This window comes from Crossiella sp. NPDC003009 (assembly GCF_053591555.1).
Map to the genome: position 1 here is coordinate 1 of NZ_JBSFUA010000060.1, position 44,747 is coordinate 44,747.

Annotated in this window: 38 protein-coding genes and 1 pseudogene; 18 read left to right on the forward strand and 21 right to left on the reverse strand. The window is 71.2% G+C overall.

Features of this window, described 5'->3' with window-relative positions; translation table 11 throughout:
* The 3 genes from ACWDY5_RS36925 to ACWDY5_RS36935 all read right to left on the reverse strand — a co-directional run.
* Positions 1-262: hypothetical protein (locus ACWDY5_RS36925; RefSeq protein WP_449726771.1), on the reverse strand; the 262-nt coding region annotated here is incomplete at its 3' end.
* A gap of 378 nt (positions 263-640) precedes the next feature.
* On the reverse strand, positions 641-6,571 hold the full coding sequence (locus tag ACWDY5_RS36930; protein ID WP_449726772.1) for an RHS repeat-associated core domain-containing protein: 5,931 nt from the start codon (positions 6,569-6,571) through the stop codon (positions 641-643).
* A 27-nt stretch (positions 6,572-6,598) separates the two neighbouring features.
* Positions 6,599-10,672, reverse strand: coding sequence for a LamG-like jellyroll fold domain-containing protein (locus tag ACWDY5_RS36935; protein ID WP_449726773.1), 4,074 nt, complete (start codon positions 10,670-10,672; stop codon positions 6,599-6,601).
* 185 nt (positions 10,673-10,857) lie between these two features.
* Here ACWDY5_RS36935 and ACWDY5_RS36940 point away from each other — a divergent pair, with 185 nt between their 5' ends.
* On the forward strand, positions 10,858-11,007 hold the full coding sequence (locus ACWDY5_RS36940; protein WP_449726774.1) for a hypothetical protein: 150 nt from the start codon (positions 10,858-10,860) through the stop codon (positions 11,005-11,007).
* A 62-nt stretch (positions 11,008-11,069) separates the two neighbouring features.
* On the opposite strand, the gene ACWDY5_RS36945 is transcribed toward ACWDY5_RS36940, so the two are convergent.
* From ACWDY5_RS36945 to ACWDY5_RS36960, 4 genes are all read right to left on the reverse strand, one after another.
* Positions 11,070-11,537 carry a hypothetical protein gene (locus ACWDY5_RS36945; protein WP_449726775.1) on the reverse strand — a complete coding sequence of 156 codons (468 nt, stop codon included), beginning with the start codon at positions 11,535-11,537 and terminating at the stop codon, positions 11,070-11,072.
* Positions 11,538-11,624: 87 nt separating this feature from the next.
* The gene (locus ACWDY5_RS36950) at positions 11,625-12,041 is read right to left on the reverse strand and encodes a Dabb family protein (protein WP_449726776.1); all 417 of its coding nucleotides are present in this window, start codon (positions 12,039-12,041) and stop codon (positions 11,625-11,627) included.
* Positions 12,038-12,901: an SDR family oxidoreductase gene (locus ACWDY5_RS36955; RefSeq protein WP_449726777.1), complete on the reverse strand. Its 864-nt coding sequence runs from the start codon at positions 12,899-12,901 to the stop codon at positions 12,038-12,040. The genes ACWDY5_RS36950 and ACWDY5_RS36955 overlap by 4 nt, the downstream gene beginning before the upstream one ends.
* Before the next feature lie 25 nt (positions 12,902-12,926).
* Positions 12,927-14,345 carry an MFS transporter gene (locus ACWDY5_RS36960; protein ID WP_449726778.1) on the reverse strand — a complete coding sequence of 473 codons (1,419 nt, stop codon included), beginning with the start codon at positions 14,343-14,345 and terminating at the stop codon, positions 12,927-12,929.
* A gap of 140 nt (positions 14,346-14,485) precedes the next feature.
* Between ACWDY5_RS36960 and ACWDY5_RS36965 the strand changes: the two genes are divergently transcribed.
* On the forward strand, positions 14,486-17,161 hold the full coding sequence (locus tag ACWDY5_RS36965; RefSeq protein WP_449726779.1) for an AAA family ATPase: 2,676 nt from the start codon (positions 14,486-14,488) through the stop codon (positions 17,159-17,161).
* A 44-nt stretch (positions 17,162-17,205) separates the two neighbouring features.
* Here ACWDY5_RS36965 and ACWDY5_RS36970 read toward each other — a convergent pair whose 3' ends face one another.
* Entirely contained in the window at positions 17,206-20,073 is a 2,868-nt protein-coding gene (locus ACWDY5_RS36970) for an AAA family ATPase (protein ID WP_449726780.1), read from the reverse strand.
* A 365-nt stretch (positions 20,074-20,438) separates the two neighbouring features.
* On the opposite strand from ACWDY5_RS36970, the gene ACWDY5_RS36975 reads away from it, so the two are divergent.
* Positions 20,439-20,963, forward strand: a complete 525-nt coding sequence (locus tag ACWDY5_RS36975; protein WP_449726781.1) for a DUF1360 domain-containing protein — start codon at positions 20,439-20,441, stop codon at positions 20,961-20,963.
* A gap of 6 nt (positions 20,964-20,969) precedes the next feature.
* Here ACWDY5_RS36975 and ACWDY5_RS36980 read toward each other — a convergent pair whose 3' ends face one another.
* Both ACWDY5_RS36980 and ACWDY5_RS36985 read right to left on the reverse strand, forming a co-directional pair.
* The gene (locus tag ACWDY5_RS36980) at positions 20,970-21,374 is read right to left on the reverse strand and encodes a hypothetical protein (protein ID WP_449726782.1); all 405 of its coding nucleotides are present in this window, start codon (positions 21,372-21,374) and stop codon (positions 20,970-20,972) included.
* A gap of 149 nt (positions 21,375-21,523) precedes the next feature.
* Positions 21,524-22,126 carry a TetR/AcrR family transcriptional regulator gene (locus ACWDY5_RS36985; RefSeq protein ID WP_449726783.1) on the reverse strand — a complete coding sequence of 201 codons (603 nt, stop codon included), beginning with the start codon at positions 22,124-22,126 and terminating at the stop codon, positions 21,524-21,526.
* Between the two features lie 95 nt (positions 22,127-22,221).
* Here ACWDY5_RS36985 and ACWDY5_RS36990 point away from each other — a divergent pair, with 95 nt between their 5' ends.
* Positions 22,222-23,439: an MFS transporter gene (locus ACWDY5_RS36990; protein ID WP_449726784.1), complete on the forward strand. Its 1,218-nt coding sequence runs from the start codon at positions 22,222-22,224 to the stop codon at positions 23,437-23,439.
* A 16-nt stretch (positions 23,440-23,455) separates the two neighbouring features.
* On the opposite strand, the gene ACWDY5_RS36995 is transcribed toward ACWDY5_RS36990, so the two are convergent.
* The 3 genes from ACWDY5_RS36995 to ACWDY5_RS37005 form a co-directional block, all read right to left on the reverse strand.
* Positions 23,456-25,777, reverse strand: a complete 2,322-nt coding sequence (locus ACWDY5_RS36995; protein WP_449726785.1) for a right-handed parallel beta-helix repeat-containing protein — start codon at positions 25,775-25,777, stop codon at positions 23,456-23,458.
* 78 nt (positions 25,778-25,855) lie between these two features.
* Positions 25,856-26,944: an enolase C-terminal domain-like protein gene (locus tag ACWDY5_RS37000; protein ID WP_449726786.1), complete on the reverse strand. Its 1,089-nt coding sequence runs from the start codon at positions 26,942-26,944 to the stop codon at positions 25,856-25,858.
* 277 nt (positions 26,945-27,221) lie between these two features.
* Positions 27,222-27,989, reverse strand: coding sequence for a FadR/GntR family transcriptional regulator (locus ACWDY5_RS37005; protein ID WP_449726787.1), 768 nt, complete (start codon positions 27,987-27,989; stop codon positions 27,222-27,224).
* Between the two features lie 213 nt (positions 27,990-28,202).
* Here ACWDY5_RS37005 and ACWDY5_RS37010 point away from each other — a divergent pair, with 213 nt between their 5' ends.
* From ACWDY5_RS37010 to ACWDY5_RS37020, 3 genes are all read left to right on the forward strand, one after another.
* Entirely contained in the window at positions 28,203-29,942 is a 1,740-nt protein-coding gene (locus tag ACWDY5_RS37010) for an amidase domain-containing protein (RefSeq protein WP_449726788.1), read from the forward strand.
* Between the two features lie 378 nt (positions 29,943-30,320).
* Complete coding sequence (locus ACWDY5_RS37015) at positions 30,321-30,755, forward strand: DUF2243 domain-containing protein (protein ID WP_449726789.1); 435 nt, start codon at positions 30,321-30,323, stop codon at positions 30,753-30,755.
* Between the two features lie 23 nt (positions 30,756-30,778).
* A complete protein-coding gene (locus ACWDY5_RS37020; RefSeq protein ID WP_449726790.1) occupies positions 30,779-31,561 on the forward strand; it encodes a cytochrome c oxidase assembly protein in 783 nt (260 codons plus the stop codon).
* Here the strand turns inward: ACWDY5_RS37020 and ACWDY5_RS37025 are convergent.
* The gene (locus ACWDY5_RS37025) at positions 31,527-32,450 is read right to left on the reverse strand and encodes an NAD(P)/FAD-dependent oxidoreductase (RefSeq protein WP_449726791.1); all 924 of its coding nucleotides are present in this window, start codon (positions 32,448-32,450) and stop codon (positions 31,527-31,529) included. The two genes, ACWDY5_RS37020 and ACWDY5_RS37025, sit on opposite strands and share 35 nt — an antisense overlap.
* A gap of 190 nt (positions 32,451-32,640) precedes the next feature.
* Between ACWDY5_RS37025 and ACWDY5_RS37030 the strand changes: the two genes are divergently transcribed.
* The gene (locus ACWDY5_RS37030; RefSeq protein WP_449726792.1) at positions 32,641-33,258 is read left to right on the forward strand and encodes a class I SAM-dependent methyltransferase; all 618 of its coding nucleotides are present in this window, start codon (positions 32,641-32,643) and stop codon (positions 33,256-33,258) included.
* A 171-nt stretch (positions 33,259-33,429) separates the two neighbouring features.
* Here ACWDY5_RS37030 and ACWDY5_RS37035 read toward each other — a convergent pair whose 3' ends face one another.
* Both ACWDY5_RS37035 and ACWDY5_RS37040 read right to left on the reverse strand, forming a co-directional pair.
* Positions 33,430-34,179, reverse strand: a complete 750-nt coding sequence (locus ACWDY5_RS37035; protein WP_449726793.1) for an ANTAR domain-containing protein — start codon at positions 34,177-34,179, stop codon at positions 33,430-33,432.
* Positions 34,176-34,907 carry a GAF and ANTAR domain-containing protein gene (locus tag ACWDY5_RS37040; protein ID WP_449726794.1) on the reverse strand — a complete coding sequence of 244 codons (732 nt, stop codon included), beginning with the start codon at positions 34,905-34,907 and terminating at the stop codon, positions 34,176-34,178. Before ACWDY5_RS37040 ends, ACWDY5_RS37035 begins: the two co-directional genes overlap by 4 nt.
* Positions 34,908-35,112: 205 nt before the next feature.
* On the opposite strand from ACWDY5_RS37040, the gene ACWDY5_RS37045 reads away from it, so the two are divergent.
* Positions 35,113-35,403: a hypothetical protein gene (locus tag ACWDY5_RS37045; RefSeq protein WP_449726795.1), complete on the forward strand. Its 291-nt coding sequence runs from the start codon at positions 35,113-35,115 to the stop codon at positions 35,401-35,403.
* Between the two features lie 66 nt (positions 35,404-35,469).
* Here the strand turns inward: ACWDY5_RS37045 and ACWDY5_RS37050 are convergent, their stop codons facing one another.
* Positions 35,470-36,318: a hypothetical protein gene (locus ACWDY5_RS37050; protein WP_449726796.1), complete on the reverse strand. Its 849-nt coding sequence runs from the start codon at positions 36,316-36,318 to the stop codon at positions 35,470-35,472.
* Positions 36,319-36,838: 520 nt separating this feature from the next.
* Between ACWDY5_RS37050 and ACWDY5_RS37055 the strand changes: the two genes are divergently transcribed.
* Entirely contained in the window at positions 36,839-37,771 is a 933-nt protein-coding gene (locus ACWDY5_RS37055) for an acyl-CoA desaturase (protein WP_449726797.1), read from the forward strand.
* Positions 37,768-38,211 carry an STAS domain-containing protein gene (locus ACWDY5_RS37060; RefSeq protein WP_449726798.1) on the forward strand — a complete coding sequence of 148 codons (444 nt, stop codon included), beginning with the start codon at positions 37,768-37,770 and terminating at the stop codon, positions 38,209-38,211. Before ACWDY5_RS37055 ends, ACWDY5_RS37060 begins: the two co-directional genes overlap by 4 nt.
* Before the next feature lie 168 nt (positions 38,212-38,379).
* Here the strand turns inward: ACWDY5_RS37060 and ACWDY5_RS37065 are convergent, their stop codons facing one another.
* The gene (locus ACWDY5_RS37065; protein WP_449726799.1) at positions 38,380-39,711 is read right to left on the reverse strand and encodes a hypothetical protein; all 1,332 of its coding nucleotides are present in this window, start codon (positions 39,709-39,711) and stop codon (positions 38,380-38,382) included.
* Positions 39,712-40,023: 312 nt separating this feature from the next.
* Between ACWDY5_RS37065 and ACWDY5_RS37070 the strand changes: the two genes are divergently transcribed.
* The gene (locus ACWDY5_RS37070; RefSeq protein ID WP_449726800.1) at positions 40,024-40,491 is read left to right on the forward strand and encodes a calcium-binding protein; all 468 of its coding nucleotides are present in this window, start codon (positions 40,024-40,026) and stop codon (positions 40,489-40,491) included.
* 220 nt (positions 40,492-40,711) lie between these two features.
* A complete protein-coding gene (locus tag ACWDY5_RS37075) occupies positions 40,712-41,506 on the forward strand; it encodes an AfsR/SARP family transcriptional regulator (RefSeq protein ID WP_449726801.1) in 795 nt (264 codons plus the stop codon).
* Here the strand turns inward: ACWDY5_RS37075 and ACWDY5_RS37080 are convergent.
* Entirely contained in the window at positions 41,479-41,625 is a 147-nt protein-coding gene (locus ACWDY5_RS37080; RefSeq protein ID WP_449726808.1) for a hypothetical protein, read from the reverse strand. The two genes, ACWDY5_RS37075 and ACWDY5_RS37080, sit on opposite strands and share 28 nt — an antisense overlap.
* On the opposite strand from ACWDY5_RS37080, the pseudogene ACWDY5_RS37085 reads away from it, so the two are divergent.
* The 3 genes and pseudogenes from ACWDY5_RS37085 to ACWDY5_RS37095 form a co-directional block, all read left to right on the forward strand.
* Positions 41,615-41,701, forward strand: a pseudogene (locus tag ACWDY5_RS37085) (hypothetical protein); the annotation flags it as partial. The gene ACWDY5_RS37080 and the pseudogene ACWDY5_RS37085 overlap by 11 nt on opposite strands.
* Before the next feature lie 152 nt (positions 41,702-41,853).
* Positions 41,854-42,093, forward strand: coding sequence for an FAD-dependent oxidoreductase (locus ACWDY5_RS37090; RefSeq protein ID WP_449726807.1), 240 nt, complete (start codon positions 41,854-41,856; stop codon positions 42,091-42,093).
* Positions 42,094-42,390: 297 nt separating this feature from the next.
* Entirely contained in the window at positions 42,391-42,648 is a 258-nt protein-coding gene (locus tag ACWDY5_RS37095; protein WP_449726802.1) for a hypothetical protein, read from the forward strand.
* A gap of 175 nt (positions 42,649-42,823) precedes the next feature.
* On the opposite strand, the gene ACWDY5_RS37100 is transcribed toward ACWDY5_RS37095, so the two are convergent.
* Together ACWDY5_RS37100 and ACWDY5_RS37105 are read right to left on the reverse strand one after the other, a co-directional pair.
* Entirely contained in the window at positions 42,824-43,357 is a 534-nt protein-coding gene (locus ACWDY5_RS37100) for a hypothetical protein (protein WP_449726803.1), read from the reverse strand.
* A 63-nt stretch (positions 43,358-43,420) separates the two neighbouring features.
* On the reverse strand, positions 43,421-43,582 hold the full coding sequence (locus ACWDY5_RS37105) for a hypothetical protein (protein ID WP_449726804.1): 162 nt from the start codon (positions 43,580-43,582) through the stop codon (positions 43,421-43,423).
* 110 nt (positions 43,583-43,692) lie between these two features.
* Between ACWDY5_RS37105 and ACWDY5_RS37110 the strand changes: the two genes are divergently transcribed.
* Positions 43,693-44,223 (forward strand): hypothetical protein, encoded by a 531-nt coding sequence (locus ACWDY5_RS37110; RefSeq protein WP_449726805.1) that lies wholly within the window; start codon positions 43,693-43,695, stop codon positions 44,221-44,223.
* A gap of 28 nt (positions 44,224-44,251) precedes the next feature.
* The coding region (locus ACWDY5_RS37115) for a hemerythrin domain-containing protein (protein WP_449726806.1) at positions 44,252-44,747 on the forward strand (496 nt) is incomplete at its 3' end.

Sequence of the window (44,747 nt, forward strand, 5' to 3'; positions counted from 1 at the left end):
CGACCAGCACGCGGGCGGTGCCGCGGCCGTCGGGGTCGCCGGGGCCGGGGACCTCGGTGGCGCCGGTGAGCCAGGCCGAGCGGTAGGCGCCGCCGCCGAGCAGGTTGCCCAGGTCCAGATCGATGCCGATGCCAATGCCGATCCCGAGGTTCGGCCCGTGGTCGCGGTCCTGGGGTGCGGCGGCGGCGCCGGGTGCGGCGGCCAGCAGTGCCAGGCAGGCGGCCACCGCCGGAAGGGTGAGGGTGCGGATGGACAGACGCATCGGAACGACCTCCAGAATTGTGGAAAAGCTCCTTGCGACTGAGCGTTCGCGGCTCGAGCCACCTCGGTTCATGACCCGATGGGATGACGGAGCGACAGCCCCGGGACCGCGGGCGCGGCGAGGAGCGCTCGTCCAGCCCGCGACCGCGGCGTCGAACGCCTCGCTGCCCCGCAACGCGACGTCCGCCACGCCGGTCCCCCGCCGCAGTCCCAGCGCCGAGCGCAGCAGCTCCACCCGGACCGGGGGCCGACTCGTCGACGCGGCCACGCACGAGTCCGGAAAGCCGCCCAGGGACTGCTGCCTTCGTACGCTGGGGGCCCGGACCAGGTCTGGGGAACGCTGGTCCGGGCCCAGGGAAAATGGCCTAACGGACGCGACCTAGGTGCGCCAGGTTGAGCCCAGCTCCACCCCCATCGAGATCCTGGGTGTGCCCAGCCCCTGGGAGATGCCCACGGCGGTGGTGCCGGGGCCCTCGCCGAACGGGGCCGAGATGCCGCCCTCCACGCCGATCGGGCCCACCGAGCCGAGGCTGGCGTCGGCGGCGGCCGACACCTGGAAGCCCTCGCCGATCTTGCCGGGGGTGGTCTTGCGGACATCGGCCTTGCTCGCCCCGATCCCCACCCCCGCCGAGAACTTCCATCCCGAGCTCTTGCCGGTGCCCTCCGAGTCGATCAGGTCACAGGTCTCGTAGTTGACGCTGAACAGGACCAAGGCGACGGTGTAGGACTCGCACACCGACGAGGTGTAGGTCATGTTCCGCCGGCGCTGCGCCTCTTCCTCGGCCCGTCGCTTGGCTTCCTCCGCCAGGCGTTCCCTGGCCTGTTCCTTGTCCGACTTCCACGGCGCGCACGGCGTGCCGAACTTCAGCAGCATCGTGCCGCACATCGGCATCGGGCCCGGTTCGCACGCCAGGGGCACCCGAACGCTCGGCCCGCAGCGGGGCGGCTTCGGCGGCGGGGGCCGCTTGCGCTGGTCCTGCCAGTAGCGCTGGTTGTGGTCGTGGCGCTCGTCGTAGCAGGGCTCTGACGGGTGGTCACCGGCCACCGGGCACATCCGGGCCATCGTGCCGGTGGCGTCGGTGAGCGTGGCCGGGTTGTTGTTGGCGTAGGCGAATCCGTTGAGGGTCTGCGGGTCCTTGGGCGCCACCAGCGGGTCCACCGACAGGAACCGGCCGGTGCCGGGGTCGTAGTCGCGGGCGCCGAGGCGGGTCAGGCCGGTGCTCTCGTCCGTGGTGCCGCCGACGAAGCCGCGGTTGCCGGGCAGGTCGGACCGCTGCCTCGGCGCGCCGAAGCCGTCCAGCCGCCTGCGGGTGTCCTGGTGGGTGGTGGCGTCCAGGGTGACCGTCGGGGTGCCCTGCAGGTCGGCGAACTGGTAGGAGAGCCTGCCGTTCTCCCGCACCGCGATGGTCTGCTCCTTGCCGTCGCTGTAGTAGCGGGTGCCGCGGAGGGTCTTGCTCGCGGCGTCGTAGCGCAGTTCGCCGTGCGGCAGGTGCAGGGTGCGGCCACCGGGGTCCCTGGTGAGCAGGCGGTCGCCGCCGGCGGTGTAGACGTGGCTGGTGGTGCGGTCGCCCTCCTTGACCTCGGTCAGCCGGTCCTCGTGGTCCCAGGTCAGCTCCTGCGCTCCGCCGTGCGTGCCGGGCCGGGCCAGGGTGCCGCCGGTCGGCGTGTAGGCGTACTCCTCGATCTTGCGCGCACCGGCCGGGCCGGTGGTGGTCACCGAACGCACCGCGTGCGGCTGCGCCGAGCCAGGGGCCGGGTAGTCGAAGGTGCGCACCACGTCGGTGCCCGGCGCGGCGCCGTGCCTGGTCTCGGTGCGCCGGTTGCCGCTGGGGTCGTAGGTGAAGGACACCCGGTACGGCGCGGGCCCGCCGAGCGCGCCGGAGGGCGCGGCACCGCAGTCACTTGCCGGTGTCCAGGCCTGGGTGGTGCGGCGCAGGTGGTCGTGCGCGAAGCACTGGGTGTCGGTGCCGTCGGCGTCGGTGGTGGTGATCTTCTTGGTGTTGCCGGCCAGGTCCCGGGCGTAGCGGGTCTCGGCGGCGGTGAGCGAGCCGATCTCCCGTTGCACCAGGGTGTGCGCCACCAGGCGGGTGCCCTCCTCCCGGAAGGCCCGCCGGGACACCACCGCGCCGTCCGGCCCCTGCTTGAGCGCCTGCGGTTCGCCATAGGGCGAGTACTCCGCCTCCCGCACGTAGTGGTCCGAACCGGAGGTCACGCTGCGCGGCAGCCCCATCGAGTCGTAGCGGTAGATCACGGTCTCCGCGGGCAGGTCGCCGATCCGCGGCAGCGTCAGCGAGGCGAGGCTGCCGTCGGCGTTGTTGAAGGTGCTGGCGGTCTGGTAGCTGCTCGGCAACCCGGTTTCCTGGCCGGGCAGGGAGATCTCGGTGCGCACCGGCCGGTAGCCCTCGTCGTAGGCCAGGACCGCGCTGCGGTAGGCCACCCCGTTCTCGTAGCGGGTTTCCGCGGCCTGCCTGCCCTTGACCACCTTGCCGTCCGCCCTGGGCACGGTGTCGTGCTCCCACTTGGCCAGCAGTTCACCGGTGGCCGAGCCGAGGCGGATCTCGGTGCGGCGGTTCAGCTCGTCGTAGGCGTGGAAGAGCGTGCGGCCGCGGGAGTCGGTCTTGGTGCGCAGCAGCCCGGCGGCGTCATAGGTCATCCGGCTGGTGCCCTTGTCCGGGTCGTGCGCCTCGATCCGGTTGCCCACCAGGTCGTGCACGGTGCGCAGCGGCTGGTTGCCCGCACTGTCGGCGACCAGCTCCAGTTCGCCGCGGCTTGAGTAGCCGTAGCGGGTGATGTCCTTCGCGCCGGTGGGTTCGGCGCCGTGGAACTGGTGCAGTTCGGTGACCCGGCCGACCGCGTCGGTGACGGTGGCGGTGGTGGTGCCACCGGCCGGCGGGATGGTCTCGGTCCGGTCACCCCGGTGCCGGGTCACCGTGCGGCGCTCGTCCACCGGGGTGCGCAGGATGGACAGGACCGGCCTGCGGGCGCCGTCGAACTCGGTGAACAGCCGCCGCTGCGGTGGTTCCTCATCCCGGGCGCGCACCAGGTCGACACCGGGTTTGCCGATGGCGTGGAAGGGTTTGCTCTCCCGCACCAGCAGACCCCTGGCGTCGTAGAAGTGTTCGGTCAGCAGCCGGTCCCCGGTCCATGCCTGGCTCTGCGTCTGCCGGGGGCGCAGCAGACCGTCGAAGAGCTGGTGCTCGACGACGTAGTCTCCGGTGCCGCGCAGGGTCTCGGTGGTCACCGCGCTGGTCCCGGCGCGGCCGCGCACGTGGTAGGTGTGGCGCAGGTGGGCCGTGCGCCCGCCCGGTTTCCACACCTCGGTGAGCCTGCCCAGCGGGTCGTGCCGCCGGCTGGTCCGCAGGTCGTTGGCGTCCACGACCGCCGCGGTGCTGCCCCACTCCACCCGCAGTTCGGTGGTGGTCTTGTGCCCCAACGGGTTCACCACGACGGTGGCCTTGGCCGGGCCGGTAGTGGGCTGGTACTCGGTGGTGGTGCGCCGTTCCAGGGCGTCGAAGCTTTCCACCACCCGGCCGTAGTCGTCGTGGACCTGCCTGGTCAGCTGCTCGTACTTCGGCTGGCCGCCGGGGAAGGAGGTGGCCCGGTCGGTGCGGGTCACATCGCCCTTGACCGGCGGCTGGCCCCACGGCTTGCCGTCGTAGTGGGTGCGCTGGTCGGCGACCACGTCCTCAGGTCGCCGCACCGGCGCGCCGCAGGCCACCGAGACGGTCTCCACCCGGCTGACCGTGCCCAGGATCCGGGCGCCGAGGTCGCGGGCGTAGCTGGTGCGCACGCACCGGTCGTCGGTGGCGCTGGCGAGGTCGGCCAGGTCCTCCACCTCGTGCGGCAGGTTCAGCTCGTCGTAGCGGGTCTTCTTCTCCGTGCGGCGCACGCCCTGGGAGACGGTGGTCTTGGTCAGCGCCCGGGACTCGCCGACGAAGTAGGCGGTGCGGTTGTGCGCCGCCGCGGTGCGCCGGACCTCCGCGTCGGTGACCCGGTCGGTGACCACCGGGCCGTCGATGCCGTTGCGCACGATCTCCCCGCGCTGGAAGCCCGCCATGCCCGGCGCGTCCTGCACCGTGCGGTTCTCGGCGTCGGGCAGGGTGACGTTCTTGGCGCCGCCGCCGGGGTTGAGCCGGTCGCCGTGCATGCCGCGGAAGTAGCGCAGTTCCTTCTCCGGCCGCAGGTTCGCCGGCACCTCGGCCGAGCCCTCGCGCACCAGCACGGTGTGGTAGCCGCGCCACTGCGCCCAGGTGCGCCGCTCCTGCGGGATCAGCTCGTTGTCCTGGTAGGCCCAGGCCGCGCCGCCGCGGTAGTCGTAGTGGGTCTCCTGCGCCGGTGCGCCGCCGACCCGGTCGATCAGGGACACGTGGTCCACCACGTACTTGTGGAACCAGTCGTCCTTGGCCACCCCGCCGTCGTGCGCCCAGTGCACCGGGAAGCAGCGCAGCTGGTTCTCCTCCGCTTTGGGCAGCGCACCCGCCGCGCACTCGGCCGGCTTGTAGTCCACGACGGTCTCGCCGCCGTTCTCGTTGCGGATGGCGGTGATCCGCTGCTTCTTCAGCTGTGGCCTGCCGTCACCGGCGGTGTCCACCCGGTTCTCCAGGAACGTGCCGGCGAACTCCACCGCGGGCAGGGTGACCGAGCCGCCGGCGAGTCCGGTGTGCACGATCGAGTCCAGCCACAGCGAACCACGGGTCGAGTCGCCTGGGCGCGGGTAGGAGTGGTTGAGCTGCCAGGAGTCCACCGGCAGATGTCTGCTGCCGTCCCACACCTGGGTGGAGACCTTGGCCAGCCGCTTGCCGGAGAAGAAGCTCGGCGCGTAGCTCTTGTCGCACTTGGCGGTGTCGCACTGCATGTCCCACGGCACGTCCGGATGGCTGGTGGCGTTGCGCTGCGCGCAGTCCGTGCCCGGCGCGCAGCGGTCCGCGCTCTCCAGCAGCACCTGGGCGGGCACCGGCCCGTGCACGCCCTCGCGCATGCCGTAGTCGACCCGCCGCAGCACCCCTCCCCTGGTGTAGGAACCCTTGGCCTTGCCCATGTTCAGGCCGTAGGCGTTGGTCTCCTCCTCATAGCTGTAGGTGGTGGTGTTGCCGTGCCGGTCCACCACCCGGTCCAGGTTCCACCGCCAGGCCCGCTCGCAGTGCGAGGTGGCGAAGACGCCGGTGTGACAGGGTTCGCCCACTTGGTTGCCGAAGACCGGCACGGTCCAGGCGGACTGGGCCTCCTGGGACGCGCCGAACAGGTAGCGGGTGCCGTCTGAGGTGGTCAGCTCCCAGTACTCGCCGAACTTGTCGCCACCGGGGTAGACCGCGCCCTGCTTCAGCTCGAAGCGGGAACCGTCGTCGGCCGCCGACCGGTAGAAGCCGTCTTTCGCACTCCACACCAGCTCGCCGGAGCGCCCGCCGTTGACGAAGCTCAGGTGGTGCCCACCGGCCCAGCACTGGTCGCCGGTCTTCTCCGCGGCCACCGTGCTGTCCTGGGCGCAGGACTTGAAGGAGCGGGTGATGTGGCCGGGCCACAGGTCCCAGCCCTCCCCCGCCCAGCCGGGCTGGTTGTTCACCCCGGCCACCCGGCCGTCCACCGAGCCGGAGGAGTAGGACAGCCCGAGCTGCGGCGCCTGGCCGCCGGGCGCAGGCGGCACCCGGAAGGGGTGGCTCCAGCTGAAGTTGCCGCTGTGCGCGGCGACCTGCCAGTCCCCGGAGGGCGCCATCGGCGTGGCCTTGTAGTCGCCGGTGGCCCCCTCCGGCGCGGCCTCCAGCGCGAACACGCTCGCGGCCGCCGACGGCGCGATCCGGGCGGTCGCGGTGCCGGTCCTGGTGTCGTTGTGCGTGGGCACCGGGGTGCGGCCGCGGCATTCGGCGCGTTCGGGGGTGGTGGCCGCGCAGGCGGGCAGTTCGACCAGCCGCAGGCGCTGGGCCCAGTCACCGCCGAAGGCGTCCTGGAAGCCGGAGTAGTCCACCCGCAGCTCGCTGGGGCCGCTGCCGGTCACCGACAGCACCAGGCCGGTCACCCCCAGCGCCGCGCCGCGGCCGCGGTCGGCCACGGTGACCCCCGCCGCCGCGCCGGACACCCGGACCTGACCGGATTCCGTTGCGGGCCAGGAGATCCGCGCGGGTTCCGGCCGGCGAACCAGCCGCCGCACGGCGTTGTCGGGCAGCACCGGTACCACCGGAACGTGGACTTCGGGAGTTCCCGGGGTGAAGCGCACCGGGGCGGGTCTGGCCGACGCGGGCAGGGCCTGCGCCACGGTGGCCAGCACCGCGGTCGCGGCCACGGCCGCCAAACCGCCGAGGATTCTGTTGCTGTGCATGGGTTCCTTCCCCAGTGCGAGTGCTACTCAGAGCCGGGTGAGCACGTAGCCGAGTGCGGCGTCCAGTTGCTGCCCCTCACAGCCCGGATCGATGGTGTCGAAGCGTTCCCCGTTGGCCTGCTTGCACCGCAGCAGCCGCGCCGAGGCCAGGCCCGCCGGTGGGCTGGTGTAGACCCAGCCGAGCGTGCGCAGCTTCGTCTTGCCACCGCAGTCGGTCTCCACCGAGGTGAAGGCGTCCGTGCCGTCCACACAGGACTCCAGTGCGCGGGTGCCGGGCCTGGCGGTGAGCGGCAGGATGCCCAGCCGCCACTCCGCGCGGTAACCGGTGGGCACCCCGCCGAGCCCGCTGAGGTGGTCGCCGGGATGGTCCGGCTGGAGATAGCGCACCAGCGGCGCGTAGGCCCGCATGTGGCCGAGGCGGAACTCCACCGACTTCCCCTCGCAGTCGGCGTGCACCGACTCGAAGTGCTCACCGGTGTCGGTGCGGCAGCGCATCAGCGGCACCGTCGGCTCGCCCGGCGGCGGTGTGCGGTAGATCGCCCCGAGGGCGGCGAGCCTGCGGAAGCCCTCGCAGCCGGCCTCCGTCGAGGTGAACTGGTCCTGGCCGGTCAGGCAGGAGTACAGGGTCACCGTGTCCGGCGCGCCCTCGGGGGCGAACCAGCCCAGCTCGTGCTCCAGGTGGTAGCCGGGCGGGGCCTGACCGCCCGCGCCCGCGCCGCCGGTGGTGAGGTGGTCCCGGTTGTGCCCGTAGTAGCGGTTGAGGCCGTCGCGCACCAGTGGGCGGATGCTCAGCGGTTCCGTGAGCTCCTCCACGATCTGGTCCCTGGTGCGCAGCCCTTCGGCGACGCGCACCTCGTCGATCTCGCCGCGCCAGTGCCGCACCGCCGCGCCACCGGCCTTGCCCCGTCCGATGACGAGTCCGCCACCGGCGTTCCAGGAGGCCCGGAACCGCTGTGGCGGCATCGCCTCGCCGTTGACGAAGACCGCGATCTCCTCCGCGGCGGCGTCATAGCGTCCGGCCAGGTGCGTCCACACCCCGGGCACGGGTGGCGTCGTGGAGACCGACTGTTCGAGCACCGCGGCGTCGGCGTCCGCACCGTGCATCCCGAACACCCAGCGTCGCAGCGCCCCGTCGTAGCCGAGGCTGAACCCGCCCGCCCGCGCCCCGTCCTGGCTGACCGCGGTCATCGACTCCGCGCCGTAGGCCTCCGCCTTGACCCAGGCGCTGACGGTGAAGCTGGTGTCGGCGCGCACAGCTGAGTCCACTGTGGACAGATACCCTCGGCTGCCGTCCAGGCGCAGCCCGGAACCGACCCGGCCCGGCGCCCAGCTCGTTCCCGGCTGCGCGGTGGCGTGCCGGTGGTTGCCGGAGGTGTCCCCGGCCTGGGTTCCGGTGTTCTCCTCGGCGGAGTACAGGCCGGCCTCCTGCGGCCACTTGGTGGCCAGGGTGTGCACGTCCGAGCCTTCCTGCACCCGGTCGCCGGGGTTCGCCCTGCCGTCGTCGAGCACCCGGTCGTAGACCCGCACGTCGTCCACCGCGCCGGTGACGAAGTCCACCGGGGCGCCGTTGTACTTCCCGCGCCCGATCCGCACCTCGCCGCTCTTGTGCCAGCGGGCTGTGTGCGCGGCCTCGCCGGCGAAGCGGCCGTCGACGTAGATCCGCAGCGACTTCTCCGCCGCCATGTCGTACACGCCGACCAGGTGCGTCCACACCCCTTGGCGCACCGGCACATCCGCCGTCACCCGTTCGTCGCCGAAGTTGGGCCGGTCCTGCTCGGGCATGGTGAACGCCCAGCGGCGCAGGTCGCTGCGGTACTGGAGGTAGAAGCTGCTGCCGTGTTCGGCGTCCTGGCTGACGAAGGTCTGCCACGGTCCGTCCAGCCGGTCCAGCCGCACCCAGGCCGAGATGGAGAAGCTGCCCCCGGTGTGCACGGTGGAGTTCGGGCCCAGGCCGACCTGTCCACTGTGGCCGTCGAACAGCAGCGCGTCCCCGACCCGGCCGCCGGTCCAGCTCACCGGTCCCTGGGTGAAGGTGCCGGTGGACCCGCGGCCCAGCGCGTCCGGCACGGTGGTGCCGGGCAGTTTCCCGTCCAGCCGCCAGTGCTGCACCGGCGGGAACCGGGTGCTGCGCACGTAGATGGTGTAGTTGCGCCGCGGGGAGGCGTTGCCCGCCTTGTCGATCGCGATCACCTCCACCGTGGTGTTGCCGAAGGTGGGCGGGGTGAGCGATACGACGGCCTTGCCGTCCACCGCCTCCGCCGTGCGCAGCGGGGAGTTGGACAGGCGGTAGCGGAACCGGGCGATGTCCGCCTCGCCCGGCGCGGACAGGGTGAACCACCCGGTCCGGCCGATGCCGCCCGCCGCCTGGTCCGGTGGGTAGTCGGTGGAGGTCACCGTGGGCGCGGTGCGTGGCGGGGTGAGGTCGAAGGTGACATCGCACCAGTCGGACCACTCGCTGTGCAGCTGCCCGTCGAAGGCGCGCACCCGCCAGCCGATCCGGCTGCCGTCGGTGAAGGTCCCCGGTGGGATGGTGGCGCTGAACGGGGTGCCGGTGTGCTGGGTGGCGGTGCGGTAGGAGCCCAGCGGGCGCTCACCGCGGATCCACCACTCGAACTCGGTGGAGACCATGCCGCCGTCCGGGTCGTGCGCGGTGGCGTTGAGCTGCGGGGTGGTGGTGGGCAGGTGCGGTTCGCGCGGCTGCACCGCGCACCCGGCACCGTCAGCGTTGAGCCCGGCGGGCCGCTCCGGCGGGGTGTTGTAGTTGATGACCAGCTTGGGGTTGGGGTGGAACTTCCGCCACGCCAGCCGGTCGCCCTCATTGCCCGCGCGCAGCATCAGGGTCACCAGGCCGTTGCCGTTGACCGCGTCCACCGCGGCGGCGTGCACGTCGAAGCCGAGCCAGTCCCCCGGGCAGGAGGCGTCATAGCCCCTGGCCGCGTCCTTCGCCTCGAGCAAACGCACCGTGCCGGGCTGGTTGTTCCAGTTCGTCCAGGGCTCGTACGGCGCACTGGCCTGCCACAGCTCGACCCGCTTCGGCGCACAGGAGGGCGCGTAGCTCTGGAAGGCGTCCAGACTGGCCTTGCCGATGGCCACCGGCGGCTTCCGCTGAAGTGCCTGCACGCTGTACTGGAAGAAGGAGCGGACCAGCACCGACGGCCGCTCCCAGTTGCTGAACCCGACCTTGGCCACACCGTCGCCGTCACCGAGGAAGCAGGCGTTGCCCCGGTACTGCTCCGGTGTGCCGTAGACCAGGCCCCAGCTGCCGGGCTCGCCGTCCCAGCCGGGATCGATGCGCACCGGGAACCGGGTGGCCGGGTCGGTGAGCACCGCCTGGTCGGGCACCACCGTCAGCGACTGCCGCTCCAGCGAGACCGGCATGGGCTTGCGGCACTGCTCCCCGGCGCGACTCGCGCCTGGACCGGTCGCCGGGCTCTCCCACATCTGGGCGGGCGGCGCCCGGAAGACCGTCGCGCCTGTCGGGTCGGTGGCGGTGAGCCCGCCCTCCTTGTGCACGCCCAGGGTCAGGCCGTCGGTGCGGGTGCCGAAGGTGATCCTGGCCAGCCGCGGGTTGCGGGCCGCCTCCGGGGTGTGCACCACGAGCAGGTGGGTGAACCCGCTGTCCCGCGCGGTCACCTGGAGGTCGACACCCGGCAGCACCCCGGGGTAGGTCGCGGTGGGCCCGGAGAGCACCGGCGCGGGCAGCGGATCCGGCCAGCCCAGCTCGAAGGAGGCGCCCGGTTTCCCGAACCGCACGAACGGTCCCGCGCCGCCGCCGGAGAAGCTCATCGGCACGGTGGCCGCCACCGGCGCCACCACGCCGTCCGCGCCGTGCCGCAGGGTGAGGTCGAGTGCCTGCCAGCCCGCGGCGGTACGCGCGCGGACCGGCCGCAGGTGTTGTTCCACGGTGCGTGACCCGTCCGGTTCGAGGAACACCTGCGCGGCCTCGGTCCGCTCCGATTCGATCTCCACCCGCTGCCGCGGCGCCGGCACGGCAGCGTCGGCCGGGGCGCCATCCGGCACCAGCAACAGCGAACCGGCCACGGCGACGGCCAGGCCGAGCCGGCCCAGCCGGGAACGCACGGAATCGGCCACGGCCGTCATCTGCAAACCCCCACGAGAAAACTCCCGATGCGCTCAAGCAAGCGCGTTCTCACCGTAGGCAGCGGATCCGCGATCCGAAACGAGACGGATGTACTCAAAAATCCAGTACAAATGTGGTCCGGGGAAATGCGGAGGTTGTTGCTACCCGGGGGCCGGACCGATGGCTGGGGACGGCGGCGAACGCCGTGGCCGACCTGCGCGCCACCTACACCTGGACGAGCTGGACGGTCGGCTGGCTCGGCCGGATGCTCGCGCAGGTCACCTTCTTCGCCTCCGTGGGCCTGCTGCTCGGCTCGCCGGAACAGACCCGCTTCCTGGTGATCGGCAACTGCTGATAGCCGGTGAGCGGTTCGGCGACCCAGCCCGCTCAACGTCCCGGCCGGTAAAGGTCCCTGGCCTATCTGATCTGCCGGCCCGCGACCTGGATGAACGTGGCGAGCAGCTCCTCGCCACGTTCCTCGAGCACCGTCAACGTAGCGCGGTCGACTGCGTCGGCCAGCTCGTCGATCGGCTTGAACACCGCGTCCGCGAGCTGCAACAGCTCTGTGTCCTCGGTGAGCAACTGAACGCAGAAGCGGGCATGGCGGGCGGCGGCACCACGCTTGTCCGCTTCCGTGTAGGCGGCCCGCAGTTCCGGATCAGCCGGCTCCGCACGCTTGAGGAACCACAGTGAAATCAAGGCTTGCCGAAGTTCGGTCACCGCACCGGCAAAGGTCGTATAGGCAGCGATCCGGTCCTGACGAAGTCGTTCGTCCCGCGCGACCCGCTCGGTTCGTCGTGCGGTGAGCCGCCCGAAAAGGTAGGTGAGACTTGACCCCGCCAGAGTTCCGCTCACTGCGATCAAGCTGATGAGCAGGCTGTTCACAGGTGGAAGTCTGGCAGCCCTGGGCGCGAGCGGATGCGCGGCCCTTCCCCCCGGCTTCCCGTGAGCGTTCGTTGTTCGCCGTGGTGCTCAGTTCCCGTGCCTGCCGGGTGCGGCGCTGCCGGTGTACTCGTGCAGGCCGGAGACCAGTTCCGCCACCTCCGGCACGTTCTCGAACCTGAGCCGGTGGACCTCGGCGATCTTCGCGCCGATCTCCGGGTCCGGGTCGTCGGTGATGTCGTAGGACATGAACTTCTCGACCAGCGGCAGCCCGGCTCGGTCCATGGCAAGGTGCGCCGGGTGGTTCATGTACTCGTGGTAACCCGCGAGGTCCTCGATCACGGTGACGGCGCCGTACTCGAACTCCCCGCCGAAGTCGGGGCCGACGACGCGCGCCTTGATGGACGGGATGGCGTCGATGTGCTCCTTCATTTTCGCGAGACCGGCCTCCCTGTCCGCCGCCGAGACATCGGGCTTGAGGGTGAACCGAACGCAGTGGTAGATCATCGAACCTCCGGTGGCGTGAACTTGGCGGCGTAGTCGCGGACGAACTCGGTGAGGTCACGCGCCGGATGTCCGGTGAGGTCGGCGACGGAGGTGTGCACCTCGGCGGCTTCGCCTCGGGCGTAGTGGGCGTAGTCCTCGACGAGGCCGTCGAGCTGCCATGGCGGGAGCAGGCCGGTCAGCGCGGCGGTGAACTCCTCGGCCGATGCGTCGCGGAAGGTGACCTCCCGCCCGGTCACGGCGGTGAGCGCCTTGGCGATCTCGTGGTGGGTCACGGCGCGGGGGCCGGTCAGCGTGTAGGTGCGGCCGGTGTGTCCCGTGCCGGTCAGCACGGCAGCGGCGGCGTCCGCGATGTCCCTGGTGTCGATCGCGCTGACGGCGGCATCGCCGATGGGCGCGGCGAACCAGCCCTGCGCGATGGGGCCGGCGAAGGCGAGCAGCGCCTGCAGGTAGAGGTTGGGGCGCAGCACGGTGTGGTCGAGCCCGAGCGTCCGCACGTGCGCCTCGACTTCGGCGTGCCAGCGCAGGAACCGCACCGGCGAGTCGGCCCGTGCCGCGTACTGGGAGAGCAGCACGAGCCGCTGCACGCCTGCGTCGCGGGCGAGGTCGGCGAACTGCGTCTGGAGCGCGGCGGCGTCCGCCGCGGAGGGGCTGTTGAGGAAGGCCGCGTCGACGCCTTTCAGCGCGGCGGCAACCGATTCCGGCTCCCGCAGGTCGGCCACGACGGTCTCGGCGCCGGGGACGACGCGGCCGGGGTCGCGGGTCATCGCGCGGACGGCGACGCCGCGGGCACGCAGGGCGGGGACCAGCGCGGAGCCGACGGTTCCGGTCGCGGCGGTCACCAGCACGGTGGGGGTGTTCATCGTTGTGTCCCTTCGGTAAAGGGGGTCAGCGCGGGCCCGCGGCGGCCGGGGCCTGCTGTTTCCAGGTAGCGGAGAGGAACGACAGGGCGAGGGCGATGGCGACGAGCGTGGCCTCGCCGAAGAACGCGGTGGTGAACGAGATGTCCCCGTGCTTTCCCGCGGCGCCGATGGCGATCCCGGCCAGCGCGGCGAGCCCGACCGCGCCGCCGAGCTGCTGCGCGGCATTGACCAGCCCGCTGAGCAAGCCCGATTCACCGTCCCCGCTGTCGCGTACCCCCATCGCCGTGGCGTTGACCAGGCCGAGCCCCAGTCCGGTGCCGATCAGCACAAACGCGCCCAGCAGGCTCACCGAGAATCCGCTGGTCGTCGGATCCATCGCCAGCCACAGGAAGCCGGTGAGCAGCACGGCCAGGCCGACCGGCAGCGCGTGGGCCAGCCCGATGCGCTTGGCCAGCAGTGGCGCGAGCACGCTGCCGACGATGATCATGAAGGCGATGGGGATCTGCGTCATCCCCGCCGACAGCGGACTCATCCCGAGCACGTCCTGCTGGTACTGGGGCAGGAAGAAGAACAGGCTGGTCAGCGTGCCGCCGGTGAGCAACATGACCACGTTCGCGGTGATCACCGGCCGACGGCGGAAGACGCCGAGCGGGACCAGCGGGTGCGTGGCGCGCCGCTCCACGAGCACGAACGCCACCAGGGACGCCACACCGACCGCGAGGCCGGCGACGGTGCTGGGTGCGCCGAACCCGGCGTCCGAGGCCGAGACCATGCCCAGCGCGAGACCGGAGATCCCGATGGTGATGGTGGTGGCGCCGAGCGCGTCAAACCGGCCGGGCCTGCCGGGAACCGCGGGCACCGAGCGCCACACGATGACCGCTCCGAGGACACCGAACGGCACCGGGGCAAGGAACACCGACTGCCAGCCCAGCAACTGGGTCAGCGTGCCACCGAGAAGGACGCCGAGCAGGCTGCCGGCACCGGCGACCGCGCCCCAGACGCCCATCGCACGAGTGCGTTCCGTGGGAGAGGAGTAGAGGGCGAGCACGAGGGAGAGCGCGGCAGGCATCACGGCCGCGGCCCCGACACCCTGACCGATCCGGCCTGCGACCAACATCCCGCCACTGGTGGCCAGCGCGCAGAACGCCGTCGCCGCGAGGTAGACGGCCATTCCGGTCAGGAACACCTTCCGGCCCCCGAGCACGTCGGCGAGGCGGCCCCCGAGCAGCAGCAGACCGGCGAAGGTCACCAGGTAGCTGTCCACGACGATGGTGAGTTCGGCGGCGGTGAGCCCGAGGCCCGCGCGGATCGTTCGCCCGGCGAGGTTCACCATGGCGGCGTCGAGGATCACCAGGAACATGGCGCTGGCCAGGCCGGTCATCGCCAGCCCGCGCGGTATCCGCAGGCCGGCGGGCCCAGTCGTGAGTGCGGTTTTGTCGATCATCGTTTCGTCCTTCGCGGGGGCTTCTGGCCGGTGTTCCGGATGCCATGACGGTCCCGTGAACCGGGCCCGCTCGCGTCGGTGACAATCGCCTACTTGTGCCGATGTCCTGGTGCGGCGGCGTCCCACCTAGGGTTCTCACCATGCCCACGGCGTCCCGCTCGCTCGTCGGACGGCACGACGAGATCGCCGCCCTGCTCGCCCTCCTCCGCGCGGCGGAACAGGGCGAGGGCGGCGTGCTCGTGCTCCGCGGCGAACCGGGCATCGGCAAGAGCGCCCTGCTGGAGCACCTCGGGCGCGCGCGGCCGGAGCGGTTCCAGGTCATCCGCGCGTCCGGGTCGGAGTTCGAGGGTGAGCTGCCCTTCGCCGCGCTGCACCAGCTGTGCCTTCCGGTGCTGGCGCGGCTCGACACCCTGTCGGCCCGCTACCGGGACGCCCTCCTGGTCGCGTTCGGGCTGGCCGACGGCGCGCCGGATCCGTTCCGCGTCGGCCTCGCCGCGCTCGAACTGCTCGCGGCCGCCGCGGCGAAACGTCCGGTGCTGTGCCTCATCGACGACGCCCATTGGCTGGACGCCGCCTCGGTGAAGGCGTTGACGTTCCTGGCCAGGCGGGTCGCGGCGGAGCCGATCGCGATGGTGTTCGCGGCCCGCGACCAGGACGCCCTTCGCGGGCTGGACGAACTGCCGGGGCTGACCGTCGGCGGCCTGACTCACGCGCACGCGCGCGCGTTGCTCGCCGCGGAGAAGACCGTGACGCTCGATGAGCGGGTGCGTGACCGCCTGCTCGCCGAGGCACGCGGAAACCCGCTCGCCCTGATCGAGTTGCCGAAGGCGGGCGGGTTCGCACTGCCGGCACCGTCGCCGGTCGCGAGCCGGATCGAGCGGAGCTTCCGGGCCAGGATGGCGGAACTGCCACCGGAGGCACGGCTGCTGCTGGTTCTCGCCAGCGCCGATCCCACCGGCGACCCAGGCCTGCTGTGGCCGGCCGCGCGGCGACTGGGCATCGACGTGCCCGCCGCGAGCGCCGCCGCCGAGGCGTCCGGGCTGGTGCGGTTCGACACGCGGGCGCGCTTCTGCCACCCGCTGGCCCGCTCCGCCGCCTACCGTGCGGCCGAGCCGGAGCGGCGCCACGCGGCACATCGGGCGCTGGCCGAGGCCACCGACCCGGTCACCGCGCCGGACCGGCACGCCTGGCACCGGGCGCAGGCCACCACCGGGCCGGACGAACAGGTCGCGGCGGAACTGGAGTCCTCGGCCTCGCGTGCGCAGGCGCGTGGGGGCGTCGCGGCCGCCGCCGCGTTCCTCGAACGCGCGGCCGCGTTGTCGCTGGACCCCGGCAAGCAGACCGAGCGCACGCTCGCGGCCGCTCGGGCGACGCTCGCGGCGGGCCACGCGGCCGCGGCGGCGGACCTGCTGGCCAGTATCGACACCGAGACGCTGGATGATCTCCGACACGCCTCGGTCGACCTGCTGCGCGGGCAGATCGCGTTCGTCCAGGGCGCGGACGGGGTCGTCACGGGACCGGAACTCATCCTGCGGGCGGCGCAGCGGCTCGCCGCCGGTGATCCGGCACGGTCGCGGGAATGCTTCGTGGCGGCGCTGGAGATGGGGCTCGTCGTCGGCCGGGCCGCGGGGGTGATGGACCGGGTGCTCGACGCGGCCCGCTCGGCGCCGCCGGCATCGGGGCCGCCGGATCTGCTCGACGCGCTGGTGCTGTTGAGCACCGAAGGACACCATGCCGGGGTGCCCGCGCTTCGGCGGGTGCTCACCGGCGACGATGCCGACTGGACCCGGGTGCCCGCGCTGGCCTCGGTGCTCGCGGGCGAGTTGTGGGACATCGACCTGCACACGGCGGTCACCGACTGGCTGGTGCGGACCGGGCAGGACACGGGATCACCGATGACCATCCGGCTCGGCCTCTCGCAGGCGGCGTTGTCCGCGGTGCTCACCGGCGACTTCGGCCGGGCGATCGCCGCGATCGCCGAGGAGGAGGCCATCGCCGACGCCGTGGGCGACCTGCCGCAGCTCTACCCGAGAGTGCACCTGGCGGCGATGCGTGGCCACCGCCAGGAGGTGCTCGACCTCTTCGCCGAGGTGATGAGCCGGGGCACCGGTCAGCTGACCGCGAACGCCCACTGGGCGAAAGCCGTGCTGCACAACGGCCTGGGTGAGTACCCGGCCGCGTTGGAGGCGGCCACGCGTGCGGTGGCGGGCGGCGACCTCTTCCTCACCGGCTTCGCGCTGCCCGAGCTGGTGGAGGCCGCGGTCCGGTGCGGCGAGCACGCCGTCGCGCGGTCGGCGCTGGAGTCCCTGGCCGAGCGCACCGAACCCGCGGGAACCGGTTTCGCCCTCGGTGTGGCGGCGGGCACGCGGGCGCTGGTCAGCGACCTGGAAGACGATCACCGGGAAGCACTCGAGCACCTGGAGGGCAGCCCACTGGTGCTGCACCTGGCGCGCACGCACCTGCGGTACGGGGAGTGGCTTCGACGTGCGGGCCGGCGTCGCGACGCACGCGAACACCTGCGTACCGCGCATGAACTGCTGTCGGAGATCGGACTGGAGGCCTTCGCCCGGCGGGCCGCGGACGAGCTGCGCGCGACCGGGGAAGTGGCCCGCAGCCGCTCCGAGCCCGCCTACGACCGGCTGACCAGGCAGGAGACGCACATCGCGCGCGAGGTCGCGGCGGGCGCGACGTCGAAAGAGGTGGCCACGCGCCTGTTCCTCAGCCCCCGCACGGTGGATGCCCACCTGCGCAACATCTTCCGCAAGCTCGGTGTCACCTCGCGCAGGCAGCTCAGGGACATGCCCGGCCTCAGGTGAGGCAAGGCCTGGCACATGAGTGAATCCAGCTGTCCGCGGCGGAGTCAGGCCTCTGCCGCGGGCGGGGCCGTCGTTGGTGAGACCGGGCTGGTCTTGGGCTGCTGGGTGAGCAATGCCGCCAGTGCGGTGCGGGAGGAGACACCGAGTTTCTGGTAGATCCGGCCGAGGTGCGTCTCGACGGTGCGGCCGCTGAGCACCAGCCGTTCGGCGATCGCCCGGTTGCGGTTGCCCTGCGCGACCAGGGCGGCGATCTCGCTCTCCCGCCGGGTCAGGCCCAGCGGCGAGTGCTTCGCGGTGCGCGGCCCTGCCACGGTGACCCGGCGGCCGAGCTTGCGTTGCTGCCGGGTGACCAGCTCGATGTGCCGAGTGGCCCCGCACTCGGCGAAGCCGGCTGCGGCACTGTCCAGTTCGGACAGTGCTCGCCCGCGCTCGCCCAGTGCCGCGTAGGCCAGTGCGGCCGCCGTTCGGGCTCGGGCGGCCAGGAGCGGCAGGCCGGCGGTGGTGAAGGCGCGCACCGCGAACTCGGCGCGGGGCAGGGCGGAGCCGGGCCGTTGCGCGCACTGGTGGGCGTGCGCACTGGCCAGCGCGGCGAACGCGCCACTCCACGGCAGCGCGTCCTCGGCCAGTTCTGCCGCCCGCTCCGCCCATTCGCCGGCCTCGGCCGGTTGTCCCTCGGCCGCGGCGAGCTCGGCCAGCTCCGCGTACAGCCGCAGGCGACCCCGGTACAGCATCCGGGACAGCTCCGGCCCGCCCGCCTGGTCGATCGCCTCGGCCAGGTCACCGTCAAGACCGGCCTGCCTGCGCGACAACGCCCAGCTGAGGGCCATGAAGCCGCTGTGCGGGCTCCGGGCGCTGCCGGGCACGGCGCGCACTTCGCGGTGCACTCGCTCGATGACGTCCAGATCGAGGCAGTCGAAGGCCACCGCGGCCTGGCTGGCCAGTGCGGAGACCAGCAGTGGGCCGGCCCCGGTCAGCCGGGCCCCGTCCACGGCTTCCTCCGCCATGTCCACCGCCGTGGCCAGCTGCCCACGGGCCGCCTCGGCGGCGGCGAGCACGGCGAGCAGCTCGGTGCTGAAGTGGACGTGGCCGAACTCCTCGGCTTGCCGCAGCACCTGCCGCAGCCGGGGCAGGCCGCTGTCGAGCCTGAGGTGGCCGATCACCTCCACGAACGGAACGAGGTTGGCCACCCCGAAGGAGGCGTTGTGCTGCGTCGAGGTGATCCGGTCGAACAGCTCGGTGGCCTCGTCCAGCAGGCGCACCGACTCCGCCGCCCTGCCCAGTTCGGGGTAGCACCAGGCCAACATGGCCAGACCCGCGCAGCGCACCGGGCAGTCCGGCCCGGTGGGGCGGTGCCGGAGCACCTCGCCGGCCGCGGCCGCGGCGGCCTCGAAGCGAGCTTCGACGAACTCCAGGTTGGCAATGCGCAGCCAGATGCCCGCGGCGGCCAGCTCGTCCCGGTCGGACAGGCGGCGCAGCTCGACCTGGAGAACGGCCTTGGTTTCGGCGGGCCAGACGAGAAAGCGGCTCGCGGTCGCGTGCAGCGCCGTCACCCGCAGCCGGAGCTCAGCCTGATCTGTCGGCAACGTCTGGAGCAGACGGGTGGTCACCTCCCTGGTCTCGGCGCCGTTTCCGGTCAGCACCAGCGCGTGGGCCAGCTCAACCCGCAGTTCCTGACCGAGCCGGTCGTGCGGCTCCGCGTGCAGCTCCAGTGCGGCCCGCAGCCAGCTCGCCGCGGTGGCCGGCGCGTGCACCAGCGCGTCCAGGGCCGCCGCGCGCAGCAGCCGCAGCGCCTCGGCGTCGCCGACCACCGCCGAGCGGGCGACGTGCGGTGCGATCACGCTGATCGGCGCGCCGCGGTCGCTCAGTGCCCGGCCGACCCTGCCGTGCGCGGCGGCCCGCCACAGCGGGGTAGCCGAGTGGTAGACCGCGTTGCGCAGCAAGGGATGCCGGAAGGTGACCCGCTGGCCGGCGCCTGCCGCGCGGAGCAGATCGGTGGCGAACAGCTCCTCGGCCGCGGCGAGCGCCACCGCGGCAGGCAGGTCCGCGGCGACCGCGACCAGCCCCGGCTCCACCTGGTCGCCGAGCACGGCGGCGGCCTGGGCGACCAGGCGCGCCGCCGGGGACAGCCGGGTGAACTCCGCGAGCAAGGCCCCGGTCAGGTCGCCCGCGGTCTGGCTCTGGCCGCCGCGCGCCATGAGCTGCAGGTACAGCGGGTTGCCGCCCGCCGCGCGGTGCCTGGCCCGCCGCTGGTGCAGGTGCGGCGTGTCGGCCATCAGGTGCTGCGCGGCCGCGAAGTCCAACGGCTGGAGCTCGATCCGCCGGGCCGCGACGGGCACGGGTTCGTGCAGCACGGCGGCCACCTTGTCGGGTAGCTGGCGGTGCCGGTGCGCCAGCAGCAGCACCAACGGCCCGGCGGGTGGACGGCGGAGCAGGTGGGCCAGCAGTTCCGCGGAGGCCTCATCCGCCCAGTGCAGGTCATCAAGTGCCAGCACGGTTCCGCACGGACCGGAGGTCGTCTCCAGCGCGGCGGTCACCGCGCGGTACAAAGCCCGCCGCCCGCCAGGCGGCGGTTCCGCCGACCTCCAGTCCGCCAGGGCCGGGAACAGGGTCGCCAGCGCGCGCAGGTGTCTGACACCCAGCGCGGTGACTTCCTCCTCGGACAGCTCGGCCAGCCGGTCTTCCAGCGCGTCCAGGAACATGCCGAAGGGCTGGTCCTGCTCGAACTCCCCGGCACGGCCGGACAACACGGTGAAGCCGCGGGCCGCCGCCCGGGACACGGTCTCGAAGAGCAGCCTGGACTTGCCGATACCGGGGTCGCCGACGACCTCCACCGAGGTGACTCCGGGCGCGGACGCCTCCAGCAGCGCGTCGAGAGCGGTCAACTCCGGCTGACGGCCGACGAACGGATGCACTGCCTCACCCACCCCCTGCGACCAGACGATACTCAGGGCACGGTCGTCGCGGGGTGTTCGTACTCGACGACTGGGCGACGTCGCTGTTCTGGGGCTCGCTGAGCCTGGTGCTGACCTTCGTCGTGTGCACCTTGTGCACCTCCTCCTTGGATTCGTCCCAGCGACGAAGTAGCCGGTGAAAATCGGGTGGCACCGTGTCGGTCAGGTGGTGTCGCGGAACAACCAGTTTGCCTGCTCGGTGCGAGGGCAACCTGGCGGCATGGCGAGCCGATTGATCACGACAGCGGTCGACTGCCGCGACCCCGAACGGCTGGGCTCGCCGTCCCGGAAAGGCAACGAGACCTGCGTCCGCCGGAAGGATGTCGATGGGTGAGCACACACCGCAGGCGGTCACCGGCAAGGTCACGCCGCTGCGCGCAAATGACGCCTCGAAAAAGGACACCCCGCTGGGCAGTCGGCTGGTCCTCGCGTCAACCTTCCTGACCGGTGCGGCCGCAGTGGCGGTGGTGGCGCACCGCACCGGGCGGGTACCCGAGCGCATCCCGCCGGGTGACCTGGTGCTGCTGGGTGTCGCCACCCACAAGGCGTCCCGGATCATCAGCAAGGAGAAGGTGACCGGTTTCCTGCGGGCGCCGTTCACCACCTGCGAGGAGGCCGAGAACAATGCGGAGGTCTCGGAGAAGCCGCGCGGCCGCGGCCTGCGCAAGGCCATCGGCGAACTGCTGACCTGCCCGTTCTGCATCGGTATGTGGGTCGCGGGCGGTGCGGTCGCCACCTACCTGTTCGCGCCGAGGGCGGCGCGGCTGGGGTCCTCGGTGCTGGCCGTGCTCAGTGTGTCGGACTACCTCCAGTACGCGTGGACCGCGGCGGACCAGGCCACCGAGGACTGAACCGGCTCAGAACTCGGCGGAGGCGATGACCTCGTCCTCGCCGTCCAGTACCTGGAACCCGCCCGCGGCCGCCCGCAGCAGCGAGGAGTTGAGGTTGCAGCGCAGCTCCGCGGCCCCGGTGCCCAGGAACTCCCCCGCCGGGACGCGGTTGCCCTCGCGGTCGGTGACGACCACGCGGTACACCCCGCCCTCGGCGAGGCCGCGGGCGGTCAGCTTGATCTCCACACCCCAGGTGTGCGGCACCAGGTTCGCGGTGGCCACCACGGCCGGATCCGCCGTGCGCACCGCCACCGGCTCCAGCGGACCGGGCGAGGGGGCAGCCGGGCGGACCCACCAGCCCAGCCCGCCGCCGACGAGCAACGCGGCCGCGGCGACCAGCAGGGTGACCCGGCGTGGACGGCGCCGCGCCACTGGGCGCGCTGGCCGTTCAGGAAAACGTCCTGAAGAAGATGCTCGAGGCCGCCATTGTGACCGGGCTGGGCTCGATCGCCGCCGAGGTCGCTGGCCCGCTGAGCGGCGGGTGGCCTCGCCGGGCGAGTTCTCGCTGTCCGGACCTCGGGTCAGCCGCCTTCGGCGGCCTGGGCTCCCACCGGGACGGACGCGGCTGGGTAGCGAGTCACCGCGAACAGCAGGTTGTCCACCTCCTCGCACGTGGCCGCCAGGGCCGCTTCGAGGTCTTCCGAGCGCGCGAGCAGCATTCCCGCCTCGCACAGCGCGCTGAACAGCAGCCGATAGCGGATGCCGAGCTCGTCGGCTGGAATCCAGCCGTCGGCGACCGCCGCCTGCAGGCGTTCCCTGAGCAGTTTCAGGGTGTGCTGGTCCTCGATCTCCCGGACGGTGTCCCAGCCGAGCACAGAGGGACCGTCGAGCAGGATGATCTGCCGGACGTTCTGGTCCAGGCAATGCTCCAGGAACGTGCGGCAGCCACGCCGCAGGGCCGACCAGCTGTCGCTCGCGTCCGCTCGGGCGCGGACCAGGGCCGCCGCGAGTTCGATCTCCTGGTGGACGAACACCGCGCGGAACAAGCCGATCTTGCCGCCGAAGTGGTGGTACGCGGCGCCTTTGGTCACGCTGGCCGCAGCGGCGGCGACGGCGTCGATCGAGGTTGTCGCGTAGCCGTCGCGCCCGAACAACCGCTGCCCGGCCTCAATCAGCGCGGACATCGTCTCGTTCGAGCGTTCGACCTGGGTTCGCCTGGCCTCGCAGTATGTAAGTTGCCAAGGGGGGCTGTCCATTGAGCGAGCAAACAGAGCGTGGCGTGAGCGCGGCCAAGCTGATGACCGTCGCGGTCGCCAGTGCGTTCCTGATCGGCTTCGACGCCATGGTGGGCGTGCCGCTGATTCCGGAAATCGCCCAATCCACCGGGGCCGAGGCCCGGCTCGGTGGCCTCCTCGTGACGATGTACGCCCTGCTGTTCGCCCTGGGGGCGCCTTTCCTCGGGGCGATGTCCGACCGGATCGGCCGGCGGGCGGTCCTGGTGATCGGTCTCGCCGTGTTCGTCGCAGGCAACGTGCTCACCGGTGCTGGGACCAGCTTCATGTTCCTGCTGATCGTCCACGCCATCTCCGGACTCGGCGCGGCGATGATCATGCCGAGCGTGTACGCGATGATCTCCGACACCTACCCGTTCGAGAAGCGCGGCAAGGCCATCGGTGTGGTGGTCGCGGGTCTGCTCAGCGCCTCGGTGCTGGGCGCTCCCCTCGGCTCGTACCTGGCGCACCTCACCGACTGGCGGTCCACCTTCTACCTGATCGCCGGCGTGTCGGCGGTGACGCTGGTGATCGCGCTGGTGCTGCTGCCGGCGATGACCTCGCCCAACAAGGAGCAGCGGATCAAGACCGGTGTCCTCGGCGCGTACCTCGGCCTGGTCAAGACGGCGATGAAGACGCCCGCGCTGCGCTTCCTGCTGGTCGCGTCGCTGCTGTGGAGCGCCGCGCTCTACGGCATGTTCTCCAACATCGGCGTGTTCTACTCGGAGACCTTCGGCTTCAACCAGGCGCAGACCGGCCTGACGATCATGGGCTCCGGCGCGGGCAGCATGGCGGGCGCCCTGCTCGGCGGCCGGATCGCGGACCGGTTCGGCAAGGGCAAGGTGATGGTGATCGCCGCGCTCGTCGCCGCCGCGGGTGTCATCTCGGTGCCGCTGATCGGCAAGCACGTCGTGCCGGTGATCATCGTGTTCGTCATCTGGGGCACCGCGGTCGGCGTTGGCCAGCCCTGCCTGACGGCGCTGGTCAGCGAACTTCGGCCGGAGACCCGTGGTACCGCGCTCGCCTTGAACAGCTCGGCGCAGTACGGCGGCATGATGATCGCCACCGCGCTGGCCGCGGTGCTGCTCGAACAGGGCGTCGGCTGGCCGGTGATCGGCCTGATCTGTGGCATCTGCGCGCTGCTGGTGCTGCCGATGCTCAGGGGCGTGTCCGTGGCCAAGGGCAGTGCCGCCGTCGAGGTTCCGGTGGCGACTGGGGGGAAGTGATCACAGCGCCGCACCGCTACTTCCGCACGCCGGTCGCGCTGAACTCCTGCACGCCGACGCTTCCGTCTTGGTTGCTGTTGCGCACGTAGAGCCGGATCTTGGCGGTGGCGACGTCGGCAGGCGGCCGGTAGACGACCGGTGCCGTCGTGCTGATCGCCTGGTAGGGCATGATGTCGAGCCAGGCGTTCTGGCCGGCGCTCCACCGCTGCACCTTCCAGTGGGTGGTCATCCAAGTGCAGCAGTTGTCCTGCTGGATGGTGAAGGCGAAGCGCTCGTAGTCGGCGCCGAGGTCGAACTGCACCCAGGACTCGTTCGCTTGGGAGCCGGCCTCGCCGGTCTCGGTGACGCCGTCCCACAGCTTGCCGAGGCCGCTGTCCCAGGCACTGCGCTGCGACAGGGTGGAGTGGTCGGCCAGGTTCTCCCTGGACGCCTTCCACCGCAGTGCGGTGTACTTCGGTTCCAGGCCCGCCTGGTTCATGATGGTCCGCGCCTCGGCCGGCCACGCACCATCTGTCACCACGTGCGGTCGCCCGTCGCCGTCGTAGATGGCCCCGCTGAGCCAGTTGTCGGCGAAGTCGGTGTAGTTGTGCGAGGCGTACACCGACAGGGGTTTGCGGTAACGCGGGGAGAAGTCGAACCGCCCGCCCCGCCCGACGTTGTAGTCCCAGCGAGTCTGGTGACTCTGGTTGTCGCTGTAGTAGTTCGCGGTCGACGTCGCGTGGTGCACATGGTTGTGGCTGACCACGCTGCCCGGCCACGACCCGAACGAGTAGACGGCCCCCGAGTCGTGCACCCCCCAGGACACCTTGGACGTGGCGTTGTACACCTCGTTGTGGCTGAACGTCGTCTTGCCGATCCCGTCCACCCCGTCGAGGAGGCTCAACTCCTCCGCCTTGCGCTGGTGGAAGCCCATGAACGCGGTGTCGTAGACGAGGTTGTGGGTGACCGCCACGTTGTAGGTGTTCATCAGGCTGATCCCGGTTGCCGGGAAGAAGTCGTCACCGGTGTCGGTCACGACGTTGTTGCTGATCGTCACGTTCCTGGTGCGCCGGGCGCCGTCGACGTGCACATCCATCCACCGGCCTGCGATCACCCCGGCGGCGGTCAGGTTGTGGAAGAGGTTGCCGGCCACGGTGACGTCCTCGGCTCCGGTCAGCAGCTGCAGTCCCCCGCTGCCCATCTTGCGCACGGTGTTGTTGGTGAAGGTGATGCCCCGGGTGTTGGTCACCTTGATCTGACCGGGCACCTCGCCGCCGTAGCCGTCGTGGTTCGGATCCTTGAAGGGGTCGTCCGCGTACTGCGCCTCCGCTTGCGTGCCGCCGATGAACCGGTCGCGAGGCAGCAGCCAGTTTCCGTGCTCGAACGTGATGCCGTCGAACGCGATCGCACTCGCCTTCGCGGACGGGCTGGACCCGGCCACGTTCACCAGCGTCTCCACTACCGGCACGTAAGCCCCGGCGCGGTTGACGTCCTCTCCCGCCCGCGGGTAGTAGTACACCTTGTTCGTCGCCCGGTTCAGGTACCACTCGCCGGGGGAATCCAGCTCCTCGAACGCGTTGAGCACGTAGAACGTGTCGTCGTAGTCCAGCGAGAAGCCGTCGTCGCGGTTCAGCCGCGCCTGGAAGTGCGGCTGCGCCAGACGCACCCGCTTGTCGGCGCCGCTCGTGCTGATGTCCACGACCGGGAAGTAGTCGATCTTGAAGCCGATCGCGATGTGCAGCAGCCGAATGTCGCGGACGTTGGTGTACGCCGGAACGCTGGCCGCCGGGAACCGCACGCCGTCGTAGGAGCGGGTCGGCCGCTCCGGGTTGGCCGGCGGGTTGGGGATCGATGCCTCATCGAAAAAGCCGTTACCCACGATGCCCTTGCCCATCGCCAGCTGCGCCCGCTGGCCGCCGACGTAGAGCTGCCGGAAGTAGTCGGCGAAGCCCGCCGACTCCGGCACGTCGGCCACGAAGTAGGGCCGGTCGGTCACCCGGTTCCAGCCCGTGACGGCCTTACCACCGTCAATGATGGGCGTCTCACCCGGAAACGCCCGGTAGACGACCTTGAACCCGTTGGCACCCGAGTCCGCCTCGGCCAGGTTGAAGGTGGCCGTCCGGGTATGCCGGCCCCCGCGCAGACAGACGCCGAGGTCGGCCCGCATGTCCTTGTTGAGCCCGCGCTGCCGGATGTGGTCCCGCGCCCGTTCCAAGGTGGCCCAGGGGCGATCCGGTGAGGTTCCGGCGTTGCCGTCGCTGCCCGACGCGGAGACGTAGAAGGTGCAGGGCGGTGCCGCGTGCGCCGGCCCGGCGGACACCAAGCCCGCGGCCAGCACGACTCCGGCGACGGTCGCCACGGCCGCTCGCCTACTTGTGTTCATACCGTTCCACTCCTTGCTCGGTGGTTGCGGAAGGGTGGTGATGCGGGCAGCCGGTCATGGGGCGCATACGTACTCCCCCAGCGCGGCGGGATAGGCCGGCCCGGGTGCGAGGCCGATCCCGTGGTCGCGGGGCGCCAAGATCGAGCCGTCCGGTTCGATGCCCGGTTCCTTGCGTACGGGGTTGGCGGTCACGAGGGACTCGTAGTAAGTGGTGTTGGGGATCGCCATGCAGAGATGCCGGGCCGACAGAGTGTTGCCGTGCACCTCGGCGCGCAGCCGGTAGGCGTCCGCCAGATGGGCGATCCGCATCGCACCGGTCATTCCGCCGCGCAGGGCCGCACTCGTCCGGACGTAGGTCGCGCAACCGGCAGCAAGGAAGTCGGCCGTGCTCAGATGCGCGCCGGGGATCGTCTCGGCCACGTTGAGCGGCACACCGACCCGCTCGGCGAGCCACCGATACGCCGTGATGCTGTACTCCCGGATCGGTTCCTCGTACCAGAGGTAGCCACACTCGGTCAGGGCGTGGCCGACGTGCACAGCGTCCGCGAGGTCGAACGCCGCGGAGCCGTCGTACATCAACGGGACGTCCGGGCCGACGTGCGCCCGCAGCGCCTGGATCAGCCGGGTATCGCGATCGCGGTCGCCCCAGGCGTGCAGCTTGATGGCCGGATAGCCGAGCGCCAAACACTGGTCGGCGACGTCGAGGTACTCCTCGATCGAATCGAAGGTCACGGTCGACGCGTACGCGGGGATGCGCGTGCGGTAGCCGCCGAGCAGTTGCCAGCACGGGGCGCCGTGCACCCGCCCGGCCAGGTCCCACAGCGCTGTGTCGACGACGCCGAGCAGGTGAATGGGCAGATACTCGGTGCGGTCGACGTTCCAGAGGCGCTCCCACAGCCACTCGCGCTGCAACGGGTCGGCGCCGACCAGTTCCGGGCGCAGCACGCGGTCGACGAGCTCCCGCAGCACGACGGCGGAGCCTGGCTTGTGCGCGGTCGCCACACCGGTCGCACCCGTGTCGGTGCCGATGCGGATGATGCCGACCTGTCCGCCGGACCCGCCGCGCAACCCGTCACGCCACCGGTAGGGCGGCTCCGGAGCGGCGACGTCGGCAGAGAAGGTTTCCACGTGGGTGATGCGCACGGTGACTCCGGTCCGGGCGGGGCGGGGGGCGGCATCCGCGGTCAATAAACCTGGTACATCTTGCGTCCGGCGCCCAACATATCAGTCACTGATTGAAATGAGTAGGATCTATTCGGGCGATCGCGACGCCTTGTGGAACCGAGGTCAGCAGGCACTTGCGGGCAGGCGCTGGATCGCAGCGAACCATTAACCTGCTTCATTTGACGCAGACGGAGCAAGTCTCGGGAGAGTCGAGAACGACAGCTATCCGCCCGTCGGTCGTGCCCCGTGCTTGCGGTCAGTACGACTGGAAGACTCGCCGGCTGATCTCCGCCTGGTAACTCAGGCGGGTGCGCTCGACGTGCGCCAGGGCCGCGATGCCTGCCTGTTCGGCGTCTCCGCGTCGGACGGCCTTGAGGATCTGACGGTGTTCCGCCAAAGCGGTGGCCACCGGACCACCGCTGAATCCGCCGAACACCTCCGCCACCACCCGCCGTTGCAGACCCTGGACGGTCGTGATCGAGTCGAGCAAGAACACATTGTGAGCAGCCCTGGCGACGGCACAGTGGAAGGACTCGTCGGCGGCCGCCATCATCCTCGGATCCGCGGCGTCCAGTGACCGGGCATACGCGTCGAGGGCCTCGTCGATGGCAACCAACTCGCCCGGCGTAGCCCGCTTCGCGGCCAGGCCGGCCGCAGCCTGTTCCTGCACCCCTCGAAACTCGAACATACCCATGATGTGGGCGATGTCAGTCGGCACGAACCCGGCCACCGGCGACACCGGCGCGTCCGCCGGATCGGCGACGAAGATGCCCCGCCCGCGCTGAGTGCTGATCCGGCCGGTGGCCGCGAGGGTCTTCAGCGCGTCCCGGGTGATCGTGCGGCTGACACCGAGGATCTCGGCGAACCGCGCCTCGGTGGGCAACCGGTCACCAGGCACGAAGCCCTGCTCGGTGATGAACTGCAGGATCCGCTCTGCCGCCCGGGAGTAACCCGGCCGGTAGGTGGCATCCCCATCCGCCTCCGGCACGAACGTCTCGACCTTGCCGTGACCCGTTGCACCCACCGGATGAGTATGGCTCATCCCACGGCCCGCCCTCCATCGCGCCACAGCGTCGGCGCCGTGCCGCAGCACGCCCGCAGGCGATGCCGACGCCCGGCACGACGTCGCCGCACACCCGCGCGGTCGATTCAGAATTGTGAAACGGTTCTCCGCTCGTACTACTGGGGGTTGAACGACCGGCAATGGTGCGAGTGGAAAGTCAATAACATCCGGGCCATGACAAGACGAAGTTTATTCCGCAGATCCGTGGCCGGTGTGGCCGGTTTAGTGCTGTCCCTGCCGTTGCTGGTGACGCCCGCCGCGGCCAGCACCTCGGCACAATCGATCACCAGCGCTGCGTATCCGATCAACGAAACCGCGGCCAAATCGCTGACCCCGACCTTCTCCGTGCAGGTCGAGGCGGTCGGCAGCCAGCGCCCGTCGGTCGAGTTCGAGGTCTACAACGCCGAGCAGACCACACGGCTGGCGAACGGCACCGGCACTTTCGACGCGACCGGCCGGGCCAATTGGACGGTGCCGAATGGAGTATTCGCCGACACGAACGAATACGCCTGGCGCAGCAGAGCCGTCACCGGCGGCCAGGAGGGAGAGTGGTCGGAACTCCACCCCATCGCGATCGATGCCACCGACGGCGTGGACCTGCCCGCCGGCCCACCAAAACCCGGCGCGGTCGACGGGCTCGTGGTGACCCCCGCCGCCGGCGGCGCCTACCTGACCTGGCAGGCCGCGGACGGCGGCCCCGGCGCGGCCGTGACGCACTACGTGGTGCGGGCCGAGCAGACCGGCAGCGGCAGTTCGCCCGGGGCCGAGGTGACGGTGCCCGCCGGCCAGGACCACGCCGTGATCACCGGTTTGTCCAGCCAGTTCGAGTACCGGTACAGCGTCACCGCGCACAACGACTGGTTCCCCGGCCCGGAAGCAGTGTCCGGCGCCGTGCGCCCGGCTGCCACGCCGTTGCCCGCGGCCCAGTTCACCGCCATGGCCACGGACTACGTCAAGGCCCGCGGCCTGCTCGCCAGCGGTGGCGCGACCAGCCCGGCGCAGGCGGTCGAGGCGAGCCCGCACCGCGAGGTCATCCGAGCGGCGGTGCAGGCCGACGGTCCGGCGGACCTGAAGCAGCGCGAGCACCTGGTGAAGCAGAACCTGTTCGTCGGCTCGCACACCACGAACCTGTCCGAGATCGCGGTCATCCCCGGCCAGGGCGGCACAGTCACCGTGCACGCCGACGTCTACGAGAAGCTCGACCAAGAGGCGGTGGTCAGCGTCGCGGAGAAGGTCCAGGTGCCGGAGGAGCGCATCCGCCGCTTCACCTTCACCTTCACCGTCTCCGGCACCATTTGGACGCTGACCTCGGCCAAGACCCCGCCGGACGGGGAGGGGCAGCCCGATCCCGATCCGGTGGTGGAGACTCCGGACGTGAAACCGGTCGCCATGGACAAGAACGGTTTTGTCGAAGGCCCGCAGCTCATGTCCACCACCGCCGCGGTCAACCACGGCAGGATCGCCGCCTATGGCCGGGTGTGGGCACTCAAGGACAACCCGCACTACAAGATCAAGGGCAATGACTGCACGAACTTCATCTCCCAGGCCCTGCGGCACGGATATTTCCCGATGAAGCGCGGTTTCTACCGCAATGACGGCGTCTGGTGGTACACCGGCGCGCGCCCGATCTACGGATCGTTCACCTGGTACGCCGCGCACAACAGCTTCAACCACATGTGGAAGAAGAAGCGCGCGGACTTCCGCTCCTATTTCAACCAGGCGGTGCCGGGCGACATCCTCTACTTCGATTTTCAGGGGGACGGCCACCTCGACCACGCCGCCGTGGTCACCAATGTCAAGGGCAACCACATCTGGTACTCCCAGCACAGCCCCAAAATGAAGTACCGCCACCTGCAGGACGTCCTGCCCCGTAGCCCCAACCTCAAGCTCTACATCGCGCACCCCAAGGGCTGAGCCGCCGCACGGATGTGCCAGCGGTGCGGGCCGTCCCGGTCGACGGGGCGGCCCGCACCGGCGGAAGCCAGGTCGTCCTCGGCGGTTGCCCGCAGATGTGGTGGGTATTCCGCCGACCAGCCGAGCTCATCGGAGGAGATCCCGTGCGTGCGATGGTTTACCGCAGTCCGTACAAGGTGCGGGTCGAGGAGGCATCGTGTTCGCCGCCGTCAAAGCACTGTGGCGGCGGCGCCGCTGACCGTGCGGGTGGACCGGCAAGTCACGGTCCGGCGTAGCGTGCCGTTGCCCGGGTTTGACGTGGCGGAAAGGCGACTGGGGACGATGACCGGCTCTGCTCGAACGCCGGCACCGCGGGATCGGTTGCGGCCGCGGCGGTCGATGGCCGTCTGTGCCCTGATCGGCGCCGCGGTGATGGCCGCGATCGACGAGATCGTCTTCCACCAGATCCTTGCCTGGCACCACTTCTACGACCGCTCGACCCCGATGGTCGGGTTGCTGTCGGACGGCTTGCTGCACACCGCCGAGCTGCTCGGGCTGGTCGCCGGCTTCGTGCTCTTCGCGGACCTGCGGCGCCGCCACGCTCTGGCCGCGCCGCACGCCTGGGCCGGGTTGTTCCTCGGCCTCGGCGCCTTCCAGCTCTTCGACGGCATCGTCGACCACAAGCTGCTGCGGATCCACCAGATCCGTTACGGTGTCGACGTTCTGCCCTATGACCTGGCCTGGAACGGCGCCGGACTGCTCCTGCTGGCCGTTGGTCTCGTGCTGGCGATCCGGGCATCCCGCCGTGCGCCACATCGAGACGCGGCGTCATGACCCCAGCTCACCACCATGCGCCCGTGCACTGGCCCGGACTGGTCGAACTGGTCATCGCCACGGTCGCGGCGCTGGCCGTCATCACCTACTTGGTGGCCGCCGCCCGGCTCCGGCGTCGCGGGGATGCCTGGCCGTGGGCACGGGATGTCTCGTTCACGACCGGAGGTGCCGTGCTGGCGGTGGCGGTGTTGTTCCCGTTGCCGGGCGGGCCGTTCACCGCCCACATGACCCAGCACCTGCTCATGGCCATGGTCGCCTCGTTGCTGATGGTCCTGGCCCGTCCGCTGACTCTGGCCCTGCGGGCCTTGCCTGCTCGACGCTTGCGGCGTGCCCTGCTGAGGCTGGCGCGGTCCCGGCCCGTCACGTGGCTGGTGTTCCCACCCTTGGCGGCGCTGCTGGACATCGGCGGTCTCTGGCTGCTCTACCGCACCCCGTTGCTGGCCGCCACCCATCAGCAGCCGCTGGCACACGCCGCAGTCCACGCCCACGTCGTGCTGGCCGGGTTGCTGTTCACCTTCGCCATCTGCCAGCTCGACCCGGTACGCCACCGTCGCAGCCTGGCCTGGCGCGGCCTCACTCTGCTCATCGCCGGAGCGGGCCACGCCGTGCTGGCCAAAACCCTTTACGCCACACCGCCGCCCGGCACCACCTACGCCGTGGCCGACCTCGCCACCGGCGCGCAGCTGATGTACTACGGCGGCGACGTGGTCCACGTCTGCCTCGCCGCGGTGCTCGCCCACCAGTGGTACTCCGGCACGCACCGGATCCCGGTCAGTGGAGGGATTCGGCGAAGAGTTCCTGGTTGATCGTGGTGGCCGCGACGAACCCCATTGCCGCGGCGGACACGACAAAGGTCATCCCGGATGGGCTCGACTCCCGGCGAGCCATGTCGCCCACCGCGTAGAGCCCCGGCACACTGGTTTGCCCGGCGTCGTCCACGCGGACACTGCCATCGTCCAGCAGCACGCACCCCAACTGCTCAGGCAACGGGCTGGCCTGGCGCGTACTGGCGTGCAGGAACATCGCCGCACACCGCAACGGCGGGCCGTCGTGGAAGACGACCTGTTCGACACCGCCGTCGCCGCCCTCCACCCGGCACACCGCGTCCGTCCGCACCCGCACTCCGCGCCGACGTAGCACGCCCTCGTCGCCTAGGTCTTCGATCCCGTTGGCGCACAAGGTGATCTCCGAGCTCCACTGGGTCAGCTGCGCGGCGAACATCGCGTCGTCACCGCTGCCGGTGGCCAGCACCGCCAACGGCTGATCCCGCACCTCCCAGGCGTGGCAGTACGGACACCCCAGCACGCCCCGGCCCCATCGCTCGGCCACACCCGCGACCTCCGGCAGGTCTTCCCGCACGCCGGTCGCCAGCACGATCCGGCGAGCGCCCACGGTCCGGCCGTCATCGAAGCCGACCGAGAAGTCCGCCTGCTGACCCGTGACGTCCCGAACGTGCCCATCGCACGTGACGACGTCCGGATACTCCGCCAACTGCGCCATACCAAGCGACCGCAGCTGATCGGGTGCCATTCCGTCGCAGCCCAGCATGCCGTGCACGCCCGCGGCGGAGGAGTTGCGGCCGGCGCCACCGTCGACCAGCAACGCCCTGCGCCGGGATCGGCCCAGCACCATCGCGGTGCTCAACCCGCCGGGTCCGGCTCCGATGACCACGACGTCGTACTGGTCCCCCGCCATGTAGCTCACCTTCCTCAAGCGTGTGCGTGGCAAAAGCGGCGGAGTGCCGCGGCCATGCCGACGCGCCCGCGGCAGCCGAGTACCCCGTTGGATCCGCTCAAATCACGAAACGGTCCGTGGTCCGCCTGGACGCCCGGGACCGGGTGGTTCACCGGGACACCGCTGGGTACCTACTCCGCCAGGAGGCAGTATGGGCGTCTTGCTGGAGTTCCTGCGCAACCCTCGGCGCACGGGAGCGGTCATGGCCAGCTCGCAGGCGGTGGTCACCAGCCTGCTGCGCGGGCTGCCACTGTCCCGGGCCCGGGTGGTGCTCGAGCTCGGCGCGGGTGACGGGGCGGTGACCGAGGCACTGGTGCGCGACCTGCCGCCGCGCGCCCAGCTGCTCGCGGTGGAGGTCAACGCCGCCTTGGCCAGCCGGCTGCGCCGCCGGTTCACCGACCCCCGGGTGGAGGTGGTGCGGGGGTCGGCGGTCGACCTCGAGGCGATGCTTGCCGTCCGGGGGCTGCGCCACGCGGACTGCGTCGTCAGCGGCCTGCCGTGGACCGCGATGACGGCCGAGGACCGGGCACGGGTGGTCACCGCCGCGGCCAGGGCGCTCGGCCCGGGCGGCCGGTTCCGCACCCTGCTGTGCTGGCACGTGCGGCGCTCCGCCGCGGGCCGGGACACCCTGGAGCTGCTGCGGTCCTGCTTCGCCACCGTCCGGCAGGTCGAGTTGGTGTGGACGAACCTGCCCCCGCTGCTCGTGCTCGACTGCCAGGTCGGCGCGCGGGTCACCGCCGAACCGGACCGGCGCCGAGCGGTCACCTGACGGGTCCATGCCGCCGGGCTACCCGGCCGGTCTGGGCCTTACCGAGGAGGCGATGTCAAGGCTGCTTCGCGACGGCCGCGACGGCGGCGACGATCGCGGTCAGCGCACCGGCGATCGTGGTCAACCCGATGGCGACGCCAGTGGTCTTGTGGAACCCGATGTTGGCCACGGCTACGGAACCGGGCCAGGTGGGTTGGTCCTGGTCAGTCCGGAGACCGCGGGCGATCGGGCGATCACCTGCTGCGCGACGTCGGAGAGGAACTCGTTGTTGTCACGGGCGTACCTCCTCATCAAGGAGAACGCGTCCGCGATGCCGATCTGCAGGCGTTCGGTCAGGATCCCCTTGGCCTGTTCGATCACGATCCGGCTGTTGAGCGCGGTCTGCAGCTGTTCGGCGACCATCTCGCTGTGCCGCAGCGCCCGCACCTGCAGGATGCTGATCGTCGCCACATTGGCCAATGACTGCGCCAGCGCGATCGTCTCGGCCGGGACGGCGCCAGGGGAGGTCCGGAACAGGTTCAGCGCGCCGAGGACCTGCTCGCGCAGCCGCATCGGCACCGCGTGCACCGCGGCGAAGCCCTGTTCCCGCGCGGCGACGGTGAACCGGGGCCAGCGCTGCGGCTCCGCGCTCAGATCCGGGCAGCCCACGGCCGCTCCGGTGCGGAAGCAGTCCAGGCAGGGCCCCTCCTCGTCCTGCAACTGGAACAGCTCCAGCATCCGGGCCTGCTCGGTGGAGGCCGCCATCAGGTTCAGCGCACCCCGCTGGTCCACCAGCAGGATCCCGACCGCGTCCACTTCCAGCAGCTCGACGCAGCGCTCGGTCAGGGTGTGCAGGAAGTCGATGGTGTCGAACCCCAGCACAAGGGTGTCCGCCAACTCGACGAAGGTCTGCGCGACCCGCCGGTCCAACACGTGACTCACCTCTGCTTCTCATTGGTCTCCGGGGTGAATCTCAGTCTCCGCGCAACCACGTCGGCCGCCACCTCCGACAGCCGCCGGCCCGAGAGGTAGGCGTGCGCCCGCAACCGCAGGAGCGCCTGGCCAAGATCGGTGTCCAGCTGCACCGACATCATGCCGGTGGCCTGGTGCACCACCGCCCAGCGGCCTTCCGGCTCGGTGTGCGGCAACTCGCCCGCCTCCGCCGCCGGAGTCGCGGACCGGCTGAGCAACAGCGCGGTCGCGGTGTCCGCGCACAGCAGCGCGTCGGCGAGCTCGTCCCGCGTGAGCGGGCCGTCGACGTCCCGGCAAATCTCCAGCGCGCCCAGCGCGATCGCCCCCAGTGTCAAGGGGACCACGAACACCGCCGCCACGCCGCAGGCCAGCGCGGCCGGGGCGAAGGCGGGCCAGCGTTTCGCACTCCAGGCGCTGGCCAGCTGCGGCACGAACACCGGCCGGTTCTGCCGCACGGCCTCCGAGACGGGGCCCTCGCCCAAGGTGACCTGCAACTCGGCCATCTCGTCTCCCACCGGTCCGACAACCTCGAGCGGTTGCACGGTGCCGACCAGGTAGACCGCCACACCTACCGCGGTCAACCGGTCCCGGCAGGCGAGACAGACGTGGCTGACGTTGATGGGTTCGCGGTCGGAACTGGCGATCTCATCGATCATCACCAGGATGTCGCGGCGCCGGTCCGGGCCCACGTCGGTCACCTCTCGCCACCTGAGATCCTGGCAGGACCACGTTAGTCCTCCCCCGCACGGGCACGCACGTCACCCACTCGCTGACCATCACCACGGGTGACCGGCGCTATGCTCAGCGCACTCATCTCACCGCCCCAGACCCCGGCGGCGCCACGACCGTAGGAACGGAAGTGCGGCCATGCCCGGGGACTGCTCCACCCTGTCGTTCCCTGAGTTGCTCACCCGAATCCAGGACCGCGAGTGGGCGGCCATGGTGGAACTGCACGACCAGCTCAGCGAGGCGGTGTTCCAAGCCTGCTACGCCATCACCGACGACGAACTGGCCGCCGAGCTGATCACCATTGGCGTGTTCGTCCAGGTCTGGGACCGCCCCGACGCGCTGTCCGGGCCCACCGCCCCGGCGAACCCGGGCGTGCTCAGCCGCGCCATGGTGCACCAGGCCCGCCGCCGGGCCGTGCTCTGGCGTGCCGACGGGCAGCCGGAGGACTTCGGCCAGGCACAGTGAAGCCGCCCGTGGCGTACGGGCGGCTTCGCTCCTGACCGGGTGGGACCTGGCTATCGCGGAGCCGGACTACCCGGTGCAGTTCGGGACCGCCGGAGCGCTGCCGACGCAGTTGTTCGGCGAGTTGGCGCTGATCGGCGAGTTCGTGGTGGTCATGGTGCCGCCCACCCGGTAGACGCCGCCCGCGGTCAGCAGCGCCCGGTTACCGGAGATCGCGGTCTGGGTCATGGTGGTCGCGGTCGAGTTGACCGCGGCGACGCCGCCGCCTTCTGATCCGGTGTTGCCGTTGACGGGCATCGGGCTGCCGGAGACGCCGGTGGTGGTCAGCGTGCCGCGCAGACCGTTGTAGATGCCGCCGCCCCGCAGCACCGAGGTGTTGCCGGAGACCGGGCTTCTGGTGAACGTCGCGGCGGGTGCGGTGCCATCCGGGGTGTCGGCGTTGGCCAGGCCGCCACCGTTGAGGGTGGCCAGGTTGCCGCTCAGGCTGCTCTTGGTGAAGGTCACCGCGCCCCGGTTGAGGATGCCGCCGCCGTCGCCGACGACGCTGCCGTTGGTGATCGCGACCGAGGTGGTGAGGGTGAGGTTGCCGGTGGCGCTGACCTCGGCGATGCGGAAGAGCAGCAACGAGGACCGCGTGATGGTCGCCGGACCGAGCATCTCGATCCGAGTGGTGATGACCGGCAGCCCATTGGACAGGCCACCGTGGGGCGAGGTCAGGCCATAGGTGCAGCCACCGGCCAGCGCGAGGGTGTCCGCGGCAGCGGTGGAGTTGGCCAGGTTGACCGCCGCGACCAGGGCGCTCTCACTGCAGGCCACCGGGATGGTGACGGCGTGCGCGGCCGGCGCGACTATGGTCATGCCGCCGACCACGACGGTGGCGCCGAGCAAGGCCTTGACGGCTGTGCGGATCTTTCGCATAACGCCTTCTGTTCCAACACATAACTGTGCATGAAAAGGACCCCGGCTCGCAGAATCCGCGGCACCGGGGTCCAGGGTTGCAAAACTCAAGCTACGCCCTTATCCGGTGCGAGTAAACCGCCGTACGCCGAATGGCCGCATGTCCTCAATCCGGGGCACGGCGGGCGGATTCTCCGATTATTCGGAAATGTGACGGTCAACACCTCGCCGCCGGCCGCCGCGGTGTTCCCGGACCGGGTGCCGCTGGTCAGCGTGTGGCCAGCGCTGTTTCGTCACAAGAATTGTCGCGGCCAGAACAATCGAATCGCCCGAATGACGCGACCAGCCGGCGTCGGCACATCCACACTGGCGGACATCGCGCGCGGGCGCGCTGGTGCGCGTCGCCGGAAAAGCGAGTATGCTCACCGCAAGTGCCCCGGACCCCGGCATGAATTCTGCCGACCGAGGGGTTGTCCCGATGGCACAAGTTGATTCACTCCGCCCGCACAGATCCGTCGCCCTCGGGCCCGAGTCAAAACCAATGATCATTCCGGGGCGGACGCTCGGTGAGCAGATCCTGGTCAAGGTCTTCGTGCTGCTGCCGTTCGCGGCGCTGATCGCGGCGGTGCCCATCGCTTGGGGCTGGGGGCTGGGCTGGACCGACCTCGCCCTGGCCGCGGGCGTGTACGTGGTGTCCTGCCTCGGGGTGACCGTGGGCTACCACCGGCTGTTCACCCACCGCGCGTTCAAGGCCAACCGCGGGCTGCGGATCGCGCTGGCGGTGGCCGGTGGACTGGCCGCGCAGGGACAGGTGATCGTCTGGGTCGCCGACCACCGGCGGCACCACGCCTTCTCCGACAAGGAGGGCGACCCGCACTCGCCATGGCTGTTCGGCACCGGGCCGGTGGCCCTGGCCAAGGGGTTCTGGCACGCCCACATGGGCTGGCTGTTCGAGCGGGTCAGCACCAACACCGAGCGGTTCGCCCCCGACCTGCTCGCCGACCGGGACCTGCGGGTGATCGACCGGTTGTTCCCGCTGTGGGTCGCGCTGGGCATCGCGGTGCCGACCGCGCTGGGCGGGCTGATCAGCTGGTCCTGGGCGGGCGCGCTGACCGCGTTCTTCTGGGCCGGGCTGGTGCGGATCTCCTTCCTGCACCACGTGACCTGGTCGGTCAACTCGATCTGTCACCTGATCGGCGACCGGCCCTTCCGCTCCAGGGACAAGGCCGCGAACTTCTGGCCGCTGGCCATCCTGTCCATGGGCGAGTCCTGGCACAACTCCCACCACGCCGACCCCACCTGCGCCCGCCACGGCGTGCTGCGCGGTCAGCTGGACGTCTCCGCCAGGGTGATCTGGCTGCTGGAGAAGGTGGGCTGGGTCACCGAGGTCCGCTGGAGCAACCCGGCCCGGCTCGCCCGGCTCACCGCGCCGGACAAGCGCACCACGGTCGCGACCGGGCAGCCTCGGCCATGACCACCATCCAGCGGCCGCTGCCTACGGCCGGCCCACCCCAGGCAATCACCCCCGCGCCGGATCTCCTTGCCCCAGAACAGATCCTCGACGTCACCGTGTGTTCGGTCCCGCCAGGACCGCTGGTGCTCTCGGTGCGCGGTGAGATCGACCTGCACACCAGCCCACTACTGCGGGACCGGCTGCTCGCCCAGCTCCCCAGCGCCGCCAGGCTGCTGGTCATCGACCTCACCGAGGTGGGCTTCCTCGGCGCGACCGGTCTCACCGTGCTGCTGGCCGTCCGGGCCCGCGCCCAGGCGGCGGGCATCCACCTGCGGGTGGTGGCCGGCACCGCCCTGCTCCGCCGGGTGCTCAGTGCCACCGGCCTGCTGACCGTGCTGGACGCCCGGCCGGATCTCGCGCACGCGTTGTGCCTCGCGGGCGGGTCCCCGCACTTCTCCTGAACGGAGCGCCACCACATGCCCGGCCTCCGGCTGCTCATACCCCCGTGGTCCCCGGGCAGCCCGCCGCGGTAAAGCCGCTCCGCCCGATCCCACCGCGTGTCATGCGCCGGGGCGCCGGCCTTCGGAGATCTCCGGAAGGCCGGCGCCCCGCAACACCTCCCCGCTTGCTCAGCAGGAGCAGATGCCGCCGTTATTGGTACCTGCGACACCGTTGGCGCCGGCGAGGCCGCCGGTGCCGTTGACGTTGGCGATGGTGTTCGTGCCGAGGCCGCCGTTGACGGTGCCGGTGTTGCCGGCCCCACCCGCGCCGGCCGCGCCACCGAGGCCGCCGAAGCCACCCGGACCGGCGCACCCGGTGCCGCCGTTGCCGCCGCCACCGCCGTTGCCGCCCTTGCCGCCGGTGGTGGTGATGCCGTCGTTGCCCGCTTCGCCGTTGATGTTGCCGGAGTTGCCGACCCCACCGGCACCGCCGGCGCCACCGACGCCACCAGCGCCACCGGGCTGGGCGGCGGTCATGCCGTTGCCACCCTTGCCCGCGGCCGCGCCGTTGCCGCCGAGGCCGCCGTTGGTCTTGATGATGTCGTTGCCAGGGCCGCCGTTGATGGTCCCGGAGTTGCCGATACCGCCCGCGCCGCCCGCGCCGGCCACGCCACCGGCGCCGCCACCGTGACCGCAGCCACCGATGCCGCCCGTGCCACCGGCGCCGCCCGCACCGCCGGTGGTGGTGACGGTGTCGATGCCGGTGTCACCGGCACCCCCGTTGACGGTCCCGGAGTTGCCGACCCCGCCCGCGCCACCGGCGCCGCCGATACCTCCGGCACCGGCTCCGCCCGCGACGCCTCCGCTGTTGCCGCCGAGTCCACCCAGGCCGCCGTTGCCGCCCTTGCCACCGGTGGTGGTGATGGTGTCGGCGCCCGCCTCGCCGATGATCGTCCCGGCGCTGGCCGTGCCGCCGACGCCACCCACTCCGCCGTTGCCACCCGCGCCACCGGCGCCGCTGGCGAGTCCGAGGCCGCCCGCCCCGCCGTTGCCACCGTTGCCACCAGGACCGCCCTTGACGGTGATCATGTCGGTGCCCGCTCCACCGTCGATGGTCCCGCCGCTGCCGACACCGGCGCCGCCGCTGCTCCCGACTCCCCCGTTGCCGCCGGCGCTACCGGCCGGCGTGCCCACAGTGCCAGGAGCTCCTGGTGCGCCGTTGCCGCCGTTCACGCCGGTGGTGCCGGTGACGTTGATCGTGTCGTTGCCGGCCAGGGCGTTGATGGTGCCGTTGACCGGTCCGCCAGTGATGGTGATGACGTTGGCGTTGGCGCTGCCGGTGAGGACTTCACCAGCCGGGATCCCTGCGGTGCAGGTGATGTTCTCGCCTGCCCGGGTGCAGCCGACCGGGTCGGCGTGGGCCATGGCGGGCGCCACCAGGGCGAACCCGGCGGCGGTGCCTAGGCCGATCAGGGCACGGCAAACCCGGCCCGTTGTGCTGCTGCGCGCTGTTGATCTCATGTTCTGCCTCCACCCGTGGGGTGGGTCCGGGCCGATATGCCGCGGACCCGCGGGGGTGGTGTGGTGACCGGGGTCTGGGGCCACTGCCCGGTGTCGCTGAGCGAGAGCACCGGAGCCAACCAACACCCTCGGCGGTCCAGCCTCCGCCCCGGTGAGCGAGATGAAAAGACACAACACGGCCACTCACCCGCCTGCGGAAAGATTCCCCTAAATGCGAACGGGGAATTCGCCGAAATGAGCGGCGTCACGCGGCGGTGACGCCAGCCAGAACACGATACATACATACAAGTCACCACGAACAAGGAGAATGAGATGCGAAATCGAAACCTGTGCGCCCTTGCCTTCGCCGGGGCACTGGCCGCGAGCGGATTCATCGGGGTCGGCACCGCTTCCGCCGCCGTCAACTGCACGATCGGACCGGGAGTGACGCAGACCGACACGACCGTGACCGGCTCCGGCGGCAACGACACCATCGATTGCACAAGCGCCAACCCCGCTAAAACGATCCTCGGCAACGGCGGCAACGACACCATCACCGGCACGGTCTACCACGACACCATCAGCGGTGGTGACGGCGACGACACCCTCACCGGCGGCGTCGGCGACGACTCGCTCTACGGCGACCTCGGCATCGACACGCTCAACGGCTCCGCGGGCAACGACACCCTGAGCGGGCCGGGCACCGACGTCGCCCAGGACACGCTCAACGGCGGTGACAACACCGATTCCTGTGGCCCCGTTGGCGTGCCCCCGGACCTCCGCAGCAGCTGCGAGTCGTAACACGTCGGGCATCCCCGGATGTCCTGTTCGCCAGAAGCACTATAAACATATTGATGGCCCGGACCCCACCAGGGGATCGGGCCATTTCGGCGTGCGCCACGACGATTTGTGCCGTGCCGTACCGTGGTAATCGAAGAATTCAGCCGGAAGCGAGCCGCAGTGAGAGGACCTCCGTGTTCACCTCCTCAACTCTCCACCAGGCAACACCGGCCCGCACCCCATGACGCTGCTGGGCGCACGCGGGTCCGGGGTGCGGGTCGGGCTCCTCGGTGGGTTCGAGCTGCGATCCGGTGGCGAGGTCCTGCCTCTGCCCGGTGGAGCCGAGCGCCTGCTCGCGTTCGTGGCCACGCGCTCCCAGGTGGTCGGGCGGCTGGTCGTGGCCGGTTCCCTGTGGCCCGCCTCGTCGGAGGGACATGCCTACGCGGCCCTGCGCTCGGCCCTGAGCCGCATGGACCGGGTCAGCCGCAGGACACTGTGCACCACCCCGGGCAGCCTGGAGCTCACCCGGGGCGTCGCGGTCGATCTGCACGACGCCCAAGCGCTGGCCCACCGGCTGCTCCGTGCGGGCCCACCCGAGGCGATCGACCTCAGCGCCGCCGCGATCGCCACCCTCTCCCTGGAACTCCTGCCGCTCTGGTACGACGAATGGGTTCTGCTGGAGGCCGAGGACTGGCGCCAGCTCCGCCTGCACGCCCTGGAGGCCGTGGTCGACGGCCTGGTCCAGGCAAGCCGGTTCGGCGACGCCACGGCGGCGGCCGTCGCGGTGATCAGGGCTGATCCACTCCGGGAAAGCGCCCAGGCCGCCCTCATCCGGGTGCACCTCGCCGAGGGCAACCAGTCCGAGGCGGTCCGCGCCTTCGACCGGTTCAGCCGCCTCCTTCAAGCCGACCTGGGCCTGCTGCCCACACCTCGGTTACGGGAACTGGTGCCCCAGCGCGCGAGTTGGCCGAGGCGGCGGGGCAACGCGGGTCCGGTCGCGAACCCCGGTCAGGCGCGGCGACCCGCGTCCAGATAGGTGCGGGCGATCGCGTGCACCGCCGCGTCGCGGTTCGCCGGCCGATCCCAGTTGCTGTCGATCAGGTTGGCCGAAGACCTGGGCGAGGCGGTCACGGTGGGCGCGCCGGTGCGCCGCATCGAGCAGCACCGTGACGGCGCACGGGTGAGCACGGACGGGCAAACCTGGCACGCCGGGCAGGTCGTGGTGACGGTGCCGCCGCACCTGGCAGGCCGCATCGACTTCGACCCGCTGCTCCCGGCCCAACAGGCGGCCCTGTTCTCCCGCATGGCCTTGGCGGGCCGGACCGCGCACGAGCGACGTGACGCGGTCCTCCGCGGCTTCGCCAAGGTCGTCGGCCCCAGGCGCTGGAGCCGGTCGACTACTTCGAGCAGGACTGGACGCGGGAGGCGTGGACCCTCGGCGGTCCGATCTTGGTGCTCGCGCCCGGTGTCCTCACCGAACTCGGCGCCTGGCGGGACCTGCCGCACGGACGCGTGCACTGGGCAGGCGCGGAGCACGCCGACTACTGGAACGGATTCACGGACGGCGCGGTGCGCTCCGGCAAGGACGCCGCCGCCGCGATCACCGCTGTTGGCGGCAACTGATGAGCGAGCACAGGGTCACCCTCCGGCGCACCCTCGCCGCCCCGGTCGAGGACGTCTGGTCCGTCATCGACAACACCGCCCGCTGCGCCCCAGCGCGTCGCCGCCGATCCACAGCACCTGTGCGGCGGTCGCGTCGAGGTCCTTGCTGACGTCCCGCTGACCGAGCTGGTACCCGCGCCGAACGGGTGAGGTCTGCTGGACGGCGCCATCGGTCCACTGTGGAGCGACGCGGCTACCGCGGCCCGCGCGGAACGGTGATCGGCGGTTGGATCCGCTCGGACGGGGTACGCGACGGCCATGACCTCCGACCACGCGCGCACGGTCAGCGGGCGGGATCTGCGCCGCCTGCTCGACTCGGATCTGCCGGACGCCGTCCTCGTCCTCGTGTCCGGCCGCCTTGAGGTGGTGGCCGGCGATGACCAGCGGGCCACCGGACTCGAGGTGATCTCGCGAGCCGAGTTCCGACGCCAGGCCGGTCCCGGCGATCTCACCGACACCGAACTCGACCAGCACGCGGTGAAGCTAGCCGCCGCGGTGGACAACCTCGGCGGCTAGGCACACCATGGATGGCCGGCGGGAGAGCAATTCGGCGCGAAACCGTTGGTAGCGCTCACCGCGCCACACGGCGGCGAAGGGTTCCGCCGAGACCAACCAATAGTCCTCTATGGACAGTGGTGCGCAGCATGCCGCCGCGGCATCCCGCAGCGGCCCGGCCTTCTCCTGGCTGCCCCTACCCTGCACCCGTGACCGCTTCGCGGGGCACCGGTCCGGCGTGGGCGTGCCGTCCGGGGCGCCGCGCCGCGTGCCGCTGCCCGGGGCCGGGGCCGTGGCGGGCCGCCAGCAGGTCGGCCACCACACCGGTGGCGAAGGCGTACACGGCCTTGTGCAGCAGGTCCACCGCCAGTTCCGGGCGCGGCCAGGTCTGCGGCGGCGCGCCCACCCCGGTCGCGTTCTCCAGGATCTGGTCGTTGCTCAACCGCACCACGGTGAACATCCCCGAGGCCACCGGGCCGCGCATCCCCGCATTGGCCATCAGCGACCGGACCACACCGGCCACCGCGGCCTGCCCGAAGTGCATCCCCAGGTTCACCACCCGCCGGCTGGCGGAATGTTCCGGCAGACCGAGCAACCGCACCAGCACCCGCCCCGGCACGTGGGAGTCCGGGCGGCCGGTGAACCGCTGTTCGATCTTCTCCCCGATCGTCATCACCGCGGCCCCGGCCAGACCGGCCAGCAGTCCCTGCCACATCGCACGTCGCATCATGCTGCCGGACTACCCAGGCCATCCCGGCATACTCGCCCAGCCTCGCCATTCCCCGGCAAGCGGTCAGTCCGGCGGTTCGCTCACGGCTGCCTCCTCGTTGACGTCCTGTGTGGCCGGTGTCTCCCGCTCGACCGTCGGTGGCTCCACGTCCAGGTCTTCCAGGCGCGGTGTGCCTGGCGAGTGCGGGGCGTCCGGGGTGCGGGGTGCGCTGCCTGCCTCGGTCATGCGAGGCGGTTACCCCGTGGTCCCTGGGTCAAGCCGTGATCGGCCGGCTGTCAGCCGGGAGTTCCTCCCGGTATGCGAGTCACCGCCTGACAACTGGGTACGCCTCGCCAATGACAACAACCTTGCCTTTCGACGCCCCGGACGGGCCCCTCGACGGCCGTCAGCTACAGAAACTGGCCCGCCTCGTCGCCGAGCACCCGGAGTTGTGGGAGGGCGAGCTACGGCAGACCACGGAGGAACGCACCTATGTCGAGGTGTTCACCAACGAGCACCTGGGCATCTGGGCCATCTCCTGGATGGACGAGGTGCACGACACCGGCTACCACGACCACCACACCTCCGCCGGCGGCGTGCACGTCGCCCGCGGGACCATCCGTCACGAGCACCTGCGGCTCGGTCACCGCCCGGTCGGGCAGGCCGTGCCCGCGGGCGAGGGGTACTGCTTCGACGAGACCGTCATCCACCGTATGCGCCCCGAACCGGGTGCCGGACCGACGGTGACCATCCACGCCTACTCCCCGCCGCTGACCCGCACCGGTCAGTACGGCGAGGGCTCCGACGAGTTGCTGCACCGGGTGCCCGCCCCGGCCGAGGAACAGTTGCGCCCCAAGGGCAAGCAGGGCACACCCAGCACCCGGTGAACCCCGTTCAACCAGCGCGGAGGACCTCATGTCCCAGGACAACAACGGTCATCGCGACACCGAGGACGTCATCGACCTGTTGCAGCGCCAGCACCAGGAGATCCGCGGACTGTTCGCGGAACTGGAGACCGCCGGCGCGGAGCGGCGAGGTGACCTCTTCCGCGATCTGGTGCGGCTGCTGGCCGTGCACGAGACCGCGGAGGAGGAAGTCGTCCACCCCGAGGTCAAGCGACTGGAGAACGGGGAACCGGTGGTGGCGGCGCGGATCGGCGAGGAGCACCGCGCCAAACAGCTGCTGTCCACATTGGACGAGATAGGACCGGACGCCGAAGTGTTCGACACGCTGCTCCGCCAGCTGCGCGATGACGTGCTGGCGCATGCCGAACACGAGGAACGGGACGAGTGCCCCGTCAGGTCAAGATCGGTGATGCGGCCGCCTTCGCCGGAACGACCCCGCGCGCCATCCGCCACTACCACCAGATCGGTCTGCTTCCCGAGCCCGAGCGCGGCGGGGACGGCCGCCG

What these genes read in the sequence shown, in the direction of transcription:
- ACWDY5_RS36930 (WP_449726772.1), bottom strand. Translation starts at nt 6,571, where the DNA reads ATGCACAGCAACAGAATCCTCGGCGGTTTGGCGGCCGTGGCCGCGACC.
- ACWDY5_RS36935 (WP_449726773.1), bottom strand. Translation starts at nt 10,672, where the DNA reads ATGACGGCCGTGGCCGATTCCGTGCGTTCCCGGCTGGGCCGGCTCGGC.
- ACWDY5_RS36950 (WP_449726776.1), bottom strand. Translation starts at nt 12,041, where the DNA reads ATGATCTACCACTGCGTTCGGTTCACCCTCAAGCCCGATGTCTCGGCG.
- ACWDY5_RS36955 (WP_449726777.1), bottom strand. Translation starts at nt 12,901, where the DNA reads ATGAACACCCCCACCGTGCTGGTGACCGCCGCGACCGGAACCGTCGGC.
- ACWDY5_RS36960 (WP_449726778.1), bottom strand. Translation starts at nt 14,345, where the DNA reads ATGATCGACAAAACCGCACTCACGACTGGGCCCGCCGGCCTGCGGATA.
- ACWDY5_RS36965 (WP_449726779.1), top strand. Translation starts at nt 14,486, where the DNA reads ATGCCCACGGCGTCCCGCTCGCTCGTCGGACGGCACGACGAGATCGCC.
- ACWDY5_RS36975 (WP_449726781.1), top strand. Translation starts at nt 20,439, where the DNA reads ATGGGTGAGCACACACCGCAGGCGGTCACCGGCAAGGTCACGCCGCTG.
- ACWDY5_RS36985 (WP_449726783.1), bottom strand. Translation starts at nt 22,126, where the DNA reads ATGTCCGCGCTGATTGAGGCCGGGCAGCGGTTGTTCGGGCGCGACGGC.
- ACWDY5_RS37010 (WP_449726788.1), top strand. Translation starts at nt 28,203, where the DNA reads ATGACAAGACGAAGTTTATTCCGCAGATCCGTGGCCGGTGTGGCCGGT.
- ACWDY5_RS37015 (WP_449726789.1), top strand. Translation starts at nt 30,321, where the DNA reads ATGGCCGTCTGTGCCCTGATCGGCGCCGCGGTGATGGCCGCGATCGAC.
- ACWDY5_RS37025 (WP_449726791.1), bottom strand. Translation starts at nt 32,450, where the DNA reads ATGGCGGGGGACCAGTACGACGTCGTGGTCATCGGAGCCGGACCCGGC.
- ACWDY5_RS37030 (WP_449726792.1), top strand. Translation starts at nt 32,641, where the DNA reads ATGGGCGTCTTGCTGGAGTTCCTGCGCAACCCTCGGCGCACGGGAGCG.
- ACWDY5_RS37050 (WP_449726796.1), bottom strand. Translation starts at nt 36,318, where the DNA reads ATGCGAAAGATCCGCACAGCCGTCAAGGCCTTGCTCGGCGCCACCGTC.
- ACWDY5_RS37055 (WP_449726797.1), top strand. Translation starts at nt 36,839, where the DNA reads ATGATCATTCCGGGGCGGACGCTCGGTGAGCAGATCCTGGTCAAGGTC.
- ACWDY5_RS37060 (WP_449726798.1), top strand. Translation starts at nt 37,768, where the DNA reads ATGACCACCATCCAGCGGCCGCTGCCTACGGCCGGCCCACCCCAGGCA.
- ACWDY5_RS37065 (WP_449726799.1), bottom strand. Translation starts at nt 39,711, where the DNA reads ATGAGATCAACAGCGCGCAGCAGCACAACGGGCCGGGTTTGCCGTGCC.
- ACWDY5_RS37070 (WP_449726800.1), top strand. Translation starts at nt 40,024, where the DNA reads ATGCGAAATCGAAACCTGTGCGCCCTTGCCTTCGCCGGGGCACTGGCC.
- ACWDY5_RS37075 (WP_449726801.1), top strand. Translation starts at nt 40,712, where the DNA reads ATGACGCTGCTGGGCGCACGCGGGTCCGGGGTGCGGGTCGGGCTCCTC.
- ACWDY5_RS37080 (WP_449726808.1), bottom strand. Translation starts at nt 41,625, where the DNA reads ATGCGGCGCACCGGCGCGCCCACCGTGACCGCCTCGCCCAGGTCTTCG.
- ACWDY5_RS37095 (WP_449726802.1), top strand. Translation starts at nt 42,391, where the DNA reads ATGACCTCCGACCACGCGCGCACGGTCAGCGGGCGGGATCTGCGCCGC.
- ACWDY5_RS37100 (WP_449726803.1), bottom strand. Translation starts at nt 43,357, where the DNA reads ATGATGCGACGTGCGATGTGGCAGGGACTGCTGGCCGGTCTGGCCGGG.
- ACWDY5_RS37105 (WP_449726804.1), bottom strand. Translation starts at nt 43,582, where the DNA reads ATGACCGAGGCAGGCAGCGCACCCCGCACCCCGGACGCCCCGCACTCG.
- ACWDY5_RS37110 (WP_449726805.1), top strand. Translation starts at nt 43,693, where the DNA reads ATGACAACAACCTTGCCTTTCGACGCCCCGGACGGGCCCCTCGACGGC.